This window comes from Mycobacterium sp. WUMAC-067 (assembly GCF_020217485.1).
Lineage (GTDB): Bacteria > Actinomycetota > Actinomycetes > Mycobacteriales > Mycobacteriaceae > Mycobacterium.
Genome location: NZ_JAEKMI010000010.1, coordinates 1 through 56,090, shown reverse-complemented (window position 1 = coordinate 56,090; position 56,090 = coordinate 1). Strand labels below are relative to the sequence as shown.

At 67.2% G+C, this 56,090-nt stretch carries 57 protein-coding genes (1 of these 57 running past the window's edge); 22 read left to right on the top strand and 35 right to left on the bottom strand.

The window, feature by feature from the left end:
- On the top strand, positions 1–523 hold the 3' end of the coding sequence (locus tag JF781_RS09390; RefSeq protein WP_225328116.1) for an FAD-dependent oxidoreductase. 857 nt of this gene lie to the left of the window's left edge; the window shows 523 of its 1,380 coding nt (coding positions 858–1,380); its start codon lies off the left edge, out of view; its stop codon occupies positions 521–523.
- Between the two features lie 59 nt (positions 524–582).
- Here the strand turns inward: JF781_RS09390 and JF781_RS09385 are convergent, their stop codons facing one another.
- On the bottom strand, positions 583–1,104 hold the full coding sequence (locus tag JF781_RS09385) for a DoxX family protein (RefSeq protein WP_225328115.1): 522 nt from the start codon (positions 1,102–1,104) through the stop codon (positions 583–585).
- Between the two features lie 209 nt (positions 1,105–1,313).
- Between JF781_RS09385 and JF781_RS09380 the strand changes: the two genes are divergently transcribed.
- A complete protein-coding gene (locus JF781_RS09380; RefSeq protein ID WP_225328114.1) occupies positions 1,314–2,894 on the top strand; it encodes a pyruvate, phosphate dikinase in 1,581 nt (526 codons plus the stop codon).
- Entirely contained in the window at positions 2,891–3,505 is a 615-nt protein-coding gene (locus tag JF781_RS09375) for a MarR family transcriptional regulator (RefSeq protein ID WP_225328113.1), read from the top strand. Before JF781_RS09380 ends, JF781_RS09375 begins: the two co-directional genes overlap by 4 nt.
- Here the strand turns inward: JF781_RS09375 and JF781_RS09370 are convergent, their stop codons facing one another.
- From JF781_RS09370 to JF781_RS09360, 3 genes are all read right to left on the bottom strand, one after another.
- A complete protein-coding gene (locus JF781_RS09370) occupies positions 3,506–4,747 on the bottom strand; it encodes a WS/DGAT domain-containing protein (RefSeq protein WP_225328112.1) in 1,242 nt (413 codons plus the stop codon).
- A 4-nt stretch (positions 4,748–4,751) separates the two neighbouring features.
- Positions 4,752–5,654 carry an alpha/beta fold hydrolase gene (locus JF781_RS09365; RefSeq protein WP_225328111.1) on the bottom strand — a complete coding sequence of 301 codons (903 nt, stop codon included), beginning with the start codon at positions 5,652–5,654 and terminating at the stop codon, positions 4,752–4,754.
- 139 nt (positions 5,655–5,793) lie between these two features.
- The gene (locus tag JF781_RS09360; protein ID WP_225328110.1) at positions 5,794–6,282 is read right to left on the bottom strand and encodes a VOC family protein; all 489 of its coding nucleotides are present in this window, start codon (positions 6,280–6,282) and stop codon (positions 5,794–5,796) included.
- Positions 6,283–6,403: 121 nt separating this feature from the next.
- Here JF781_RS09360 and JF781_RS09355 point away from each other — a divergent pair, with 121 nt between their 5' ends.
- Positions 6,404–7,264 carry an alpha/beta fold hydrolase gene (locus JF781_RS09355; RefSeq protein WP_225328109.1) on the top strand — a complete coding sequence of 287 codons (861 nt, stop codon included), beginning with the start codon at positions 6,404–6,406 and terminating at the stop codon, positions 7,262–7,264.
- Here JF781_RS09355 and gnd read toward each other — a convergent pair.
- Both gnd and JF781_RS09345 read right to left on the bottom strand, forming a co-directional pair.
- Positions 7,261–8,283 (bottom strand): phosphogluconate dehydrogenase (NAD(+)-dependent, decarboxylating), encoded by a 1,023-nt coding sequence (gene gnd / locus JF781_RS09350; RefSeq protein WP_225328108.1) that lies wholly within the window; start codon positions 8,281–8,283, stop codon positions 7,261–7,263. The genes JF781_RS09355 and gnd overlap by 4 nt on opposite strands.
- Positions 8,284–8,299: 16 nt before the next feature.
- Positions 8,300–9,709: a glucose-6-phosphate dehydrogenase gene (locus JF781_RS09345; protein WP_225328107.1), complete on the bottom strand. Its 1,410-nt coding sequence runs from the start codon at positions 9,707–9,709 to the stop codon at positions 8,300–8,302.
- A gap of 130 nt (positions 9,710–9,839) precedes the next feature.
- Here JF781_RS09345 and JF781_RS09340 point away from each other — a divergent pair, with 130 nt between their 5' ends.
- Positions 9,840–10,664 carry an adenylate/guanylate cyclase domain-containing protein gene (locus tag JF781_RS09340; RefSeq protein WP_225328106.1) on the top strand — a complete coding sequence of 275 codons (825 nt, stop codon included), beginning with the start codon at positions 9,840–9,842 and terminating at the stop codon, positions 10,662–10,664.
- Here the strand turns inward: JF781_RS09340 and JF781_RS09335 are convergent.
- Positions 10,616–10,825 (bottom strand): hypothetical protein, encoded by a 210-nt coding sequence (locus tag JF781_RS09335; RefSeq protein WP_225328105.1) that lies wholly within the window; start codon positions 10,823–10,825, stop codon positions 10,616–10,618. The genes JF781_RS09340 and JF781_RS09335 overlap by 49 nt on opposite strands.
- A 144-nt stretch (positions 10,826–10,969) precedes the next feature.
- On the opposite strand from JF781_RS09335, the gene JF781_RS09330 reads away from it, so the two are divergent.
- Together JF781_RS09330 and JF781_RS09325 are read left to right on the top strand one after the other, a co-directional pair.
- Entirely contained in the window at positions 10,970–11,650 is a 681-nt protein-coding gene (locus tag JF781_RS09330) for a guanylate cyclase (protein WP_225328104.1), read from the top strand.
- Between the two features lie 25 nt (positions 11,651–11,675).
- A complete protein-coding gene (locus tag JF781_RS09325; protein WP_225328103.1) occupies positions 11,676–12,530 on the top strand; it encodes an SAM-dependent methyltransferase in 855 nt (284 codons plus the stop codon).
- 39 nt (positions 12,531–12,569) lie between these two features.
- On the opposite strand, the gene JF781_RS09320 is transcribed toward JF781_RS09325, so the two are convergent.
- The 7 genes from JF781_RS09320 to JF781_RS09290 all read right to left on the bottom strand — a co-directional run bounded on the left by JF781_RS09320 (position 12,570) and on the right by JF781_RS09290 (position 16,859).
- On the bottom strand, positions 12,570–12,893 hold the full coding sequence (locus tag JF781_RS09320; protein ID WP_225328102.1) for a putative quinol monooxygenase: 324 nt from the start codon (positions 12,891–12,893) through the stop codon (positions 12,570–12,572).
- 360 nt (positions 12,894–13,253) lie between these two features.
- On the bottom strand, positions 13,254–13,820 hold the full coding sequence (locus JF781_RS09315; protein ID WP_374109683.1) for a peptidoglycan endopeptidase: 567 nt from the start codon (positions 13,818–13,820) through the stop codon (positions 13,254–13,256).
- Positions 13,821–14,116: 296 nt separating this feature from the next.
- Entirely contained in the window at positions 14,117–14,500 is a 384-nt protein-coding gene (locus tag JF781_RS09310; protein ID WP_225328101.1) for a hypothetical protein, read from the bottom strand.
- Positions 14,501–14,842: 342 nt separating this feature from the next.
- Positions 14,843–15,250, bottom strand: a complete 408-nt coding sequence (locus tag JF781_RS09305; protein ID WP_225328100.1) for a VOC family protein — start codon at positions 15,248–15,250, stop codon at positions 14,843–14,845.
- A 79-nt stretch (positions 15,251–15,329) separates the two neighbouring features.
- On the bottom strand, positions 15,330–15,881 hold the full coding sequence (locus JF781_RS09300; protein ID WP_225328099.1) for a VOC family protein: 552 nt from the start codon (positions 15,879–15,881) through the stop codon (positions 15,330–15,332).
- A 47-nt stretch (positions 15,882–15,928) separates the two neighbouring features.
- Positions 15,929–16,069, bottom strand: coding sequence for a type II toxin-antitoxin system RelE/ParE family toxin (locus JF781_RS09295; protein WP_225328098.1), 141 nt, complete (start codon positions 16,067–16,069; stop codon positions 15,929–15,931).
- Positions 16,070–16,121: 52 nt separating this feature from the next.
- Positions 16,122–16,859, bottom strand: coding sequence for an aminoglycoside 3'-phosphotransferase (locus JF781_RS09290; protein WP_225328097.1), 738 nt, complete (start codon positions 16,857–16,859; stop codon positions 16,122–16,124).
- Between the two features lie 322 nt (positions 16,860–17,181).
- Here JF781_RS09290 and JF781_RS09285 point away from each other — a divergent pair, with 322 nt between their 5' ends.
- Complete coding sequence (locus JF781_RS09285) at positions 17,182–19,170, top strand: hypothetical protein (protein ID WP_225328096.1); 1,989 nt, start codon at positions 17,182–17,184, stop codon at positions 19,168–19,170.
- Between the two features lie 361 nt (positions 19,171–19,531).
- On the opposite strand, the gene JF781_RS09280 is transcribed toward JF781_RS09285, so the two are convergent.
- Together JF781_RS09280 and ychF are read right to left on the bottom strand one after the other, a co-directional pair.
- Positions 19,532–20,734, bottom strand: a complete 1,203-nt coding sequence (locus JF781_RS09280) for a hypothetical protein (RefSeq protein ID WP_225328095.1) — start codon at positions 20,732–20,734, stop codon at positions 19,532–19,534.
- Between the two features lie 182 nt (positions 20,735–20,916).
- Positions 20,917–21,990 carry a redox-regulated ATPase YchF gene (gene ychF, locus JF781_RS09275; RefSeq protein WP_225328094.1) on the bottom strand — a complete coding sequence of 358 codons (1,074 nt, stop codon included), beginning with the start codon at positions 21,988–21,990 and terminating at the stop codon, positions 20,917–20,919.
- Positions 21,991–22,130: 140 nt separating this feature from the next.
- Between ychF and JF781_RS09270 the strand changes: the two genes are divergently transcribed.
- A complete protein-coding gene (locus tag JF781_RS09270; protein WP_225328093.1) occupies positions 22,131–23,276 on the top strand; it encodes a DUF6542 domain-containing protein in 1,146 nt (381 codons plus the stop codon).
- Positions 23,277–23,289: 13 nt separating this feature from the next.
- Here JF781_RS09270 and JF781_RS09265 read toward each other — a convergent pair whose 3' ends face one another.
- Positions 23,290–24,288, bottom strand: coding sequence for a 4-hydroxy-3-methylbut-2-enyl diphosphate reductase (locus JF781_RS09265; RefSeq protein ID WP_225328092.1), 999 nt, complete (start codon positions 24,286–24,288; stop codon positions 23,290–23,292).
- Between the two features lie 89 nt (positions 24,289–24,377).
- Here JF781_RS09265 and JF781_RS09260 point away from each other — a divergent pair, with 89 nt between their 5' ends.
- The 4 genes from JF781_RS09260 (at position 24,378) to JF781_RS09245 (ending at position 27,654) form a co-directional block, all read left to right on the top strand.
- Entirely contained in the window at positions 24,378–24,977 is a 600-nt protein-coding gene (locus JF781_RS09260) for a lipid droplet-associated protein (protein ID WP_225328091.1), read from the top strand.
- Positions 24,974–26,221 carry an exodeoxyribonuclease VII large subunit gene (gene xseA / locus JF781_RS09255; protein ID WP_225328090.1) on the top strand — a complete coding sequence of 416 codons (1,248 nt, stop codon included), beginning with the start codon at positions 24,974–24,976 and terminating at the stop codon, positions 26,219–26,221. Before JF781_RS09260 ends, xseA begins: the two co-directional genes overlap by 4 nt.
- The gene (locus JF781_RS09250; RefSeq protein ID WP_225328089.1) at positions 26,211–26,480 is read left to right on the top strand and encodes an exodeoxyribonuclease VII small subunit; all 270 of its coding nucleotides are present in this window, start codon (positions 26,211–26,213) and stop codon (positions 26,478–26,480) included. The genes xseA and JF781_RS09250 overlap by 11 nt, the downstream gene beginning before the upstream one ends.
- 73 nt (positions 26,481–26,553) lie before the next feature.
- Positions 26,554–27,654, top strand: a complete 1,101-nt coding sequence (locus JF781_RS09245) for an NAD-dependent epimerase/dehydratase family protein (RefSeq protein WP_225328088.1) — start codon at positions 26,554–26,556, stop codon at positions 27,652–27,654.
- On the opposite strand, the gene JF781_RS09240 is transcribed toward JF781_RS09245, so the two are convergent.
- From JF781_RS09240 to JF781_RS09230, 3 genes are read right to left on the bottom strand one after another with little or no spacing between them, the layout of a single operon-like run.
- A complete protein-coding gene (locus JF781_RS09240) occupies positions 27,651–29,195 on the bottom strand; it encodes a carboxylesterase/lipase family protein (RefSeq protein WP_225328087.1) in 1,545 nt (514 codons plus the stop codon). The genes JF781_RS09245 and JF781_RS09240 overlap by 4 nt on opposite strands.
- An 8-nt stretch (positions 29,196–29,203) precedes the next feature.
- Entirely contained in the window at positions 29,204–30,001 is a 798-nt protein-coding gene (locus JF781_RS09235) for a dienelactone hydrolase family protein (protein ID WP_225328086.1), read from the bottom strand.
- 11 nt (positions 30,002–30,012) lie between these two features.
- Positions 30,013–30,714 carry a DUF4245 domain-containing protein gene (locus JF781_RS09230; RefSeq protein ID WP_225328085.1) on the bottom strand — a complete coding sequence of 234 codons (702 nt, stop codon included), beginning with the start codon at positions 30,712–30,714 and terminating at the stop codon, positions 30,013–30,015.
- A 55-nt stretch (positions 30,715–30,769) separates the two neighbouring features.
- On the opposite strand from JF781_RS09230, the gene glpX reads away from it, so the two are divergent.
- The 3 genes from glpX to JF781_RS09215 are packed head-to-tail and all read left to right on the top strand — an operon-like array spanning position 30,770 to position 34,335.
- Positions 30,770–31,849 carry a class II fructose-bisphosphatase gene (gene glpX / locus JF781_RS09225; RefSeq protein WP_157884935.1) on the top strand — a complete coding sequence of 360 codons (1,080 nt, stop codon included), beginning with the start codon at positions 30,770–30,772 and terminating at the stop codon, positions 31,847–31,849.
- 31 nt (positions 31,850–31,880) lie between these two features.
- Positions 31,881–33,299: a class II fumarate hydratase gene (locus JF781_RS09220; protein WP_225328084.1), complete on the top strand. Its 1,419-nt coding sequence runs from the start codon at positions 31,881–31,883 to the stop codon at positions 33,297–33,299.
- A gap of 52 nt (positions 33,300–33,351) precedes the next feature.
- Positions 33,352–34,335: a hypothetical protein gene (locus tag JF781_RS09215; RefSeq protein WP_225328083.1), complete on the top strand. Its 984-nt coding sequence runs from the start codon at positions 33,352–33,354 to the stop codon at positions 34,333–34,335.
- 7 nt (positions 34,336–34,342) lie between these two features.
- Here JF781_RS09215 and JF781_RS09210 read toward each other — a convergent pair whose 3' ends face one another.
- From JF781_RS09210 to glyA, 5 genes are all read right to left on the bottom strand, one after another.
- Positions 34,343–35,806, bottom strand: a complete 1,464-nt coding sequence (locus JF781_RS09210) for an adenylate/guanylate cyclase domain-containing protein (protein ID WP_225328082.1) — start codon at positions 35,804–35,806, stop codon at positions 34,343–34,345.
- 49 nt (positions 35,807–35,855) lie between these two features.
- Positions 35,856–36,731, bottom strand: coding sequence for a polysaccharide deacetylase family protein (locus JF781_RS09205; RefSeq protein WP_225328081.1), 876 nt, complete (start codon positions 36,729–36,731; stop codon positions 35,856–35,858).
- 88 nt (positions 36,732–36,819) lie between these two features.
- Entirely contained in the window at positions 36,820–38,121 is a 1,302-nt protein-coding gene (locus JF781_RS09200) for a PhoH family protein (protein ID WP_225328080.1), read from the bottom strand.
- 245 nt (positions 38,122–38,366) lie between these two features.
- Positions 38,367–39,194, bottom strand: coding sequence for an acyl-ACP desaturase (locus JF781_RS09195; RefSeq protein WP_225328079.1), 828 nt, complete (start codon positions 39,192–39,194; stop codon positions 38,367–38,369).
- Positions 39,195–39,313: 119 nt separating this feature from the next.
- The gene (gene glyA / locus JF781_RS09190; RefSeq protein WP_225328152.1) at positions 39,314–40,594 is read right to left on the bottom strand and encodes a serine hydroxymethyltransferase; all 1,281 of its coding nucleotides are present in this window, start codon (positions 40,592–40,594) and stop codon (positions 39,314–39,316) included.
- Between the two features lie 115 nt (positions 40,595–40,709).
- Here glyA and coaA point away from each other — a divergent pair, with 115 nt between their 5' ends.
- A complete protein-coding gene (gene coaA, locus JF781_RS09185) occupies positions 40,710–41,648 on the top strand; it encodes a type I pantothenate kinase (protein WP_225328078.1) in 939 nt (312 codons plus the stop codon).
- Positions 41,649–41,654: 6 nt separating this feature from the next.
- Here the strand turns inward: coaA and JF781_RS09180 are convergent, their stop codons facing one another.
- Positions 41,655–42,080, bottom strand: coding sequence for a hypothetical protein (locus JF781_RS09180; RefSeq protein WP_225328077.1), 426 nt, complete (start codon positions 42,078–42,080; stop codon positions 41,655–41,657).
- Positions 42,081–42,237: 157 nt separating this feature from the next.
- Positions 42,238–43,026, bottom strand: coding sequence for a (2Z,6E)-farnesyl diphosphate synthase (locus JF781_RS09175; RefSeq protein ID WP_225328076.1), 789 nt, complete (start codon positions 43,024–43,026; stop codon positions 42,238–42,240).
- A 181-nt stretch (positions 43,027–43,207) separates the two neighbouring features.
- Here JF781_RS09175 and JF781_RS09170 point away from each other — a divergent pair, with 181 nt between their 5' ends.
- On the top strand, positions 43,208–43,981 hold the full coding sequence (locus tag JF781_RS09170) for a hemolysin III family protein (protein WP_225328075.1): 774 nt from the start codon (positions 43,208–43,210) through the stop codon (positions 43,979–43,981).
- Between the two features lie 7 nt (positions 43,982–43,988).
- Here JF781_RS09170 and JF781_RS09165 read toward each other — a convergent pair whose 3' ends face one another.
- The 4 genes from JF781_RS09165 to mca form a co-directional block, all read right to left on the bottom strand.
- Positions 43,989–44,372 carry a nuclear transport factor 2 family protein gene (locus JF781_RS09165; protein ID WP_225328074.1) on the bottom strand — a complete coding sequence of 128 codons (384 nt, stop codon included), beginning with the start codon at positions 44,370–44,372 and terminating at the stop codon, positions 43,989–43,991.
- Between the two features lie 76 nt (positions 44,373–44,448).
- The gene (locus JF781_RS09160; protein WP_225341156.1) at positions 44,449–46,464 is read right to left on the bottom strand and encodes a thioredoxin domain-containing protein; all 2,016 of its coding nucleotides are present in this window, start codon (positions 46,462–46,464) and stop codon (positions 44,449–44,451) included.
- Positions 46,451–46,765 (bottom strand): hypothetical protein, encoded by a 315-nt coding sequence (locus JF781_RS09155; protein ID WP_225330491.1) that lies wholly within the window; start codon positions 46,763–46,765, stop codon positions 46,451–46,453. Before JF781_RS09155 ends, JF781_RS09160 begins: the two co-directional genes overlap by 14 nt.
- On the bottom strand, positions 46,762–47,634 hold the full coding sequence (mca, locus tag JF781_RS09150; RefSeq protein WP_225330492.1) for a mycothiol conjugate amidase Mca: 873 nt from the start codon (positions 47,632–47,634) through the stop codon (positions 46,762–46,764). The genes JF781_RS09155 and mca overlap by 4 nt, the downstream gene beginning before the upstream one ends.
- A 112-nt stretch (positions 47,635–47,746) precedes the next feature.
- On the opposite strand from mca, the gene JF781_RS09145 reads away from it, so the two are divergent.
- Both JF781_RS09145 and greA read left to right on the top strand, forming a co-directional pair.
- A complete protein-coding gene (locus tag JF781_RS09145; RefSeq protein WP_225330493.1) occupies positions 47,747–48,181 on the top strand; it encodes a DUF4307 domain-containing protein in 435 nt (144 codons plus the stop codon).
- A gap of 218 nt (positions 48,182–48,399) precedes the next feature.
- Positions 48,400–48,894, top strand: coding sequence for a transcription elongation factor GreA (gene greA / locus JF781_RS09140; RefSeq protein ID WP_007168983.1), 495 nt, complete (start codon positions 48,400–48,402; stop codon positions 48,892–48,894).
- A 74-nt stretch (positions 48,895–48,968) separates the two neighbouring features.
- Here greA and JF781_RS09135 read toward each other — a convergent pair whose 3' ends face one another.
- The 4 genes from JF781_RS09135 to JF781_RS09120 all read right to left on the bottom strand — a co-directional run bounded on the left by JF781_RS09135 (position 48,969) and on the right by JF781_RS09120 (position 53,531).
- Positions 48,969–50,135, bottom strand: a complete 1,167-nt coding sequence (locus JF781_RS09135; protein ID WP_225330494.1) for a cystathionine gamma-synthase — start codon at positions 50,133–50,135, stop codon at positions 48,969–48,971.
- A gap of 11 nt (positions 50,136–50,146) precedes the next feature.
- Complete coding sequence (locus tag JF781_RS09130) at positions 50,147–50,881, bottom strand: RDD family protein (RefSeq protein WP_225330495.1); 735 nt, start codon at positions 50,879–50,881, stop codon at positions 50,147–50,149.
- Positions 50,882–50,995: 114 nt separating this feature from the next.
- A complete protein-coding gene (locus JF781_RS09125; protein ID WP_225330496.1) occupies positions 50,996–52,402 on the bottom strand; it encodes a cystathionine beta-synthase in 1,407 nt (468 codons plus the stop codon).
- A gap of 61 nt (positions 52,403–52,463) precedes the next feature.
- Positions 52,464–53,531 carry an alpha/beta hydrolase gene (locus JF781_RS09120; RefSeq protein WP_225330497.1) on the bottom strand — a complete coding sequence of 356 codons (1,068 nt, stop codon included), beginning with the start codon at positions 53,529–53,531 and terminating at the stop codon, positions 52,464–52,466.
- A 245-nt stretch (positions 53,532–53,776) separates the two neighbouring features.
- On the opposite strand from JF781_RS09120, the gene JF781_RS09115 reads away from it, so the two are divergent.
- Positions 53,777–54,739 carry an SGNH/GDSL hydrolase family protein gene (locus JF781_RS09115; protein WP_225330499.1) on the top strand — a complete coding sequence of 321 codons (963 nt, stop codon included), beginning with the start codon at positions 53,777–53,779 and terminating at the stop codon, positions 54,737–54,739.
- Between the two features lie 93 nt (positions 54,740–54,832).
- Positions 54,833–56,050, top strand: a complete 1,218-nt coding sequence (locus JF781_RS09110; RefSeq protein WP_225330498.1) for an acetyl-CoA C-acetyltransferase — start codon at positions 54,833–54,835, stop codon at positions 56,048–56,050.
- The last annotated feature ends 40 nt before the right edge of the window (positions 56,051–56,090 follow it).

Here is a 56,090-nt window from a genome sequence, read left to right as displayed (position 1 = left end):
CATGCCGAGCGGCGCCGTCATCAAGATCTCGGTCGTCTACGACGAGCCCTTCTGGCGTGCCGACGGGCTGTCCGGCCAGACGGCCGCGCCGGGATCGCCGGCCACCCTGACCATCGACGCCTGCACCGACGCGGGGAGCCCGGGGGTCATGTGCGTCATCAGCGAGGGACCCGCCGCGCGACGGCTGGGCAGGCTCGGCGAGGCGGAACGCAAAGCGGTCGTCATCGGCGAACTCGTCGATCGCTTCGGTAGCAAGGCGAACGACTATCGCGAATTCCACGAGCAGAACTGGACAATGGAGCGGTATTCCGGCGGCGGCATGATCAGCCACGCCCCCACCGGCGTGCTGACCGAATTCGGTTACACCATGCGCGAACCCTGCGGTCGCATCCATTGGGCCGGCACCGAGAGCTCGGCCGTCATGTGCGGGTGGGTCGACGGTGCCATTCGCTCCGGCGAGCGCGCCGCCGCCGAGGTGACCGCGGCGGACACGGCGGCGGTGGCGGCCTCGAACGTCGACTAGTGGGGCGCAGCGCCCGCGCGTCGGCCCAACAACTCGACGTTGGGCGAAAGAGGAGCGAGCTAGCCGACTTGCTTGGCCGGCGGCCGGTAGAAGATGACCAGCTGGCCGATGGCCCCGGCCAGTCCGAGCACCACCGAGATCGCCAGACCGTGCCAGCCGTCCATCCAGTTCTTCCCGAAGACCAGGTGGTCCAGGCTGTACTTCCCGGCGCCCAGCGTGGCCACGACCACCGCGCTGACCGCCAACACCAGGTTGTACTCCCAGCCCTCCTTGACGATGAAAAAGCCGTTGGCGCGGTGCACCGTCCAGGCCGCGACCAGCATCAGCGAGACGAAGCCCGCCGCCGGGATCGGGGTGAGCAACCCCACCGCCAAACCCAGGCCCGCGGCCATTTCCGTGGTCGCCGCCACGGTGGCGTGGAACTTTCCGGGTTTCATGCCGATGCTCTCGAACCACCGCGCGGTGCCCGGGATGCGGCCGCCGCCGAAAAACTTGTTGTAGCCATGCGCGGCCAACGTCACGCCCAACACCAGCCGCAGGATCAGTACTCCGACGTCATGGAACGTGTCATATGAAGTCATAACTGTAAACCTAGATCATGGGGCGGGTGGCAAGACAAGAGCCGCCGAGCAGCTACGGCGCTTTATCCGCTGGTACGTGTGGGAACATAGCGGGCGTTCCGACGTCGGCATCGGTAGCTAAGCCACAAAGGGGGTGCACCACGGCTCGTACCGCACGAGGCGGCGCCCACCAAACCGCGTCAAGCAGGGCCGCGCCTCCCGAGCATTCCGTGGTGTTGCTGGACGGCACATCGAGCCACCCGCGCGAGTTGCTGGGCAACAAGGGCCACGGCATCCAGCTGATGCGCCGCCACCAGCTGCCGGTGCCGCCCGCCTTCTGCATCACCACCGAGGTGGGACTGCGGTATCTCGCCGACCCCGCGGCGACGATGGACGCGATCTGGGACGGCGTGCTCGACCGGATGGGCTGGCTCGAGACGCAGACCTCGCGCACGTTCGGACGGGGACCGCACCCCCTGCTGGTCAGCGTGCGCTCGGGGGCCACCCAGTCCATGCCGGGCATGATGGACACCATCCTGGACCTGGGCATCAACGACGACGTCGAGCAGGCGCTGGCGGCCGCCGGCAACCCGGCGTTCGCCCGCGACACCCGCCGGCGGTTCTGCGCGATGTACCGGCGCATCGTGGGCGGCGGTGACCAACGCGAGGTGCCGGCCGACCCGTACGCGCAGTTGCGCGCCGGCATCGAGGCGGTGTTCGCCTCGTGGAACTCGCCCCGCGCGGTCGCCTACCGCGCCCATTACGGTTTCGGTGATCAGCACGGCACCGCCGTGGTCGTGCAGGCGATGGTGTTCGGCAACCTCGGCCCCAATTCCGGTGCCGGGGCATTCATTTCACGCAACCCGATCACCGGCGACAACGAGCCGTTCGGCGAGTGGCTGCCCGGAGGCCAGGGCGACGACGTGGTGTCGGGATCGGTTGACGTGGAACCGATCACCGCACTGCGTGATGAGCAGCCGGCCGTCTACGACGAGCTGATCGCCGCCGCCGCCACCCTGGAGCGGCTGGACTCCGACGTCCAAGAGATCGAGTTCACCGTCGAAAAGGGCAAACTGTGGTTGCTGCAGACGCGGGCGGCGGAACGGTCGGCGCAGGCGGCGGTGCGCACCGCGCTACAGCTGCGCCACGAGGGACTCATCGACGATGCGGAAACACTGCGGCGGGTGACCCCGGCACACGTCCAGAGGTTGCTGCTTCCCGCGCTTCAGCCCGAAATACGCTTGGCGGCACCGCTTTTGGCCAAGGGCCTGCCGGCCTGTCCCGGTGTGGCATCGGGCACGGCGTACACCGACGTGGACGAGGCGCTGCGCGCCGCCGACCGTGGCGAACGGGTGATCCTGGTGCGCGATCACACCCGGCCAGAAGACGTGTCAGGGATGCTGGCCGCGCAGGGCGTTGTCACCGAGGTCGGCGGCGCCGCCAGCCATGCGGCGGTGGTCAGCCGCGAACTGGGCCGGGTGGCGGTGGTGGGCTGCGGTCAGGGCGTGGCGGCCTCGCTGGCGGGCAGACAGATCACCGTCGATGGTGCCGAAGGCGAAGTGCGCGAAGGACTTTTGAGCCTGTCCGCCTGGTCGGAAGACGATTCGCCGGAACTGCGCGAGCTGGCCGACATCGCGCGGCGCGTCAGCCCGCTGCGCGCTCATATCACCGGCGGCCATCCGCACCTGGGCGACAGCTCCGAGGCCGCCGTGCGCGCCGCCATGGACAGCGGACACACCGACGTGGTCTCGGCCACCCCGCTGATCGTCATGCTGACCGCGCTGCGCCTGGCCGCAGGGGCGGCGTCATGACCGAATTGGGTGTGCTGCAAGGGGTCCGGCTCAAAGGTCGGCTGAGCAGAACCGACCTGGCCGCGACGTTGGGGGTGGATCCCGGCGACCTCAGCCCCCTCCTCGAGGAACTGACCGCGGCGGGTCTGCTGGCCGAGGGCGCGACCGTGCAGATCACCCCCGCCGGCCGCGACAGGTTGGCGGCGCTGCTGGCCCAGGAACGCGAGGGCGTCGATGCGGGCGCGATGGCCGCCGTGTACGACGACTTTCGCGCCGTCAACGCCGACTTCAAACGCCTCGTGACGGATTGGCAGCTCAGGGGCGGCCCGGACGGCGTTCCCAACGCCCACGACGATGCCGAGTATGACGCCGCGGTGCTGGCCCGCCTCGACGACGTGCACGCCCGCGCCGTGCCGATCGTCGAGGCCGCCACGGCAAAACTACCGCGACTGAACGCCTACGCGACGAAACTCGCTGCGGCGCTGGACAAAATCAAGGCGGGGCAGACCGCGTGGCTGACCAGGCCGCTGGTCGATTCCTACCACACCGTGTGGTTCGAACTGCACGAAGAACTCATCGTCGCCGTCGGCCTGACCCGTGAGGAAGCGGCCCGATCCGGCGACGCGCAATAGCTATAGGGCCGCCTCGAGCAGCGCCACGTAGGCGTCGATATCGGGAACGGCCGACGCCGACGCGTGCACGCTGATCGCGATGGTGTCGCCGATGCCGTGCACGCCGTGCGTCAGGCCCATCATCGGCGACAGCGCCGGATACCCGGCCGTCAGCACGACCGGGGCGCCGCCGAAGCTCAGGTCGGCCGCACCGCGGTAGACGCTGGACAGCACGGTGTTGCCAGCCACCTGTGTGGGACGCTGGTCGAGGTCGAATTGGTTGATGCCCCAACGCAAAAGCGGTGCGGGCACCGCGGCGAAGGCCCGGTCGGCCGCGCGGGTGGCCGGATGCTCGAAGCGGCGCCGGCCGTTGGCCAGGTCGGCCGCGATCCGCCGCAGCCGCGCATCCAGGTCCAGCTGCGGGTACAGCCCGACAACCACGTTCCCGAAGTGGTTATTAGCATGCGGCGCACCGGGTTTGGCCATCGGGACTTCCGCCCCTAACGACTCGGATCCGGGTCCGAGCAGACGATGCAGAGCCGTCGACACGGCGGCGAGCGCCCCGACGGTGACGGTGGGCCCGCGCAGCTGCGCGCGGGGACGCACCAGAGTGCGCACCGAGCGGGCGCCGTCCGGGCGGGTGTTCGTCGCCAGCAGCGGCCGCGGCCCGGCCCCGGCCGTCAACAGGCCCGCGCGGATATCGCGGACCTGGCGGCGGTGGCCGCGGGCCGCCTGCACGGCCCGCCACGGCAGGAACCCCGCCGATAGCCGTCGCACCTCGGGCACCGGAACGTGCCGGCCGAAGAGCCAGGCCGCCATCGCCGCACCGCGGCCCCCGTCGGCCAGCGCATGCGCGATCTGCACGACCGCTACCGCGCCCGGGCCGTCGACGCCCGGGATGCCGAGGACCGGCGTGAACACGTGCAGCCGCCAGGGCATCCGGCGAACGTCCAGCTGGCTGTCGGCAAGCGTGGCCACCGCCGCCAGGCAGCCATCCCAGGTGCGATCGGCGAGTTCCTGGCACACGATCTGCTCCGGCACGGCCCGAGTGGAAACCCACTGCGGATACCTCAGCGCGGACCGGTCGTGGACCCGCACCGACAGGCCGGGGCATGCGTCGGCGCGGCCGCGAACCTGTTCGACGGCTCGGCCCAGGTCGGCGGGCGCGCCGTCGAAGGCGTAGAGCAGGAACTCGTCGCTGGGGATTTTCGCCGACATCCAGTAGAACTGCGCGTCGACGGCGGCCATCCGGCGCGCAGTCATGGCGTCAGCCGGGTGAGCCGACGAACGCAAGCACCCGCTCGGCCACCTTCTCGGGCTGTTCGAGCTGCAGGAAATGCCCGGCGTGATCGATGATGGCCACGTCGCTTCCGGGCGGCAGCACTTTCTCCGTCCAATGCGCGAAAGCTGAAGTCATGCAACCGTCGTCGCGGCCGTGCAGATACAGGCTCGGCAGGATGGGCGCCTCGGTCCAGCGCTCGTTCAATTCGGCGTACCGCTGCGGGGGCTTGGTGTTGCGCAGCGTCGCCCGGTACGTTCCCAGCGCCGCGCGCCAACTTTCCGGTGTGCCGATCGCGGCGTCGACGTGTCGCAAATCCTCGTCGGCACCGCGATACCCCGGCGACCATCGCCGCCACAGCAGAGGCAAGATCCAGCGCGCGGAACGCTCTGGCAGCAAAGGCAATTGGAAGTAGAACATGTACCAGCTGCGCAGCAGCTGACGCGGTAGCTGACGGGCCAGCCGGCCCCGCTCGCTCACCTGGCCACGGAATGCGGCCGAGACCGGCACCGACATGATCACGGCTTTGGTGAACGGGCTGTTGGGCATCGCGGCCAGACCGGTGGCCGCCAGCGCACCCCAGTCGTGGCCGATCACCACGTCGCGGTCGGTTCCCCCCGCGGCCTCCCGCACCCGCAGGGCGTCGTCCATGATCGCCCCGACGTGATAGCTGCCGTCGTCGGGAATGGACGAGGGCGCGTATCCGCGCATGAACGGCGCGATGACCCGCCAGCCCGCCGCCGCAAGTAGCGGGGCCATCTTGCGCCAGCCGTAGGCCGTGTCGGGAAAGCCGTGCAGGCATACGGCAATCGGGCCGTCGGCGGGTCCCCAGGTCAGCGCCTTGAGATCCCCGGGAGGTCCCGGCACGTCGATCCACCGCGGCTCGGTCATCTCGCGTTGTCCGCCATATCCACTCCTGTTCGGCGCGTCCGCACGGACAAACCTAACCCGTGCGGCTCCGCGACGCACCGACCGGAGCGGGATGTTCTTCAGATGGTGCCTATAGCAACCGATTTCGGCAGACGAAGACTCATCGGACGGGATCGCCGGACGCCTCTGCGGCCCTTTCCAGCTCGGCGATGATGATCTTGCGCATGCCATACATCGCTCGGGTGACCGCCGCCGCCCGGTCCCGATCGGGATCGCCGATCAGTTCATAGAGCCGGTCGGGGACGATTTGCCAGCTCAGGTCGAAGCGGTCCTTGAGCCAGCCGCACTGGGATTCCTCGCCGCCGTCGGTCAACCGGTCCCAGTAGTAGTCGACCTCGTCCTGGTCCTTGCAGTGGATCGTGAACGACACCGCCTCGCTGAACTGGAAGTGCGGGCCGCCGTTGATCCCGATGAACCGTGCACCGTCGAGCACGAAGCTGCCCGACAGGACGGTGCCGGGCTCCCCCGGCCCGGCCTCGGTGGTCCGGTTGAGCCCCTCGATGTGGGAATTCGGGAACACCTCGGTGTAGAAGCTGGCCGCTTCCTCCAGGTTGTCGTCGAACCATAACGACGGGGTGATCGATGGCATCTGCGTGGCCTCCTGGGATCGCTGGTGGGGGTTTGTCAGACAGACCCCCACGAACACGGAAAGTCATCGCGTCGTCGACCCCCGCAAGAGTGCTTATGTGGCCTATGTAACGTCAGGACGCATGAGTACCGTCAGCAGCAGCCCCGAGACGGTTGAGTTTGCCGGCTACAAGGGCATCACCCTGGTCGCCGACGAATGGAATCGGGGCGCCGACGCCGCCGGCCGGCCGAGCATCCTGATGCTGCACGGCGGCGGGCAGAACCGGTTTTCGTGGAAGAACACCGGTCAGACCCTGGCCGACGAGGGGCTGCACGTGGTGGCCCTGGACTCGCGGGGGCACGGTGACAGCGATCGCTCACCCGATGCCGACTACGAAATCGAGACGTTGACGGGCGACGTCCTGCGGGTCCTGGAGGCGATCGGGCGGCCCGTGACGATCATCGGGGCGAGCATGGGCGGGCTGACGGGCATCCTCGCCGCGCACCGGGCCGGCCCGGCGAAGGTGACCCGCTTGGTGCTCGTCGACGTGGTACCCCGATTCGAGAAGGGCGGCAGCGCCCGCATCCGCGATTTCATGTTCAGCGGCCTCGACGGGTTCGAGTCGCTGGAGCAGGCCGCCGACGCCGTCGCCGCTTACCTGCCCTACCGGAGCAAGCCCCGCAGCCCCGAGGGGCTGAAGAAGAACCTGCGCCTGCGCGACGGCCGCTGGTATTGGCACTGGGACCCGGCGTTCATGACCAAGCCCGGTGACGATCCCGAACTGCGCACCGAGAGCTTCGAGCAGGCCGCCAAGAACCTGAGGATTCCGGTCCTGCTGATCCGCGGCAAGCTGTCCGACGTGGTGAGTCCCGAGGGCGTTCGGCACTTCCTGGCCACCGTGCCGCGCGCGGAGTTCGTCGAGCTGTCCAACGCCGGGCACACCGCCGCGGGCGACGACAACGACGCGTTCAGCGACGCCGTGGTGAAGTTCGTCAAACGCTAGTTCGCCGGCTTCTCCGCGTGCCCGCCGAATTGCTTACGCATCGCCGAGAGCGCCTTGTTGGCGAAGTCATCGAGCGACCGCGAGGCGAAGCGCGACTGCAGCGCGGTGGTCAACACCGGCGAGGGGACTCCCTCGTCGATCGCCGCGATGGAGGTCCAGCGGCCCTCTCCGGAGTCCGAGACGCGCCCGGAGAATTCCTTCAGCTCCGGGGATTCGTGCAGCGCGATCGCGGTCAGGTCCAGTAGCCAGGAGCCGATGACGCTGCCGCGCCGCCACACCTCGGCGACCTCGGGGATGTCGAAGTCGTACTGGTAGAACTCCGGATTCGACAGCGGCGCCGTTTCCGCGTCGCCTTCCTGGATGTGCTTGCCGATGTCGGCATTGCGCAGAATGTTCAGACCCTCGGCGAGCGAGGCCATCATGCCGTACTCGATGCCGTTGTGCACCATCTTCACGAAGTGCCCGGCGCCGGCCGGCCCGCAGTGCAGGTACCCCTGCTCCGACGTCGCGACCTCGCCGTCGCGCCCCGGTGTGCGCGGGGCCGCGTCGACGCCCGGTGCGACGGTGGCGAAGATCGGCTCGGCGCGCGCGAACGCCTCGTCGTCGCCGCCGACCATCAGGCAGTATCCACGTTCGCGGCCCCACACCCCGCCGCTGGTGCCGCAATCCAGGAAATGAATTCCCTTCTCCGACAGCGTTTTTGCGTGAGTGATGTCGTCGCGGTAGTAGGAGTTCCCGCCGTCGATGACGATGTCGCCGGACTCGAGGGTCTTGGCCAGCTCGTCGATCACCCCGGTGGTGATCGTCCCGGCCGGCACCATCACCCACACGACGCGCGGCGCCGTCAGCTTCTCGGCGAGCTCTTGCAGCGAGGACACCCCGGTGGTCTTGTCCTCCCCCGCCATCGCCTCGACCGCGTCGGGGTTGTGGTCGTAGACCACGCATTCATGTCCGCCGGTGACCACGCGCCGGACGATGTTGGCGCCCATCCGGCCGAGGCCGATCATCCCAAGCTGCATCGTGTCTCCAGTCTCCTTACTGTTTCGCGGCCGTGCTGCGCGGCAGCCACGGCTCCTGCCAGGTGTGGTGACCACGCACCAGCGCTTCGGCGGCCTCGGGGCCCCAGGAACCTTGGTCGTAGTGGTGGATTCGACCCGGCTTGTCCAGCAACGGCTGCACGATCCGCCACGTCTCTTCGATGGCGTCCTCCCGGGCGAACAGCTGGCGATCTCCATTGAACGCGGCGTAGAGCAGCCGTTCGTAGGGGCGTACCGGCTCGCCGAGATCCTCGGCGAACGACGAGTCCAGGTGAACGTCGTGCCACGAATCCCCAACCTGGGCCGACAGCTGCAGCCGCATCCCGGGGTCGGGGTCGATGCGCAGCACGATCTGGTTGGGATCGGGTGGCCGCCGGTTGGGCAGGAACGAAAACCCGGGGACGTGGTGCAGGAACATCCGGACCTCGGTGACCTTTTCCGGCAGCGCCTTGCCGGCGCGCAGGAAGATCGGCACTCCGGCCCAGCGCCAGTTGTCGATCTCGGTGCGCAGCGCGACGTAGGTCTCGGTGGTGGAATCCTTTGCCACTCCGGCGACTTCGGTATAACCGCGGTACTGTCCACGGACGCAGCGTTCCGGGTCCAGCGCGGGCATGGCCCGGAAAACCTCGGCCTTCTTGTCGTTCAGGTCGTCGTCGCCGGCGCCGACCGGGGGCTCCATGGCGACCAGCGCGAGCACCTGCAGCAGATGGTTTTGCACGACGTCGCGAAGCGCACCTACCGCGTCGTAGAACTTGCCGCGGTCCTCGATCCCGAAGTCCTCGGCCATGGTGATGTGGATTTCGGAGATGCTCTCGCGGTCCCACAGTTTGGCCAGAGCGTTGTTGGCGAACCGCAGGTACTGCAGTTCCTCGACGGGTTGTTTGCCCAGAAAGTGGTCCACGCGCAGGATTTGGTCTTCGTCGAGCACCGCGCGCAGCCGGGCGTTGAGGTCGCGCGCCGACTCCAGGTCGTGGCCGAACGGCTTTTCGATCGCCACCCGCGCCCCCTCCAGCAGGTCGGCCTTCGCCAGGTTCTCCACGATGGGCGCGAACAATGCCGGCGGCATCTCGAGGTAGTAGAGCGGATGGGCGTCCGAGCCGATCTTCTTGGCGAGCTGCTTGTAGAGATCGGCGTCGGTGACGTCGCCGTGCAAGTAGGACAGCCGACCGGCCAGCCGCTCGAACACCGCGTCGTCGAACTTCTCGCCCGACTTCTTGATGGCGTCGCGCGCCCGGTCCAGCAGCTGCTCGGTCGTGATGTCGTCGCTGGCCACGCCCACGATCGGATGGTTCAGCTCGTCGCGGCGCTCGAGGCGGTACAGGGCCCGAAACGTCATCTTGCGCGCCAGGTCGCCGGTGATTCCGAAGATCACCAACAGGTCAGATGGGTTACTGTCGCCGTCGGCCAAAACCGCTCCTCCCGAAAGTCACCTAATGGGGCGCCCCTGAGATCACTACCCGCGGCCGGCGGACTCAACCCTAGACACTGCTCACAGGGCCGACAACCTCGGCGGACCACAGCCTTGCAAGGATGACCGCATGGGCGACGCGCTGCATGTCTCGGTCTACATTCTGGCCGGGTTTGCTGCCATCGAGGCCATCGGGTTGGTGGTGCTGTGGCAGCTGCTGGCGCGCAGTCACCGCGAACTCGACGAGCTGCGCCAGCGAAACGACGCCCGCAGCTGGTTGCTGTCGGGCGGTCGCGAAGCCGTGAAGACGGTGTGGAACACCGCCAACCTGGTGCGCAAGGAGGGCTTCGGCGCGGCCGTGCGCAGCTCGATCGAGGACCTCGCGGACTGGGCCGAAGTCGAACGGCCCGACCTTGCGCGCGTCACGCCGGACGGCAAGGTGGTGATCCTGTTCTCCGACATCGAAGAATCCACCGCACTGAATGAGCGGATCGGCGACCGGGCCTGGGTCAAACTGATCAGCTCGCACGACAAGTTGGTCTCGGATCTTGTGCGGCGACGGTCCGGCCATGTGGTGAAAAGTCAGGGTGATGGATTCATGATCGCGTTCGCGCGCGCCGAACAGGCGGTGCGGTGCGGTATCGACCTGCAGCGCGAGTTGCGACGAGGCGCAAACCGCAAGCGGCACGAGGAGATTCGCGTTCGAATCGGCATACATATGGGCCGATCGGTGCGCCGCGGCGATGATTTGTTCGGCCGCAACGTCGCCATGGCGGCGCGGGTCGCGGCACAAGCCGCCGGTGGTGAGATCCTGGTGAGCAAGCCGGTGCGGGACGCGGTTTCGGACTGCGATGGCATCCGGTTCGACGACGGCCGCGACGTCGAGTTGAAGGGGTTTTCGGGCAGCTATCGGTTGTTCGCCGTTGCGCCCTCGGCCGATCCCGGCCCGGACTGAAGGCCTTCCCCGTCGAATTCGGCCAGCCGCTGATGCAGCCGATCCCGGACCTCGTCGGCGGTGTAGGCACGCCGCTTGCGCTGGTCGCGAGCCACCAGCACGCCCCCGGCAACGACCCCGGCGGCACCCGCCAGTCCCACCCACTTCCACACACTGCGCATGACACCAGGCTATGCGTAGCACCGTCGTGGTGCGCTGGTTGTGATTGACTTGTGTGCCCGCAACGCACAGCCGCGACGTGCAGGCGGGCTCATGATGACGATGAGATCGGCGAAAGCTGCAGCGGCGAACGGGCTTACACGAACATGCTCACCTTGAACCAGGCGCTCGAGGAAACCCGCACGGGCGACCTTTGGCTGTTTCGCGGCGGTTCGGGACCCGACCGCGCCATCCAGACCTTGACGAACAGCCCGGTGAACCACGTGGGCATGACGGTGGCCATCGATGACCTGCCGCCCCTGATCTGGCATGCCGAACTGGGTGGCAAGCTCGTCGACCTGTGGACGGGGACGAACCACCGTGGCGTGCAACTCAACGATCTACAGCAATCCGTCGTGCAGTGGACCCAGCGCTACCACCAGCGATGCTGGCTGCGCCAGCTGACTCCGCCGGCCACCCGCGAGCAAGAGAACACGCTGCTGCGGGTCATCGCCCGCATGGACGGCACCGCGTTTCCGACCACCATGCGCCTGACCGGCCGGTGGCTGCGCGGGCGGCTGCCGAACGCCTACGACTGGGCGCGCGGAATCCCGGTCGTGGACAAGAAGGTTCGGGAGTCGACGCAGCGGCGCAAGGAGCGCCAGCGCCTCGGCCTGGAAGCGGCCTACTGCGCGGAGACGGTGGCCATCACCTACGAAGAAATGGGTTTGATGACCACGGAGAAGTACTCGAATTGGTTCGACCCGGGCTCGTTCTGGAGCGGTAACAGTCTGCCGCTCGCACCGGGATACGCGCTGGGCGGGGAAATCGAGATCATGGTGGGCTAGTCGGCAAGCTGGCTAGGGGGGAAGGGTGTCTGACGACGTATCGCGCGTGCCCGTTGACGGCGTCGCGCTGACGGCCATCGGCGTCGCCGTCATTCGCGCCCGCGAGTCCGGCCGGCCCGACCGGCTGTACAACGACCCGCTGGCGCGGCATTTCGTCGACGCGGCGCGCGCGGGCTTCACCGCAGAGCGTTGGGCACAGCTGGAAACGCTCGCGGACGGGTTCTTTGAGGGCCGCACCGTGGGGGTGCGGTTGGTCGACGACCGCGTTCGCGAAGCGGTCGAGGCGGGTATCGATCAGATCGTGCTGCTGGGTGCGGGATTGGACACCCGGGCGTTCCGGATGGGATTGCCACCCCGCGTCGCCGTGTTCGAGATCGACCTCGCCGAGCTCTTTGCATTCAAAGAGCCGGTCTTGCACGACGCCGGGGCGGTCGCGAATTGCCGACGACACGTCGTAGCCGCCGATCTACGCGACGACTGGGTTACGCCGCTGCGCGAGAACGGCTTTCGTGCGGAAGAACCGGCCTACTGGGTTGATGAAGGCACGCTCGGTTTCCTGACACAGGAGTGGAACCAGCGCGTTGTGCGGACTCTGACGGGATTGTCCGCGCCGGGCAGTCTCTTCGGCGTCGGCCGCTTCATCAGTGACCCCGACGACGCCCGGTACCGGGATCTGCGAGCCCTCGTCGCCGGGGAGGCAACCGTCCCCGCGACGACTGCCGCCCCGGGCGTCGGTGCCGAGTTCGACACCGAGCGTTGGCTCAATGACCTCGGGTGGGACACCGAGTTCCGCAGCTGGAACGATCAGGTCGCCGCGTTCGACCGGGACGTCGGGGTCGCCGATCCTCGTATCGGCAACATCGCGGCGCGGCGACGTTGAGGGTGTGAATCCGGTCGCCGACGTCCGTGGCCGGTGCAGCTAGCCGACCGACATTTCACCCATCTCGGACCAGCCGGTGGCATCGACCGTCTGGTTGATGATCTTGGGCGTGGACTTCAGCGCCTGCGGAAGTTCTTGCATCGCCCGCTTGAAGTGATCGCTGTTGACGTGGACGCCGCCCGCATCACCGTCCCGGAACGCCTCCACCAAGACGTACTCCGCCGGATTGTCCAGGCTGCGCGACCACTCGAACCACAGGTTGCCTTCCTCGGCGCGAGTCGCCGCGGTGAACGCGGCGACGAGTTCAGGCCATCGGTCGGTCCACTCGGGCTTGGTTTCGAACTTGACGACGATGAAGATCATGCGGCCCCGCCTTGGTTCGCCGGTTTCCGTATGCCCGCACCGCGGGCAGCGCCAGCTTATCCGGCGGGCGCACGGCCCGGTCGGGATGCCGGGCGCGATTTCCGGTCAGCGATTCCAACAGCAAAGTGTGCTCACGAGTCACAAACAACCCATGCGAAACTTTCGCCGCGGCGCACACTTCCGCCACTTTCGGGAGCGAAGTGTCGCAGCTCACACTCGACCGGGCGCCGGCGTCATTTCACTATTCTGCCGAACAGTGGGCTGGCCGTCGCCCACCGCCGGAAAAAACTAACCAAATGGCCGGCGGCATTCATTTCATTTGTTATGAATCCGCAATTACCGCGTCGCCGGATAAAAACATCAGAGTGCCGGCGGGGCATCCATCGGCGGCGCCGGAGCATCGATTAAGACGGCCGGCTCTTCCGGCGGAGGCAGAGGGGCATCCGGCGGCGGGGGCGGCGCGTCCGGCGCAGGCGGAGGTGCGTCCGGTGGCGGCGGCAAGGCGTCCGGTGGCGGCGGCAACGCGTCCGGCGGCGGCGGCGCGCCACCGTCCTCCAGCTCCACCGGAAGGAACATGTGATGCGTGAATCCTGCCTGGTAGGCGCCCGGGCCGCCGACGTGCACACCGCCGCGCTCCCCGCTGGCCACCGACGTTCCGTCGGGCAGGGTCACCGCGGTGTGGCCACCGTTCCATCCGATGACCAAGGCGTTGGGCGCGGTCCCATATTGGAACCCACGCGCCAACAATGCAGCTTCTTCGTTTCCGGTATTAAATCGATCCCCAAAAACTGGCCTATCGGTTGCGGCATTCGCAATCCAAGAAGCGAGACCCGAACAATCAGTCCCGGCGGGAGAATCTCCACCCGCGATATACGGGGTGCCGGAGACCTGATTGATCAACGACATCAATGTTGCAATAACGACCATGGGCAGCGAGGCTAGCAATAACATTTATTGCAAACCAAAATTTGTGGCGCAGGTCATTCGGTAAACCAACAATGAGGTGCGCCGCAGCTAAAGCAAAGTTATTACACACGGGTATATTTTTGGCGGCAAATTGCTCGCATTCAAGCGATCCCGTTTCCCGGGGATACCCCCAGACCCGTCGCGTCACTCATCAGGTGGCCTCGCGACCAATCTCGGGCCGCTCGGCGCAGTCGTCGTCGGCCGCAGTTCACCCAACGCTGGGAGGGCCGATCGCTAGAGCCGCCAAACGCGTCTGCTCAGATGGGCGTCCATATCCCGTTGTTCCAGAGGCCCCAATCGGCATCAGTCGGGTTCCACATCAGTTGAGCCCCCGGGGCCCACGCCGGTTGAGGTGGTTGTGGGGGCGCCCACGCCGGCGGGGGTCCCCAAGGCCCCCAGCCCGACGGGCCGGTCGGGCCGCCGGGATGTTGCCAATCGTGGCAGCGATTCCAGTCCCAGTCCAAGACGCTGCCCCACGCCGGGCTCCATTGATCGCCCGGGCACCAGTGATCCGTCGGGGCCGGTGCCGCCTGCGCACCCGGGCCGCCGGCCAGTCCCAAAATGGACAGCGCCAATCCGCTGCCCACCAACACACGCGCAGCCCGCCGCAGCCACGATCCCGTCCCCTTGACAGTCGCCATCTCCCAAGGATTTCCCCGGATTGGGATCCGGGCAAGTAGTTGTTGGGATCGTTTGGAACGTGCAGGTCCCCCCTCGATCTGTTCCTTCGCCGGTTGCCTGAGAGATTGAAGCGGGGCTTCGACCGCACTGAGACCACGTCCATACAGTTTGCGTTGATCGGTGAGGTGGAGGATTTCGGCGCGCTGGACGGCCGGAAACTGGCGAAGACTCCCGAGGAGGTCGAGCACTACCTCACGTCGCACACCGCGGTGTCGACGAGGATCATCCAGCCCCACTACGGCGTCGAGGAGCGGCCACGGCCCCGGCATCCGTCCCGCGAGGCGTTCGACCGCCCCATTGCGCTAGAGGTCGTTCAACCCGAACTTGTCGCGCGCCTCGTCGGTCACGGGAGTGAACAGGTTGACGAGGTTTCCATCCGGATCCCGGAACAACAACGCGCGGTTGCCCCACGGCATGGTCGTCGGCGTCGTCACGACCTCGGTGACACGCTCGCGGAGCCGCTCGTATTCGGCGTCCACGTCGTCCACGATGAATTCCACGATTGCGCTCCGGTTCGCTGCCGGTTCGGCGGATCCGTTCCCGAACAGCGGGACCGTCTTGTCGCTACCGATGGCCAGGGTGCCGGCCGGGGTCGAAATCTCCGCGAACAACTCGTTGCCCCACACGGCCGCGATTTGGGTGACCATCTCGTAGAAACCCACCAGCCGCTTCACGTCGGCGGTGATGATGCGAGTCGATACGAACTTCATGCGCTCCTCCTGCAGGCCCCTGGCGGTGTGGGTGTCGTGCGCGAAGGATGCTATCCGCCGCCTCCGACAACGACGGCGGTCATCGGTCCGGCAGGGTTCTCCTTGCCTGCAACGTGACGCCCGGGACGGTGTTCGCCAGGTCCGGCCGACTCTTCGCGAAAGCGCGGATCGCCCGATAGAACGCCCAAAGTTGGCGAGGCGTGGGTACTTTCGGCACCCAAGCCAACTCCCAGTGAATCCCGTTGATCGGGTCGTTGAAGAACACCGCGTAGTAGCCGGGCCAATACTGCGGGTAGTCCTTGGGCTCGTCGGTGACGGGGATAGCACGTTCGACCAAGAATTCACGGTGGAAGCGGTCGACCTCTGCTCTGCTGCGCGCCCACAACGCGATGTGGTTGATACCGACCGCCTGGTCGGAATGCGTCAACTTTCCACCGGTGCGGGCGGGCTGGATGCCGATGTAGCTGTGCGGGTTGACATTACGCGTCATGTAATACGTCGACTCGTACTCCATGTTGAGCGACGAGAAGCTGCTGTACCCGAGCCAGCCGAACAACGCGTCGTAGAACGCGATCGAGTGGTCGTAGTCCAACACCGCGAACTCGACGTGACACACGCCCCGCCACCGCATCGTTCCTCCTTATTGTTGCTTTTGAAGCAGAACTCGATGACACCGCCTCACCGATAAACGTCGCGGCGATGCGCGATGTGGATGACGCGGACCACCACCCGTTCATCGAAAATCCGGTAAATGACGCGAAACTCGCCTCGGCGCGCCGAATACCGTCCCTCCAACTGGCCGCGAAGCGGATTGCCCACTCACTGAGGGCTCTCCGCGAGCGGGCCGCCACCAGGTCACCGCGGAGCAAGGTTAGTCACCGTCCCAGAGCTCGCGGTAGAACCGAATACGTTCCGGGTCCGGGTCGATTCCGTAGACCTCAAAGAACAGGTCGTCGTAGCTCGTCCCGAAGTTCACATCCCAACTGATGCTGTAGGCCGCGATGGCCAGGTCGGCCCATCGATCCGCAACACCAAGGCCGGCGAGGTCAACGTGCCCGGCGAACTCACCCGCACTGTTCAGCAGGGTGTTCGGCACGCATGGGTCGCCGTGACAGACCACCAGGCTCTGCGCCGGCTCCGACGGCTCGCATGACGACCAACCGCCGCGGTAGGGACAGCCTTCCACCGGCAACGTGTCGTGCAACCGGCGTAACCCCGTGGCGATGGCCCGAACTGCAACCTCCGGATCGTCGCGCCATCGTGGATCGCAGGCCGGTGTCGCGTCGATCGCCTCGGTGACCAGCCAGGCAGCATCACCGTCCTCACCGAAGTCAAGGACACTGGGAACTGAAACGAACTGACCGGCCCATCGCAGCTTTTCGGACTCCATGGCGAGGTCCACGTCGCCGCGTTCCGCCGAGTGCAGGCCAGCATAAGATTGCCACTTGATGTAGCGCGTCCGCTCCTGGCCGTGAGACCGGAACGTCAGGCCGCCCAGCTCATTACGCCAAACGACCTCAACCTTGCCTGACCCGGCAAGGTCCAAGACCTTGCCGGGGACAGCTACGGCAGCATCAGGTACACCTGCTGGCACCCGTTCGTAACTCACTCTGACCGCAGACGTTTAGACGTTGAACCGGAACTCCACCATATTGCAACACCGATAAACGTCTGCGCCGTCACCCAACCACCGAGAGCGGCATGAGTCTCCAAGTTCCCGAACTTCCCAAGCAGCTCTACAGCCAGGTCAGCATCAAGGAATCGCGGCAGAATCCATTCTGTCCATCGTCAACGCGAGCAACGACCGCACGGTGCCTCCGATGTCACCTATCCCTCCAGCACATCCCAGACGCCGCGCGGGAAGTCATCTGTCATACCTGTGCACCACAATTGAGGCGTCCGGGCTGCGCGAGGCGAAGTGAGGTCATTAAGTGGTTGAGGAGGATGCGGCCCCGCTGCGGGTTCGCTTCTATGGCGCAAATGACTTGGCGACAGGCTGGCACATCCGGCGCGTGGCCGAACTTGCTGAGCGGTTCGACCCTGAGAATGTCCCGACGAGCACTGAAGACATCCTTGAGCTCCACAACGTGCAGCAGTACCTCGAATGCGAGTTCTTTCCGAACGGCTACTCGGAAGAGAAGCGCAATGCGGCCAAGGCCCGAGTTCCACAGATCCGTAGCGCAGTAGCACGGTTCTTTTCAACGATCAGCAATAGAGAATTTGCGGCCGTCGTAATGGACGTTGGTCTCGACTACCTCGGCGACCTTCTGGACCTCCTTGGCCGATACAAGGCCTTTGAACGCTGCGACAGCGCGACGGTACTTCCGGCTTTAGCCAAGGCAGGCGTCACTCTTGGGGATATGCTCGCGACCAAGAAGCTTGTCCAGGCGTACGACGCCGAGATCCGGGATGAGCTGCGCGGTTCGCGCCACGGTGCCGAACACCTGGTTCGGAAATACTTGTGGGACGACGTGCGAGAAGAGATCCACCTTCCACCGAGCTTTACGCCAGCCGACGCTCGCGAGCTGCTGGAGGCATACGTCGCGAGTGAGGATGCGAACCCGAACTACGTCAGGCTGGTTGCGACCGCCACCGAGAACCCTCAGGCCGGAATCGACGCCAAGCTCAAGTTGCACGCCAAGCGACGCGGCGATGAAATGACCGCGACGTTCTTCGCCGAGAATGGTGGCATCAGAATCGGCTGCGACGTGGCTATCTCCGGGAATCAAGATGAACTGGTCAAGTCCGACCTAGGTACCTCGGATTTGGTTTCTCGATACACATACAGCGGTCCCTGGTTGGAAGAATCGTCCGACAACTGTGGCATTCTCAACAACTTTCAGCACCTATTCGGCTTCGCTGACCATCAGGTGCTGCTAGTCCTTCCGTCCTATCCGGCCCATCTAGGTGTGTTGGAACGAATGATGGGGACCACAGGGATAACTGAGTACAAGATCGGCGCAGCCTTTCGGGCCATCGACATGCTGACCCTTCTCCAGACACGCATGTACCACCACTTCCTCGAATCGAAGAACATCGACCTTGAGCGCGTCATCGCTTGGTTTTTCGAGGAGTACCTTGTTGCGGATTTCGGCGCTGCGAATTTCTCATTTACGCCGTCGGACAACGGGTCGTCCTATCTCCAGAAGGTGAGACACCTATTCGCCGAGATGGAAAGCGTCACAGGCCAATTCACGCTGTTCGCCAGGGACGGCGAAGTCGACCGCGATCTACTCACTATGGGGTCCGAGCAGGTCCGATACAAGGACATACCGAGTCTTCTCGACGGCAAGTACGTCTATAGCTCCGAAGACAAGAAGATCGTCGGCATCCTTCACCTGTTGTTCTCTGACCAGTCGACACTGAATCACATCAGCGAGAACCTGATGGCGCATGACGCAGCCAGCCTCATTCTGAAGAATCGAGTGACGTACGACGACTTCCGAGAGCATCAGAAGCCCAGCATCGACCACCTCACCGAACAGGGAATTCTTGAGGACACTGGAACGCGCATTCAGTTCGCGAGCGTGGAACGGTTCGCAATCCTTAAGGCACTGTTCACGACTCAGGCAGCGAGCTACTACCACCTGTCAGAAACCGGACGAGCGGAGGCGGACGCCATGGTTACGAAAGGTTGGGCCACGCGCCGTTCCTCGTTGCTGACCGCGGCGGAAGCACAGTACTTCAACTACTTTCTCAATGGGGTGGACTTCAGTAATGGGCCTCAGTTGCGGAACAAATACCTTCACGGTGCGCAAGGCAACGCGGATGGCGAGGATGTGCACTTCCACACCTATATCACTGCGTTGCGACTGACCGTCGCGCTGGTCATCAAGATCAATGACGACTTTTGTCTTGCAGCATCCGAATCGAGGACCGAAGCCAGCAGTAAGCTTGAAAAACCTCCGTCGAACGAGTGACACGGTCCGCGAAATGCCCGCTCAATAGGCAATTTGCCGTCGCTCGACGACACCTACTTACGACCAACGATCACGGCGGGTAGCCGCTCCATGCGGCGAAAAGTCGGGTCGTAAGCACGGGTCCGATCCTTAGAGAATATACCGATTAACGCCCGAGCCGTAACGCCTTGGCTCAACCTATCCGCTGAACCGGAACTTCACCATTTTTCAGTCAGACCGGCTCGCGGCGCAGGTGCGCTAACTCGATATAGCGGCACTTGGAAGCGAACTCCGCCCCGCCGACAACTCAACGCTTCCGCCTCGTCAAGCCCAGAAGTATCGGGACGGGAACGCTCGGCGTTGCCACTCAAGGACTCAGTGTTCACGGCCTAGCGACGTCTCCCTGAACAGCCTCGACCAATTCTTCGAAATTTGTGAACACTGTCTCCTTTCTCCCCATCGTTCGTTGGGCTTGGCGAAGTTGTGTTCCAGTGTGCACCTCGGCGCACACGTAATCGGTATACGCCGCAGCACTCGAAAGGTGGAGCATGTCGATCAAGTCATTACGACTCCACTTGGTTTGATGATCAATGAATCGGCGCACGAAGAGCTCGGATAACAACCCGACCATGGGCGAAGATGAAAGCAACTCTTCCAATTCGTTGTCGCTGAACATCGGGAAGACTGTAGCGCGCGTCAATCGTTTGTAAGCAGCCATATAGAAGCCGATGTTCTCGTTCCAGTAACGACGCCTAGCGAGCCGACGACGCTGGTGCTTCGGAACCCTCTCCGCATGCATCTGGGCCGTAATACGCAAGTGATGGTCAACCCACTTTGCAAGCTGATGCTTCGGAGCACGCTCGGGATCAATCAGTGCATCCAGAACCACACACGGCATCGTCAACATTGCCAGAAACTTATCTGCGTCAGACATCTCATCGCTGATACCCAGCGTTGTGTCACTTCCGAAGAGCGCGCCAGGCTCGGTCGAAACGGGATGAACAGCGGGCGCACCCTCCAAGAGCCTGAGATGACCTCGAATCGTCAGTTCAGCCTCATGCTTCCAGATGTCGAGTGGATGCCGAATCTGCCACCCACCAGCTAGCTTGGCCATGGTCAGTCCCACCTCGTATCGGCGCTCGCCGAAGAGGCCCTCCGTCTCCAGCATGTGCCCCATGGATAACGGAAGGACGATGCGGCCGTCACTGGCAAGATCGATGAGGCCTTGAGCCGCGCGGCTTTCAGTAGCGTCATTTACTCGAGTTGGATTGTGCAGCACGTCAGAAACGGTCCGCCAGCGATTCTGATCAAGGTAGATAGAAGGCCGGCCATTAAATGGTGGCGGACATGCAGGATTGAACCCTTCGGTAATGATCAGGTCTCCCTTGGTGGTCATCGACATGACCCACCACTTTTCCCAATCAAAGGTCGAACTAGCGATCTGGGAGCCCCTAGTCCTGGACCCGGATTCCAGTTCCTCCTCGATGATCTGACCGTCTTGACAAACAATTCGAATGGTCTCGTCCTGGAAATCGACGTGCCAGTACTTATAAAGCTCAGTCGAGATTACCAGCGGTTTGTCCACACGATCAGGCTACTCAGCGAGTCACGACGCAAGCTCGTCTTGACGTGGCAAGCGCAGCAAGTCGGGCAAACGGAAATATCTATCCTCGGCACGGACACTCCCGCTGCGTCACCGCAATCACGTTGCCACAAGCCATCTACCGACTTCTAGATGTACTCGGCCATGCTCTTCGATGTAGGCGTTTAGACGTTGAACCGGAACTCCACCACGTCGCCGTCGGCCATGACGTAGTCCTTGCCTTCCATGCGGACCTTGCCGGCGGCCTTGGCCGCGGCCATCGAACCCGCGGCGATCAGGTCGTCGTAGGACACGATCTCGGCCTTGATGAAACCCTTCTCGAAGTCGGTGTGGATCACCCCGGCGGCCTTCGGAGCGGTGTCGCCCTGGTGAATCACCCACGCGCGCGCCTCTTTTGGGCCAGCCGTCAGGTAGGTCTGCAGCTTGAGGGTGTGAAAGCCGGCCCGCGCCAACGCATCCAGGCCACGCTCGGTTTGCCCGATCGACTCCAGCAGCTCGGCGGCCGACTCGTCGTCCAGCTCTTGGAGCTCGGCCTCGATCTTCGCGTCGAGGAACACCGCGTCGGCGGGTGCGACCATCGCGCACAGCTCGGCCTTGCGGGCATCGTCGGTCAGCACGGACTCGTCGGAGTTGAACACGTACAGGAACGGCTTGGTGGTCATCAAATTCAGCTCGCGCAGCGGTGACGCGTCGAGACCGGCCGCGAAGAGCGTCTTGCCCGAGTCCAGCACGGCCTCGGCGGCGACGGCCGCCTCGTGCACGGGCTTGCGGTCCTTGTTGTTGCGGGCTTCCTTCTCCAGCCGCGGGACCGCCCTCTCCAGGGTCTGCATGTCGGCGAGGATCAGCTCGGTCTCGATGACCTCGATGTCGGCGCTCGGATCGACCTTGCCGTCGACGTGCACCACGTCGTCGTCGGCGAACACCCGCACCACCTGGCAGATCGCGTCACACTCGCGGATGTTGGCCAGGAACTTGTTGCCCAGCCCGGCACCCTCCGAGGCGCCCTTCACGATTCCGGCGATGTCGACGAACGTCACCGGGGCCGGCACGATCTTCTCGGAATCGAACATCTCCGCCAGCTTGTCCAGCCGCGGATCGGGTAGCGGGACGACGCCCTCGTTGGGTTCGATCGTCGCGAACGGATAGTTGGCCGCCACCACGTTGTTCCGGGTCAGCGCGTTGAACAACGTGGACTTGCCGACATTCGGCAGGCCGACTATTCCCAGGCTCAGGCTCACAGGGAGCCAAGTCTAGGGGCCCCGGCGGCGCCGGACGATCGGGACCGTCACGCGGCCCATCTGCGCGAGAATGGGGCACGCCACAGGATCGCTACGAGGTATTTACGAGCCTTTCGGTCCATTCCCGGTACGGTCTACATGTGTCAGCACAGCGGGCTAGTGCGACGGTGGACAGTGCTCACCGTTCGATCCACCCCAACATCCCAGGCGCCCCCTGGTACGCAGCCGTGCTTATCGCCGTCACCGCGACAGCTATCGGCTACGGCATCGACGCTGGCCACAAGGAACTGACCCACGTCTTTGCGGGCTTCTATATAGCGGGTTGCGTGGCGGCGGTGCTCGCGGTGCGCCAGGACAGCATCTTCACCACGATCATCCAGCCGCCACTGATCCTGTTCTGCGCGGTGCCCGGCGCCTACTGGCTGTTCCACGACGCCAAAATCGGCCGCCTCAAAGATCTGCTGATCAACTGCGGCTATCCACTCATCGAGCGCTTCCCGCTCATGCTGGGCACCGCCGGTGCCGTCCTGGCGATCGGACTGGCCCGCTGGTATTTCGGGAACGCCCGGGGCGCGACCACGGTGAGCACGTCCGCCGAGACCGCCGGCGCCACCGGCGTCGACGTCAAATCCTTCTTCAGCAACATCGGCGCCAAATTGCAGTCGGCGCTGCAGTCCGATGCCGACGACACCGACGAGCCCTCCGAGGCGCGCCGCGGTCGCACGTCGGGCTCGTCGGCCAGGACCCGCCGCACGGCGCGCGACGGTCGCGCGTCCACGCGTTCCGCGCGGGCCCGCTCCCGGCATGCGCGACCGCCCCTCGACGAGGAGTCGGTCGAGCGGCCGGAGCGTCCGCTTCGCAGCACCCGTCGAAACCCGGCGGCTGCCCGCGATTACGACGCCGCCGAACCGCCCCGTCGGTCACGCCGCCGGCCCAGGCCGGACGTCGATCCGGAGCTGCGCGGCCAACCGCCCCGGGAGCCGCGCCGCGAGCCGCGCGCCCGCCGCAATCCCTACGAGCGGCCTTACGATCGGCCCGCGCCACGCACCAGCCGCTTCGACGGCGCTGAGTCCTACGGCGACAGCCGCGAGCCCTACGAGCCGCGCCGCCGGCGACCCCCGTCGACCGGAAACAACGGGACGCACCATCCCATCTCGCAGGTCCGCTACCGCGGCGGCACCCAGGACCAGCCGCGGGAGCCGCACACCGAGCACCGGAGCCGTTCACGGACGCCGGGCCGCGCGCACGGACGGCCCCCGGCGGAATCCTGGGAGTACGACGTCTAGCGGTCTAAGCCCCTCAGCGGGCTGAGCGGATCTCGCGCGGCAGCGCGAACACCAGCGTCTCCTGCGCGGTGGTCACCGGTTGCACCAGGTCGTAACCGCACTCGGCCAGCCGCTCCAGCACGCCTTGCACCAGGACCTCGGGAACGGACGCCCCGGACGTGACGCCGACCGTGGTGACGCCCTCGAGCCACGCCGGGTCGATGTCCTCGGCCCAGTCGACCAGGTGGGCGGCGGCGGCCCCGCCGCCCAACGCCACTTCCACCAGCCGCACCGAGTTCGAGGAATTGCGCGACCCTACGACGATCACCAGCTCGCACTCAGGAGCCATCGCCTTGACCGCAACCTGCCGGTTTTGGGTGGCATAGCAGATGTCGTCGCTGGGCGGATCCTGCAGCTTCGGGAATCGTTGCCGCAGCCGCTCGACGATTTCCATCGTCTCGTCGACCGACAGCGTGGTCTGGGAGAGCCACACCACCTTGTCCTCGTCACGGACCGTCACGTTGTCCACGGCGGCGACCCCGTCGACCAGTTGCACATGGTCGGGCGCCTCGCCGGCGGTGCCGACGACTTCCTCGTGGCCCTCGTGGCCGATGAGCAGGATGTCGTAGTCGTTGCGGGCGAATCGCCGGGCTTCGTTGTGCACCTTGGTGACCAGCGGGCAGGTGGCGTCGATGGTGTGCAGGTTGCGCTCGGCGGCCGCCGAGTGCACCGAGGGGGCGACGCCGTGCGCGGAGAACACCACGATGGCGCCTTCCGGCACCTCGTCGGTCTCCTCGACGAAGACGGCCCCGGCCTTTTCCAGCGTGCTGACCACGTGCCGGTTGTGCACGATCTCGTGACGCACATAGACCGGCGGGCCGTGCTTTTCCAGCGCGCGCTCCACGGTCTCGACGGCCCTGTCCACGCCCGCGCAGTAGCCGCGCGGCTCGGCCAGGAGCACGCGCTTGCGGGTGGGGGGCACGGCCACCGAGCTGGATGCGCCGGGAATCCCCATGTCGACGGTCGAGGGCATGTCCCCCAGGGTACGTTCTGCCGACACGGGGCTGCCAGCTCGCGCCGGCGGGCTTGGAGTTAGCCGCCGCTTAAGGCAATCTTGGACCCATGGCTACTGCACCGTATGGGGTTCGGCTGCTGGTCGGCGCGGCGACGGTCGCCGTTGAGGAGACCATCAGGCTGCCGAAAACCATCCTGATGTACCCGATGACACTGGCCAGTCAGGCGGCGCACGTGGTGATGCGCTTCCAGCAAAACCTCGCCGAACTGGTGATCAAGGGGGACAGCACCCTCGAGTCGATTTTCCCGCCCAAGGACGAGAAGCCGGAATGGGCGACGTTCGACGAGGACGTGGACGACGCGGTCGACGGGGCATATGCCACGGTGACCGAGGGCGGCGAGGGCGAGCGCCGGGCCGAGGGACGGTTTGCGCTGTACTCGGTGGCCGAAGCGCACGAGGACGCCAGCGCGCTGACCAAACCCGCCCGCCCCTCGAAGAAGCCGGCGGCCGACGCGTCGGTGCCCCTACCGGCGGTGGCCACCGAACTGGATTACTCGGCCCTGACGCTGGCGCAGCTGCGGGCCCGCCTGCAATCGCTGAGCGTGGATGAACTCGAAGAGCTGCTGGCCTACGAGCAGGCGACCAAGGGCCGCGCGCCGTTCCAGACGCTGCTCGCCAACAGGATCACCCGCGCGAACGCGAAGTGACCCGCGCCGCCACGTCCGAACCGAACTCCGCCGAGAACCCTTTTCCGGTGCGCGCGGTGGCAATCCGGGTCGCGGGCTGGATCGACAAGTTGGGCACCGTCTGGGTGGAGGGTCAGCTCGCCCAGGTCTCGATGCGGCCCGATTCCAAAACCGTGTTCATGGTGCTGCGTGATCCCGCCGCCGACATGTCGCTGACCGTGACGTGCCCGCGCGATTTGGTCCTGAACGCACCGGTGAAGCTGGCCGAGGGCACCCAGGTGGTGGTGTGCGGCAAGCCGTCGTTTTACACGGGCCGCGGCACATTTTCGTTGCGGCTCAGCGAGATTCGCGCAGTGGGAGTCGGCGAGCTGCTGGCGCGCATCGATCGGTTGCGCAGGCTGTTGGACGCCGAAGGGCTTTTCGACGCCCGGCTCAAGCGGCCAATCCCCTTCCTACCCAACATGATCGGCCTGATCACCGGCCGGGCGAGCGCGGCCGAGCGGGACGTGAAAACCGTGGCGGCCGGACGCTGGCCGGCGGTGCGTTTCGCGGTGCGCAACACGGCGGTCCAGGGACCCAACGCGGTTGCGCAGATCGTCGACGCCCTACGTGAGCTCGACGGCGACGCCGACGTCGACGTCATCGTCCTCGCCCGCGGCGGCGGCAGCGTCGAAGACCTGTTGCCGTTCTCCGACGAGACGCTGTGCCGCGCGATCGCGGCGTGCCGCACCCCGGTGATCAGCGCGGTCGGTCACGAGCCCGACAATCCGTTGTGCGACCTGGTCGCCGATCTGCGTGCGGCCACGCCCACCGACGCGGCCAAGAAGGCGGTCCCAGACGCCGCGGCCGAACAGCGGCTGGTCGACGAACTGCGCCGGCGCAGCGCACAATCGCTGCGCAACTGGGTATCTCGCGAACAGCGGGCCCTGGCCCAGATACGCAGCCGTCCGGTGCTGGCCGAGCCGCTGGCGGCGCTGAGGTCGCGCGCCGAGGAGGTTCACCGCGCGCGCTCGGCGATTCGCCGCGACGTCACTCGGCTGGCCGCCACCGAGACCGAACGGATCGGCCATCTGAGCGCGCGGCTGGCGACGCTGGGGCCGGCGGCCACCTTGGCGCGCGGCTACGCCGTCGTGCAAACGGTCGGCGCCACCGAGAGCAGGGTGATGCGTTCGGTCGACGACGCGCCGGCGGGCACCCGGTTGCGGGTGCGGGTGGCCGACGGTGCCGTAGCCGCGGTCAGCGAAGGGCCGGCCGATGGCGCGTAAGAACGACGGCGGGGACGGCTCAGCCGGCCCGGAGGGGACCGAATCCATTACACCTATTAGTCACCTGGGCTATGAAGCGTGCCGGGACGAGCTGATCGAGGTCGTGCGCCTGTTAGAGCAGGGCGGGCTGGATCTGGATGCGTCGCTGCAGCTATGGGAAAGAGGCGAACAGCTGGCTAAACGGTGCGAAGAGCATTTAGCTGGCGCTCGTAAGCGGATCGAGGACGCTCTCGCGGCGGGCGACGCCGAGGACGCCTGAATCGCGCAACGTCGGAGGGCTGGGTTGAAAGACTTTTTCCGAACTGGAACACGTTTCAGTTATGATTTGACGCATGGGTGATCCATCGCTGACGGCCGAACTCGGCCGCGTCCTGGTCACCGGGGGGTCCGGATTCGTCGGCGCCAACCTGGTGACCACCCTGCTCGACCGCGGGTATCAGGTCCGCTCGTTTGACCGGGCCCCCTCGCCATTGCCCGAGCATCCTCAGTTGGAGGTGCTGCAAGGAGACATCACCGACACGGCGGTGTGCGCCCAAGCGGTCGACGGCATCGACACGGTGTTTCACACGGCGGCGATCATCGACCTGATGGGCGGCGCGTCGGTGACCGAGGAGTACCGGCAGCGCAGCTTCGGGGTCAACGTCGGGGGCACCGAGAACCTGGTCCGCGCCGGGCAGGCGGCCGGGGTGCAGCGCTTCGTCTACACCTCGTCGAACAGCGTCGTGATGGGCGGCCAGAACATCGCGGGCGGCGACGAGACGCTGCCCTACACCGACCGGTTCAACGATCTGTACACCGAGACCAAAGTGATCGCCGAGCGATTTGTATTGGGCCAGAACGGCTCCCCGAACGGTGGGGCCGGCCTACTGACGTGTGCGATTCGGCCCAGCGGCATCTGGGGCCGCGGCGACCAGACGATGTTCCGCAAGCTGTTCGAAAGCGTGATCGCCGGTCACGTCAAGGTGCTGATCGGCCGCAAATCGGCCCGGTTGGACAACTCCTACGTGCACAACCTGATTCACGGTTTCATCCTGGCGGCCCAGCATCTGGCGCCCGGCGGCACCGCACCCGGTCAGGCGTACTTCATCAACGACGCCGAGCCGATCAACATGTTCGAGTTCGCCCGGCCCGTGGTCGAGGCCTGCGGCGAGAATTGGCCGCGGGCCCGGGTGAACGGCCCGCTCGTTCGCGCGGCGATGACGGGTTGGCAGCGGCTGCATTTCCGGTTCGGCATACCGGCGCCGCTGCTCGAGCCACTAGCCGTCGAGCGGCTTTATCTGGACAACTTCTTCTCGATCGCCAAGGCGTCTCGTGATCTCGGCTACCAGCCCCTGTTCACCACCGAACAGGCGCTGTCGGAATGTCTGCCGTACTACGTGGGCATGTTCGACCAGATGAAGCGAGAAGCGTTGGCGGCCAAGGCTTCCGTTTAGCGGAAGCTCACCATCTCGCTGCCCCACGCGGCGCGGATGTTCGCGTCGACGTCATGCGCGAGGGCGTCCTTCTTGTCGATGAGCAGGCAGGCTCGATCGTCCGCCCGGTACGGCGGCCATACCGGCTCACCGGCGGGGCCCGCGGGCTCGGCGTGCGCGGCGAAGTTGATCCATCGCGTGCGCACCCTCTTGGAGACCGCCTTGGCGGTTCTGGTGCCGCCGAGCTTCAGCGTGGGGTCCTTGGGAGCACCGAGAGTTCCCCAGACATAAGGCAATTCGGTGGCATGCGCGGCCCCGACCGTCAGCAGCTTCAACAGCGGGGTGGAGTAATCGAATCGGTACAGATACACCGGCGCCACGCGGGCGTGTCCCTCGGCAAGCCACACCGAGGGCATCCGGAAGCCGACGTCGGTCGCGATGCTCAAACTCCTTGCCTTGCGCCGCATACGCGAATACGCCGAGCCGATCACCTCCTCGGTGGGCAACTGCAAATCGGGTTGTTCGGCGGCGATCTGGTTGAACATCGAGGTGATCGCGCTCGGGGTGATCGGCATCAGCGGCGAACGCATCAGCCGGAAGAGTGCCGCCTCGTGTTTGTTGGTACCGATGATCAGCGGGACCGGATGGGTACGACCCTCCTGCGCCAGCTTGACCGGGTAGTCGCCCAGCACGTCGCCGTCGACGATCGGCACGAACGCCAGCGTTCCCGGGTTGCGCGCCGGCACCTCGTCGAACACCTCTTGCGAGGTGGCCAGGATGGTCGCCATCGGCATGTCGACCAGCCGCTGCAACTCCGACGGGGCGATACCCAGTTTGTCGAGGAAGGCTCGGGTGACCCGGTGCGCGCGATCGCGGTCGTACACCGAAGTGGCCGGCGAACTCTGCGCGATCGCGCCGGCGAACAGGCCCTGGGCCGCCGGGCTGGCCAGCAGCGTCGTGACCATCCCCGCCCCGGCGGATTCACCGAACAGCGTGACCCGTTGCGGATCGCCGCCGAAGGCGGCGACGTTGTCGCGCACCCACTCCAACGCCGCGAGCGCGTCGCGCAGCCCGACGTTCGAGTCGAACCTACGCCCCGCGGTGTCGAACGACGCCAGGTCGAGAAAGCCGAGCACCCCGAGCCGATAGTTGACCGTCACAACCACGACGTCGCCGTGGCTGACCAGCCTGCTGCCGTCATAGAGGGTCTGGCTGCTCGATCCCAGGACGTAGGCGCCGCCGTGCAGCCACACCAGCACCGGTTTGCCGTCGCCGGGCCGGGTGTTCGAGGACGCCCAGACGTTGAGCCGGAGGCAGTCTTCCCCCTGCGGCGCGCCCAGATCCAGCGGCATGTTGGGAAATACCGGTTGCGGGCAGGCCGGCCCGAACGCGGTGGCGTCGGCGATCTCGGTCCAGCGCTCGGGCGGTTGCGGCGCCCGGAAACGTAAGTCGCCCACCGGCGCCGCCGCGTAGCGAATGCCTTTCCACGCCTTGACGCCGCCCTCGTCGACGCCGCGGACCGGGCCGTAGCCGGTTTCCACCACCAGGTCGTCGATCGCCATGCGCGTGCCTAGGTGAGTCGCTCGGTGAGGAATTGGACCACCCGTTTGCGGGCCTCGTAGGCGGGGTGTCCGTCGACTTCGCGGACCTCGTCGGTGAGCACCGAATGCGCCATCTTGCCGAAACCGTGCTGATTGCCGGGCCGCGAATCGATGTCGATCACCTCGAAGGCGTCGCCGAGGCGCTCCTTGAGCGTCGCGAACCGTTCGCCTGGCGCCAGCTTGTCCTCGCTGAATCGCAATCCCATGGCGCACAAGCCGTCGTTGGCGCAGCGGTCGGCCACGGTGGTCAGCTCGGACTCGCTCAGGCCGGGGTCGCGGCGACGCGCGGCGCCCAGCGCCACGGGAATCGACGGCTGCGAAAGCACCGGCGCCAGCACGCTGTCGTCGACCGCGGCGGCCAGCGCGAATCCCCCGGTGAAGCATTGTCCGATGACGCCGACGCCCTTGCCGGGTGTCGAGGCGTTGAGGTCGCGCGCCAGCGCGCGCAGGAACGACGCCACCGGCCGCGCCTTGTTGGTCGCAAACGCCGCGAACTCCCTTGTCACACAAGCCCTGGCGGTGGTCGCCGCGATGGAACCGAACGTCCTTGGTGTGCCCGGCTGGCCGAATAGTGACGGCATGGCGACGGTAAAGCCGTTGTCCACCAAGTGATTACCCAAGGCCAGCACACCGGGGTGAATCCCAGGGATCTCCGGGATCAGCACCACGCCGGGGCCGGCGCCCTTGCGGTAGACGTCGTGCGTGTAGCCGCCACCGCTGAACGGCGCCGCCGACCATCCGGACAGATCGGCCTCTGGAGCGGTCACGCGGGTCCCTTCTATCGGCGTGTCGGCAGCGGCGGCTGCGATTGCGTCGCCGAGGCCAGCGTACGAAATTGATCGCTGTTTCCGGCGCCGGTGATCGCGATCTGCGTCGCGCCGCCCGGACCGCTGAGCCGGGTCGTCCACACCGCCTCGGCGTCCGCGCCGCCTTCGCCGGAACCCTGATAGACGACCCAGTTGGTCCCGGCGACATCGACCGCCCCGGTCGGGTATGCCGACGGATGGATCGAATTGATCAGCTTGTCCTCGTCGGCGTTGCTCTGGGTCAGGCTCAGATACATCCCGCTCGGGCTGATGTATCCGACCACCGAGAGGGGTGCGTTCACCCGTTGGCCCGTCGCGGGGTCGGATCGCCCGTTGGGGATCCCGCCGCGGTGCCCGGAGTTGGCCTGCCAGCCGCTGGGCAGTTGCGGTTGCCGGATGGGAAAGCCGAGTGTCGCGGCGTCCGCCCGCAGGGCCGCCGCGGCGTCATAGGACGGGATGGGGCCCTGGTGCCTGTCGAGCTGGAACGAACACATGCCCAGCAGGCCGGCGAGCACCACGCAGCCGATCACCAGCGGAATCAGCGACCAGAACATGTCGCGGCCGTCCTGCAGCAGCCGGGGCTTCGCCGGCCGCGGCGCGGGGCCGGCGGCCGGGGCCGGCTCGTCGGCCACAGAGCCGTCCGAGCTGGCATTCAGCGGCGGCTTCTCGGTCATCCCCCGAGTATCCCAGTTCCAGCGGACCGATCCGCTTCTGGGACAATCAGCAACCATGACAGTTGAGGGCGACCGCTCGTCCACCGCCAACGGCCGGGCTCCAGCGCAGGCGCGGCCGCGCGGTGAGGCGCCAGACCGCAACCTGGCCTTGGAACTGGTCCGCGTCACCGAGGCCGGCGCCATGGCCGCCGGACGCTGGGTCGGCCGCGGCGACAAAGAGGGCGGCGACGGGGCGGCCGTCGACGCGATGCGCGAGCTGGTCAACTCGGTGTCGATGCGCGGCGTGGTCGTCATCGGCGAGGGTGAGAAGGACCACGCGCCGATGCTCTACAACGGCGAAGAGGTCGGCAACGGCGACGGCGCGGAGTGCGACTTCGCCGTCGACCCGATCGACGGCACCACGCTGATGAGCAAGGGCATGCCCAACGCCATCTCCGTGCTGGCGGTGGCCGACCGCGGCGCGATGTTCGACCCGTCGGCGGTGTTCTACATGAACAAGATCGCCGTCGGCCCGGAGGCCGCGCACGTGCTCGACATCACCGCGCCGATCGCCGAGAACATCAAGGCCGTCGCCAAGGTGAAGGCGCTGTCGGTGCGCGACATGACCGTGTGCATCCTGGACCGGCCGCGGCACGCCCAGCTGATCGAAGACGTCCGGGCCACCGGAGCCCGCATCCGGCTGATCACCGACGGCGACGTCGCCGGCGCGATCTCGGCCTGCCGGCCGCACTCGGGCACCGACATGCTGGCCGGGATCGGCGGCACCCCCGAAGGCATCATCGCCGCCGCCGCGATCCGGTGCATGGGTGGCGCCATCCAGGCGCAGTTGGCCCCCACCGACGACGAGGAACGCCAAAAGGCCATCGACGCCGGCTACGACCTCGATCAGATCCTGACCACCGAGGACCTCGTGTCCGGTGACAACGTCTTCTTCTGCGCCACCGGCGTCACCAACGGCGACCTGCTCAAGGGCGTGCAGTACTACCCCGGTGGCTGCACCACCCAATCGATCGTCATGCGGTCGAAGTCGGGCACCGTCCGGATGATCGAGGCCTACCACCGGCTTTCGAAGCTCAACGAATACTCCGCCATCGACTTCACCGGCGACAGTTCTGCCGCCTATCCCCTGCCCTGACCACTTCGAAGAACGAGGAAGCCAGCACTCTATGGCCACGGATGACGCCGAGTACCGCATCGAGCACGACACCATGGGCGAGGTCCGCGTCCCCGCAAAAGCGTTGTGGCGCGCGCAAACCCAGCGTGCGGTCGAGAACTTTCCGATTTCCGGCCGGGGCCTGGAGCGCACCCAGATCCGTGCCTTGGGCCTGCTGAAGGGCGCCTGCGCGCAGGTCAACAAGGACCTCGGGCTGCTCGCTCCGGAGAAGGCCGACGCGATCATCGCCGCGGCCGCCGAGATCGCCGATGGCCGCCACGACGACCAGTTCCCCATCGACGTCTTCCAGACCGGTTCGGGCACCAGCTCCAACATGAACACCAACGAGGTGATCGCCAGCATCGCGGCCGCCAATGGTGTCACGGTGCACCCCAACGACGACGTCAACATGTCGCAGTCGTCCAATGACACCTTCCCCACCGCAACCCACATCGCTGCCACCGAAGCCGCCGTGCGCCACCTCATTCCGGCGCTCGAGGTGCTGCACGACGCGCTGGCGGGCAAGGCCCGCGAATGGCACACCGTGGTCAAGTCGGGCCGCACCCACCTGATGGACGCCGTTCCCGTCACGCTCGGCCAGGAATTCAGCGGGTACGCCCGCCAGATCGAGGCGGGCATCGAGCGGGTGCGCGCCACACTGCCCCGACTGGGTGAGCTGGCGATCGGCGGGACCGCGGTGGGCACCGGCCTGAACGCTCCCGACGGCTTCGGCGCCAAGGTGGTCGAAACGTTGATCGCCTCCACCGGCCTGAGCGAATTGCGCACGGCGGCAAACTCCTTCGAGGCCCAAGCCGCGCGCGACGGGCTGGTCGAGGCGTCCGGGGCGCTGCGCACCATCGCCGTCTCGCTGACCAAGATCGCCAACGACGTCCGCTGGATGGGGTCGGGCCCGCTGACCGGCCTGGCCGAAATCCAGCTGCCCGACCTGCAGCCGGGCAGCTCGATCATGCCGGGCAAGGTGAATCCGGTTCTCCCCGAAGCAGTTACGCAGGTCGCCGCGCAGGTGATCGGCAACGATGCCGCGGTGGCGGTCGGCGGCCTGTCCGGTGCGTTCGAGCTCAACGTGTACATCCCGATGATGGCCCGCAACATTCTCGAGTCGTTCAAGCTGCTGACCAACGTGTCGAAGCTGTTCGCCGAGCGCTGCATCAGCGGCCTGGCGGCCAACGTCGAGCACCTGCGGGAGCTCGCCGAATCGTCGCCGTCCATCGTGACGCCGCTGAACTCGGCGATCGGCTACGAGGAGGCCGCCGCGGTGGCCAAGCAAGCCCTCAAGGAGCGCAAGACGATTCGCCAGACCGTGATCGACCGCGGCCTGATCGGCGACAAGCTGTCGATCGAGGAGCTCGACCGCCGCCTCGACGTGCTGGCCATGGCCCGCGTCCAAGACGAGGTCAAGCCGAAAGACTAGGCCGGCCGTCATGCGGTGACGGCGGTCGACGAAGAGTAAGGGTGGTTTTTCCATGACGGCTCCTCCCGGCGGCCCCTACGGTCAGGGGCCTTACGGAAGCAATCCGTATGGGCAGGACCCGAATTGGCGCGGCCAGCCGCCGGCCGGCGGCCCCTACCCGCAAGGCCCTTACCCGCAGGGCGGTCCGTACGCCTATCCGCCGGGCGGCCCGTACCCGTATCCGCCGCCGGGCGGCCCCGCCGCCAACCCTTACCAGGCGCCGCAGTATCCCCCACCGGGACAACCATTTCCGCCCGGCGGGCCCTACCCGCCGGGCCGTCCCCCCGGTGGCTCGAAGCTGCCGTGGTTGATCGTCGCCGGTGTGGTCGCGCTGGCCGTGATAGCGCTGGTGGCCACCCTCGTGGTGATGAAGGGCGGCCACGGCAAGAAGCCGTCGAGCGCCGCGCCGCCGTCGACGAGCACGTCGGTCTCGCAACCGAGGAATTCGGCGCAAAACGCCACCGATTGCACGCCGAATGTGTCCGGCGGTGAGATGCCCCGCAGCGACTCGATCGCCGCCGGCAAGCTCTCGTTCCCGGCCGGCGCGGCGCCCTCCGGGTGGACGGTGTTCTCCGATGACCAGGGGCCCAACCTGATCGGCGGACTCGGCGTCGCCCAGGACGTGCCCGGCGCCAATCAATGGATGATGACGGCCGAGGTCGCAGTCACCAATTTCGTTGCCAGCATGGACCTCACGGCGCAAGCCACCAAACTGATGCAGTGCGTGGTCAACGGACCCGGGTATGCCAACGCGGCACCCACGCTGGGACCGGTCAAGACGTCGTCGATCACCGTGGACGGGACCAAGGCGGTGCGGGCCGACGCCGACGTCACGATCGCCGACCCCACCCGCAACGTCAAAGGCGACTCGGTCAGCATCATCGCGGTCGACACCAAGCCGGTCACCGTTTTCATCGGCAGCACACCCATCGGTGACACCGCGTCGGCGGACCTCGTCGGCAAAATCATTGCCGCGCTGAAGGTCTCGAAGTCCTGACGCGGCCCTAACCGGCCGGGGCCGTCGGCGCCGACACGTGCGTGGCCTCGGATCGCCCGCGCAACACGGTGGAATAGCATTCGGCCCAGTGCCCGCGTTCGGCCTCACCGGCCGCCTCGATGGCGGCCGCCGAACACAGGATTCGCCGATCGGAAGTCTTGGCGAGGTCGGCCAGCCGCGCGGCCTCGTTGACGGCGTCGCCGATCACTGTGTATTCGTACCGGTTCTCGGCGCCGACGTTGCCGGCGAAAACGCGCCCCGCGGAGACGCCGACGCCGAAATCGACCGGCAACCGCCGCAGTTGCGTGGCCAGTGCACGGGCTGTCGCCAGGGCCGAGGACGCCGGCTCGCTCGTCGGCAACGGCACCCCAAATACGGCCAGCGCGGCGTCACCGGCGAATTTGTTGATCATCCCGTGGTGTTCGTCGACGGCGTTGACGACGATCCGGAAGAAGTCGTTGAGCACCTCGGCAACCTCTTGCGGCGGGCGGTTTTCCGCGAGCTGCGTGGAACCCACCAGGTCGATGAACAGCACCGCCGCTTCGACCACGTCGCCGGACAGGGATGCTCCCTCTTCGACGGCGCGCTGCGCGACGTCGGCCCCGACGTGGCGCCCGAACAGATCACGCAGCCGGTCACGCTCAGCGAGCCCGGCCACCATTCGGTTGAATCCTGTTTGCAGCCGCCCGATTTGGGAACGTTCGTAGGCGCCGACGTAGGTCTCCATGCGGCCGTGTTCGACCTCCGCCATGGCGTCGACGACCTCGCCTATGGGGTCCGAGATGGACCGAGACGTCAGGATCATCGTCGGCAGCCCCAGCACCAGCGCCGCCAGCGACACCACCAGGATCGGCACGTCCAATGATGCCGACTTCTCGATCAGCCACCCGTAGGAGCGGAGGACGATCAGCGACGCGATGACCGCGATGGGAAACGCGCTGCACAGAAACCACAGCAGAACCAGTCGCGCGTACACGCTCGGCACGGCCAGCCGCGGCTCGGCGCCCAGCGTGGCGGCCCGCATGATGGGGCGCATGGTGCGCTGCGCGAGCAGCATCCCCGTGCCGGCGGCGGCCGAGCCGCCGAGCACCACGCCGAGCACGATGGGCAGCAGCAGCCGGGCCCCACCACCCAGATTCAGCAGGATGAAGGTTCCGCCGCTCAGCGCCCAGGCCGTCACCAGGATCGCCGACTGGCGCCCGGCCAGCTTCATCACGGCCTCGCGCTGTTCCGGTGTCGGTTCGTCGCCCGCCACAAACCAGCGCAGCGTGGGCGCCAGGCTCAGGGCGCCTGCCACTGAGACGCCGATGATGCCCAACACGATCAGCAGCGCCACTGGCGCCGTGCTGTGCCGCGCGAAGTCGTCGTTGGCCGCGACGGACGTGTGGCCGCGCAGGGGGATCAAGATGGCGGCCGCTTCGACGACGGCCAGGACATAGGACAGGCTCAGGTCGAGCCCGTAGTGAAACATCCACCGTCGAGCGGACTTTCGTCCTTTCGCGGCGGGCCCGACGTTGGCGCTAGGCACCGTTGTTCGGCCCGCCGGAGTTCTGCCCGGGGATGTCGGTGATCGGGAAGTTGGGCATCGGCTTGGGTGAGGGCGTGTCGGGCAGCGTGGGGATATCACCGGCGGGGATGTCGCGCAGACCGTTGACGGGTGGGCCGTTCTCCCGGCCGCCGTAACTGCTGCCGGGCGCGCGTGGTCCCAGCAGTTCGCTGACCGTCACCATCCGGTAGCCGTTGGCCTTGAGCACCGGGATGAACTGATAGACGAGATCGACGGTGCTCGAATAGGTGTCATGGAACAGCACCACCGAACCCGGCTTGATGTAGGTCATCAGCATGGATCGCGTCGCCGCCGTGTTCGAGTCGTTGGCCCAATCGAAAGGGATGACGTCCCAAAGGATTTCGGCCAGCCCGAATTGACCGGCGGTCTGGCGCACCACCGGGTCGGACAATCCGCCCGCGGGCCGGTACAACGTCGGCGTGCGGCCCGTCGCGGCGGTGATGGCGTCATTCGCCTTGGAGAACTGCGCGGCGATGTCCTCCCGCGGGATGGTGGTCATGTTGGGGTGTTCCCAGGTGTGGCTGCCGATTTCCATCCCCGCGTCGGCGATGCGCTTGGCCCCCGCCGGGTTGGCGGCCACCTTGTTGCCGATCAGAAAGAACGTGGCCTTGGCGTCGTTGTCCTTCAGGACGTGCAGCAGCCGCTCGTCGAAGGGGCCGGGGCCGTCGTCGAAGGTCAGCGCGACGCATTTGATGACCGCGCAGGACAGGTCGTCGGCGCGTGTCACGTGACCGGTCAGCCCGCCGATCACCAGGACCGCGACGGCCGCGACGACACCGACCAGCGTGCGCCAGTAGCGCCAGGCCAAAGTGTCGGGTCGTTTCGCCACGGTAAGAGCCTACTCACCGCGAGACTGCAACCAGCGACGCGTTTCGCGGGTGAAACGGTAGTGGAATACAGTTTCGCGGCGAAAACGCTCAGTGCGGTCCGGCGATTTCCTCGAGCATCTCGGTGACCAGCGCGGCGATCGGCGATCGCTCGCTGCGCAGCAGGGTGATGTGGGCGAACAGCGGATGGCCCTTGAGCTTCTCGATCACGGCCGCGACCCCGTCGTGGCGCCCCACCCGCAGGTTGTCGCGCTGGGCGATGTCGTGGGTCAGGACCACCCGCGACCCGGTGCCCAGCCGGGACAGCACGGTCAGCAACACGTTGCGCTCCAGCGACTGCGCCTCATCGACGATGACGAACGAGTCGTGCAGCGACCGACCCCGGATGTGGGTCAGCGGCAGCACTTCGAGCATGCCGCGGGACAGCACTTCCTCGAGCACCGCCGGGCTGGCCAGGCCCTCGAGGGTGTCGAAAACGGCCTGCGCCCACGGCCCCATCTTTTCGCTCTCGCTGCCGGGCAGGTACCCCAACTCCTGGCCGCCGACGGCGTACAGCGGGCGGAAGACCACCACCTTGCGCTGGGTCCGCCGCTCCAGCACGGCCTCCAGGCCGGCGCACAACGCGAGCGCCGACTTGCCGGTGCCGGCCTTGCCGCCCAGCGACACGATGCCGACCGACTCGTCGAGCAGCAGGTCCAGGGCGACCCGTTGTTCGGCGGACCGCCCGCGCAGTCCGAACACTTCGCGGTCACCGCGGACCAGCTGAACGCGCTTGTCCGCGTTGACCCTGCCCAGCGCGTGGGAGCTACCACCGAGCAGCCGAATGCCGGTGTGGCAGGGCAGGTCTCGGGCTTCGGCAAGATCGATCTCACCGTCGGTGAACAGCGCGTCGATATCGTCGGTGGCGGTTTCGATCTCGCGCATGCCCGACCATCCGGAGGCCACGACGTCTTGCGCGTGGTACTCGTCGGCGGCCAGCCCCACCGCGGCGGCCTTGACCCGAAGCGGAATGTCCTTGCTGACCAACGTGACTCGTTTGCCTTCGGCGGCGAGGTTGGCGGCGCAACTCAGGATCCGGCAGTCGTTGTTGTCGCCGCGGAATCCGGCGGGCAGCACGGCCGGGTCCGTGTGGTTGAGTTCGACGTGGAGCGTACCGCCTTGTGTCCCAACGGGAATGGGCTGATCCAGGCGGCCGTGCACGAGCCGAAGATCGTCGAACAGGCGCAACGCCTGGCGGGCGAACCATCCCAGCTCGTGGTGGTGGCGTTTGGCCTCCAGCTCGCTGATCACCACCAACGGAACAACCACCTCGTGCTCGGCGAACCGAGTGCACGCCCACGGGTCGGACAGCAGCACGGAAGTGTCGATCACGTAGGTCCGGATATCGGTCACGTAGCGCTCCTCGAGCGGGATGAGCCCGCGCGGACCCGCACAGGCATGTCGACGGGAACCGCAGCACCAGGACCGGGGCCGGTCCTTCCGTTGTGGTGACGGGAGGTGCCGCCCTGGCAGCAGAGCTTGACGCTGACCATCGGGAACGACGCTACTCCCGTGGCCGTCCGCCCGCTGTGCAGGCGCGCCGACACGACAAGCCGCGGCAACCCCGCGGAGGGATCAGCGGGGAGCGGGCCGCCGGCTCAGCCGACGATGAATTGCCGCAGGGCGGGCTCGTCCGCGAGCCCCCATGCGGTGATGCGTTCGGAGATCGCCTGCCGCAGCTGCTCCGGACCGAAAATGCCTGCGTCGGCGACGTTCTGCACCTTGTCCGCATACGCGTCGATGTCGGCGCCGGGCACCTTCAGGTCGGCCGCGCGGGCGGCGATCGCCGCGATCGTCTCGTCGCGGGTGTAGTCCAGGCAGTGCGCGATGAGGTTGGAGAAGAACACTTCGTGCCGCCGCTCGTCGCGCGCGATCCGGTCGACCAGCCCGGCCAGGATGGGCTCCTCGAGCTTGGCGGCCAGGTTCTCGCAGAACACGGCGTGGGTGCGTTCGGTGAACGCCAGGTGCACCAGGGTTTCCACCTGCGAGTAGGTGTCGGCGCGGTAGCCCTTCATCACGTACTGGACGCGGGCCTCTTCGTTGGCGGTCGGGTCGACCTCCCGGGTCACCACCAGGTACTCGCGCAGCGCGATGGCGTGCAGATGCTCCTCGGCGGTCCATCGGCCGATCCAGCGGCCCCAGTAGTCCTCCAGGATGAAGTGCTCGACCAGCTCGCGATGGTGGGCGGCCAGGTTGTCCTTGAGCAGCAGCATGATCTCGCAGGCATCCGTCAGCGGCCGGGGCAGCGTCGCCGACGAGGGTTCCCAGTCGCGTCCGCCGAGGAATGCGAAGTTCTCGCCCCGTTCGAACGGCACGTAGTCGTGCGCGAACCAGAGTTCTTCGGTGGACAGGTGGCGGTCGATGTTCGCTTCGACGACCGGCTCGAGTTCCAGGGTCAGCGCGTTAGCGACGGGTCTCTGTGCCATGAGATAACTGTAACCCGCGTACACAGGTTCATGAAATCGCCGGGGTCGTGTCGGAACAAGTGCTGACCTTGATCCTCGAACCCGGCCCGGCCGGGCCGTCAGGGCGGCGTCGCCGCCGGTTAGCGGCCGACCAGCGCCCAGTCTTCGAGGCCCTCGTACAGCGGAAACTCCTGGGCCAGCCGTGTCACGCGCTGCCGCAGGCCCGACACGTCGGCCGAGCTGCCGGCCGCCAGGGCGGTGGCGATGACGTCGGCAACCTCGCTGAACTCGGCGTCGCCGAAGCCGCGGGTGGCCAGGGCGGGCGTGCCGATCCGCAGGCCCGACGTGACCATCGGCGGCCGCGGATCGTTGGGCACGGCGTTGCGGTTGACGGTGATGCCGACCTCGTGCAGCAAGTCCTCGGCGGCCTGACCGTCGAGCGGGGAGTTGCGCAGATCCACCAGCACCAGGTGCACGTCGGTGCCGCCGCTGACCACCGACACACCGGCCTTCGCGACATCGGCGGCCAGCAGCCGCTCGGCGAGGATGCGGGCGCCCGACAGCGTCCGCTGCTGCCGCTCGACGAATTCGGGGGTGCTCGCGATCTTCAGCGCGACGGCCTTGCCCGCGATCACGTGCATGAGCGGACCGCCCTGCTGGCCGGGGAACACGGCCGAGTTGATCGCCTTGGCGTATTCCTGCTTGCCCAGGATCATGCCCGAGCGGCCGCCGCCGAGCGTCTTGTGGATGGTGGTCGACACGATGTCGGCGTGCGGCACCGGCGAGGGGTGCAAGCCGGCCGCGACCAGGCCCGCGAAGTGCGCCATGTCCACCCAGAGCTTGGCGTCGACCTCGTCGGCGATCGCGGCGAACGCCGCGAAGTCGAGGATCCGCGGGTAGGCCGACCAGCCGGCGATGATCACCTTGGGGCGAAATTCCAGCGCCTTGGCGCGCACCGCGTCCATGTCGACGAGGTGCGTCGTCGGGTCGACGCCGTAGAAACCGTTCTCGTAAAGCTTGCCGGAGAAGTTCAGCTTCATGCCGTGCGTCAGGTGACCGCCGTTGGCCAGGTCCAGCCCCAGCAGCCGCTCCCCCGGTGACATCAGCGCGTGCAGCACGGCGGCGTTGGCCTGGGCGCCCGAATGCGGCTGCACGTTGGCGAAGTCGGCGCCGAAGAGCGCCTTGGCCCGGTCGCGGGCGATGTTCTCCACGACGTCGACGTACTCGCAGCCGCCGTAGTAGCGGCGGCCGGGCAGGCCCTCGGCGTACTTGTTGGTCAGCACGCTGCCCTGGGCTTGCAACACCGAGCGCGGAACAAAGTTCTCCGACGCGATCATTTCCAGCATGTCGCGCTGGCGGCCCAACTCCTGGCCCAGCAGCGCGGCGATGTCGGGGTCGACCTCGGCGAGGGGGGCGGACATCACAGAGGTCGCGGCGCGGGCGTCAGGTGCAGCAGTCACGGCGCCAGTCTATCCAGCGGCGACTTTTCGCCAGCCCAGCCGTCGGGCTTTTCGGCGCTCCTGCAACACTTGCACTATGCCGCGGCTTAGCGAGCCGAGCCCTTATGTGGAGTTCGACCGAAAGCAATGGCGTGCGCTTCGTATGTCGACGCCGCTGGCCCTCACCGAGGAGGAACTGGTCGGCCTGCGCGGTCTGGGCGAACAAATCGACTTGCTCGAGGTCGAAGAGGTCTATCTGCCCCTCGCCCGGCTGATTCACCTTCAGGTCGCGGCCCGCCAGCGGTTGTTCGCCGCCACCGCGGAGTTCCTGGGCGAGCCTCAGCAAAATCCGGACCGGCCCGTGCCGTTCATCATCGGGGTCGCCGGCAGCGTGGCGGTCGGCAAGTCGACGACCGCCCGTGTGCTGCAGGCGCTGTTGGCGCGCTGGGACCATCACCCCCGGGTGGACCTGGTGACCACCGACGGGTTCCTGTACTCGAACGCAGAGTTGGACCGGCGAAACCTGATGCACCGCAAAGGTTTTCCGGAAAGCTATAACCGTCGGGCGCTGATGCGGTTCGTGACGTCGGTCAAGTCGGGCTCCGACTACGCGTGCGCGCCGGTGTATTCGCATTTGAAATACGACGTCATCCCCGGGGCCAAGCACGTGGTGCGCCATCCGGACATCTTGATCCTGGAGGGCCTCAACGTTTTGCAGACCGGTCCGACCCTGATGGTGTCGGACCTGTTCGACTTCGGCGTGTACGTGGACGCGCGGATCGAAGACATTGAGCAGTGGTACATCTCGCGGTTCCTGGCCATGCGCAGCACCGCCTTCGCCGATCCCGAGTCGCACTTCCACCACTACGCCGCGCTCAACGACACCAAGGCCGTCGCCGCCGCGCGCGAGATCTGGCGCTCCATCAACCGCCCCAACCTGGTCGAGAACATTCTGCCCACCCGGCCGCGCGCCACGCTGGTGCTGCGCAAGGACGCCGACCACTCCATCAACCGGCTGCGGCTGCGCAAACTTTAGGCGCGACTAGGCAGTCTCGAGGCGACGCACTCCCAGGTATTGCAACGCGGCGAACGCCGCCGTGTAGGCGCCGCCGGCCAGCGTCAGCGCGGCCCCGGTGACGGTCAGCGGCAATGCCTCGGCCGCCACGATCGAGGCCAGCGCGAAGAAGACGTTCGCCACGATGACGCCGATACCGACGCTGCGCAGGTCCGGCAACGCCCCGAGGCTGAACACCACGAGCCCGTAGATCACGAAGGAGGCCCCCACGGCGTAATCCTCGAAGGACGTCAGGCCGGTCAGCGACGAGAGCGGGTCGGCGAGGAAAGCGACGGCCAAGCCGAACAACCCCGTCAGGGTCGCGTCGGCGCGCACGGCAAAACGCAACAGCGAGTCGGTCGCGTCATAGAGGGGCCGCGTGGTGAGGCCCGATACACCAGAGACAGACATCATGTGATTACTCCTCGCGATGGCGGTGTTGGCTATTGCCACGGATACAACGACGAGGTGATTCACCCGGCTATTCCCGTTATCGGGTAAATATTTGACACGCGCCAGTCCGGCGGGATCAGCCGCCCCACGAGTCACAAGGCGCAGCGGCGGCGAGGCCCTATTTGCCGTAGCGGCGATGCCGCTGGCTGTAGTCGCGCAGCGCGCGCAGGAAGTCGACCCGGCGGAAGGCGGGCCAGTGCGCCTCGGTGAACCACATCTCCGAGTACGCGCTTTGCCACAGCAGGAAACCGGAGAGCCGCTGCTCGCCGGAGGTGCGGATCACCAGGTCGGGATCCGGCTGACCGGAGGTGTAGAGGTTTTCCGAGATCGCATCGACGGTGACCGTGTCGATCAGCTCCTCGGCGGTCGCGCCGTTGGCGAGTTCCTTGCTCAGCAGGGACCGCACCGCGTCGACGATCTCGCGGCGGCCGCCGTAGCCGACGGCGACGTTGACGTGGAAGGGCGCCACGACCGGCGTGGATTCCACCGCCTCGCGCAGTCGGCGGGCCGGTTGCTCGCCGAGCAGCTCGAGGTCGCCGACGGTGCGCACGCTCCAGCGATTGGCCGGCGCGCAGATCTCCTCGACGACGTCGGTGATGATTTCGATGAGCCCGGCCAGCTCCTCGGGATCCCGCTGCAGGTTCTCGGTGGAAAGCAGGTACACGGTGGTCATCTCGATGCCGGCCTCCTGGCACCAGCGCAGCATCTCGGCGATCTTGAGGGCACCCATCCGGTAGCCGTAGCTCACGTCGTCGTATCCCGCGTCGCGCGCCCAGCGCCGGTTTCCGTCGCACAGCACCGCGATGTGGCGGGGCAGTTCCGACTTGGAAGCGGTCAACCCCTGCCGCAGCCGCATCTCGTAGATCCGATACAGCGGTTCTTTGAGTCGCCGCGGGATGATTTCCACGAACACACACCCTACTGCCAGGCGCAATGGATTCCGGCTTGCAATTTCGGCCGGTCATATGAGCAGCCGGCCGAGAAGTCGACACTGCGCCGTAACCATCCCTGGCTACTCTGGCTGTTACACCCGCCCATGGCACCGTGGCCATCGGCGTCCCCAGTTGCAGAGACACAACACAGGAGACATGAGCAGCCAGACCCGCACCGTCCCGCATCCGGAACGCGAACCCGAGCCCATCGCCCCGGGCAACACCGTCGAGCGACTCGCAGAAGGTGCCGCCAATGTTTTGGGCAAACCCCGGCTGCGCGGCTGGATCCACTTCTACTCGGCGTGGTTGGCGATCATCGCCGGCGCCACGCTGGTGTCGGTGTCGTGGGCGGCCTCCTCGCCCCGCGCCGGTCATTCGACGCTGATCTACGCCGCGTGCACCGTGGCGCTGTTCGCGGTCAGCGCGACCTATCACCGGGTGCACTGGAAGTCAGACCTGGCCCGGATCCGGATGAAGCGGCTCGACCACTCGATGATCTTCATCTTCATCGCCGGCAGCTACACGCCGTTCGCGCGGTTGGTCATGCCGCAGGAGACCGGAGTGGTGGTGCTGTGCATCGTGTGGGGCGGCGCGCTGGCGGGCATCGCGCTGAAGGTGTGCTGGCCGACGGCGCCACGCTGGCTGGGCGTACCGCTTTACCTGCTGCTGGGCTGGGTGGCGATCTGGTACGCCCCGACGATCCTGCACCAGGCCGGGGTGGCCGCGATGGTGCTGCTGGCCGTGGGCGGTGTGTTCTACAGCGTCGGCGGGATTTTCTACGGCTTACGCTGGCCCGACCCGTGGCCGCGGACGTTCGGCTATCACGAGTTCTTCCACGCCTTCACCGCGGTCGCGGCGATCCTGCACTACATCGCCATGTGGTTCGCCGTCTTCTACACGCAAGACCACGCTTGGCTGCTGGGAGCTTGACCGCCGCCTAGCTTTGGGCGACGTCGTCGTCGGGCGACCAGTACGCCTTCATCGCGGCGATCTTCCCGCTGCCGTCGAAGACCATGACATCGATCGGCTCGATCACCATCCGGTGCTCGCCGGCGGTCACGGTCAGCCGGAACTGGAAGGCCGCCTCGTTGCCGCACACGCGCAGCGTCTTCAGTTCGCATTCGCGCTGCAGATTGTCGACCGCGGAGTAGAAGCCGTGGATCGCCTGGCGCCCGATGTGCACCTCGCCGCCGACCGGGTCTTCGACCGTGGCGTCGTCGGCGTACAACTCGACCAAGTCATCGGCGCTGCCCTTGGCGACCAGTTCGATGTAGCGGTGGACCGTGCTTCTGATCGCTTCGGTCTTGGCGGCATTCGGCATGGGAGGCAGGGTAACCCGGCCCAGTGGTGAGCGCCAGCGCGGCGCAGCCGGGCGCAGCGGGTCACCACCATCGGCTTCAGTCGTCGAAAACACCCAGGGCGGCGGCCAGTTCGGGTGCGCGGGTCACCGGCAGGTCGCAGACCCGGCCACGACACACGTAAGCGGCGTCGGCGCCGGCCACCCGGTCGCGCCCGGCCAGCAGCGCCGACGAATCCACCTCCCCGCCCACCACGATCGCCCCGCCGGGCGCCAGCCGCCGCGCCTCGACGAGCAGCGGTGAGCGCGACGGGTCGCAGGCCACCGCGATCTGCAGGGGTCCGCGGACCGCGGCCTCCGCGACGGCCAGCCAATGCCCGGCCGAGCGCGGCGCGCGCTCCAGCAGGACCGAGTGCGCGCGCAGCGCGTCGTCGGCCGCCCGCAGGTACCGCTCGGCGCGCTCCCCGTCGACCAGATGCGCCGCTGTCAGCAGCGCCTCGGTGATCGACGACGCGCCCGACGGGGTCGCCCCGTCCAGCGGGTCGGCCGGCCGGAGCATCAGCTGCTCGGCGTCGTCGGCGGTGTCGAACCAGCGGCCGGGCCGCTCCCTATCGGCGAAGTGCGCCAACGCGGTGTCCAGCAGATCGGTCGCCCTTGTCAACCAGGCCGCCTCGCCGGTCAGCTGGTAGAGCGCCAGCAGCCCGGTGGACAGCATCGCGTGGTCCTCGAGGATGGCGACGCTGTCGCCGACCACGCCGCCCAGACTGGCGCGCCGCAACCGCCCATCGACGACGTGCAGGTCGACCAACGCGCGCGCGCAACGGCTTGCGGCGTGGGCGAATTCGGGTTCGTCCAACGCCACGCTGGCCTCGGCCAACGCGGTGATCGCCAGGCCGTTCCAGGAGGTGACCACCTTGTCGTCGCGGCCGGGCTGGACCCGGCCGCGCCGGGCGATCAACAACTCCGTCCGCACACGTTCAGCCCGCTGCGGGTCCTCCGGATCGGCGGGCAGCTGCAGCACCGAGGCACCGTGCTCGAACGTGCCGGCCGGGGTGACCGCGAAAACCTCTGCGGCCCAACGGCTGTCGTCGTGACCGAGCGCGTCGTTCAGCTGTTCCGGTGTCCACACATAGGTCGAGCCCTCGCGGCCGTCGGCGTCGGCGTCCAGCGACGAGGTGAACATGGGACCGTCGGCGAGGTCGGCGAGCAGGAACCGAGCGGTCTGGTCGGTGATTCGGCGCGCCAGCGGGTCGCCGGTACGCCGGGCCCAGTGCGCGTAGGCGCGCAGCAGCAGCGCGTTGTCGTACAGCATCTTCTCGAAATGCGGTACCACCCAAGCGTTGTCGACGCTGTAGCGGGCGAAGCCGCCGCCGAGCTGGTCGTAGATGCCGCCGCGCGCCATCGCGTTGCCCACAAGCGACACCGCGTCCAGCGCCGCCGGCGATCCGGTGCGTTCGTGGTGGCGCAGCAGCGCCTCGAGCAGCGCCGAGGGCGGGAACTTGGGTGCACCCCCGAACCCGCCATGCACGGTGTCCTCATCCTCGAGCAGGGAGGCGACGGCGTGGTCACACAGGTCGGGCGCCACGGCAGGGCCCTCCCCCGGAACACCAGAAGCCATCTTGCGCAGCTCGCCGGCGATATGGTCGGACGCCTCCTCCACCTCACCGCGACGCTCCCGCCAGGTGGCGGAGACGGCCGAAAGAAGTTGCAGGAAGCCATCTTTCGGATAGTAGGTGCCGCAGAAGAAGGGCCGCCCATCGGGCGTGAGGAAACACGTCATCGGCCACCCGCCCTGCCCGGTGAGGGCGACCGTGGCGTTCATGTACACCGCGTCGATGTCGGGCCGTTCCTCGCGGTCGACTTTGATGCAGACGAATCCCGCGTTCATCGCGGCGGCGACGTCGGGGTCTTCGAACGACTCGTGCGCCATGACGTGGCACCAGTGACAGGCGGCGTACCCGACCGACAGCAGGATCGGCACGTCGCGGGCGGCGGCGTCGGCCTGCGCCTGCGGTGTCCACTGCTGCCAGTGCACCGGGTTGTCGGCGTGCTGGCGCAGATACGGACTGGTGGCCAGCCCCAGGGTGTTCGTGGCGGGCGGGTCAGCCTGGCTCATCGCCGGATCCCGGGGGTCGCGGCGATCCGTCCGCCTGATCCGGGGTCTGCCCAAAGCCCGGGTCGACGGCGTCGGTGCCCTCGTCCGCGGCCTGGTCCGGCTCGGGATGCTTGGGATCGAACGACTCCGGCACCTTCTTCAGCTGCCGGTTCATCGACCGGATGAGGAACAGCGTGGCGATCACCAGCAATACGACGATCAGCAGCCCGACCGGGCTGGCCTTGCCGAAGTCGGGCCCGTGCTGCGGCGCGTTGTCGGCCTGCCAGCCGGCGGCGCTCGCGAGGAGAACGACGTGGTTCACGCGTCCGTCTCGATCCCGGCGAACAGGTCGTCCTCGGGCAGCCGGACCGGGACCCGCGAGCGGGCCAACTCGAATTCCTCGGTGGGCCAAAGACGTTGCTGCCATTCGATGGGAGCCGCGAAGAAGTCGTGGTCGGGGTCGATCTGCGTGGTGTGCGCCCGCAGCGCGTCGTCGCGCTGGCTGAAATAGGCCGAGCACTCGACGCGCGTGGTGACCCGGGACTCGAACGGGTCGTGCGCGGCGTCCCAGTGCTCGAGCCACTTCTTGAACGGCGGTTCGTGACCGTGCTTGAGGGCCTCGTCGTGCAGCAACTGCATCCGGGCCCGCAGGAAGCCGTGGTTGTAGTAGAGCTTCGACACCGTCCACGGCTCACCGGCGTCCGGGAAACGCCGATAGTCGCCGGCCGCCTCGAAGGCGCCGACCGAAACCTGGTGGCAGCGAATGTGATCGGGATGCGGGTAGCCGCCGTTTTCGTCGTACGTGGTCATCACGTGCGGGCGGAACTCGCGTACGACGCGTACCAGCGCCTCGACCGACTCCTCCAGCGGCACCAGCGCGAAACACCCCTCGGGCAGCGGCGGCGGCGGGTCGCCCTTGGGCAATCCGGAGTCGACGAAGCCGAGCCAGGTGTGCTCCACGCCGAGGATCTCAGCGGCCTTGGCCATCTCGTCGCGGCGGATTTCGGCGATGTGCCCGTGCACCTCGGGCAGATCCATCGCCGGGTTGAGGATGTCGCCGCGCTCACCGCCGGTCAACGTCACCACCAGCACCCGATGGCCCTCATCCGCGTAGCGGGCCAGGGTGGCCGCGCCCTTGCTGGATTCGTCGTCGGGGTGGGCGTGCACCGCCATCAACCGCAATTCGCTCACGTGCTCCCTTGTCACCTCTGGTGGTCGCCCGGTCTGACCCTATAATTCCAGTTCCACATCGTTGCATGCTGTCGGCCGGTGCCAGGCAGCCGACAACCAGGTATAACCACGCATGACCGATACCCCCGCTCCGCGTCCGGAGGCCCGCTACGGGCGTTCCCGGCTGTCGCGCATCCCCCGGCGATGGGTGATCGTCGCGCTGGGTGTGCTGGTCGTTGCGGCCGGACTGGCCGTGGCCGCGATCGGTTACCACCGGTTCGGCACCAGTGACGTCAAGGGGACGCTGGCCGGTTACCGGGTGGTCGACGACCAGACGGCGTCGATCACGATCAGCGTGACCCGATCGGATCCGTCGCGGCCGGTGGACTGCATCGTGCGGGTCCGCGCCGCCGACGGCAGCGAGACGGGACGGCGCGAGCTGCTGGTCCCGCCGTCCGACGCGGCCACGGTGCAAGTGACGACGACGGTCAAATCCTCCGAGCCGCCGGCGGTCGCCGACATCTATGGCTGCGGCACCGATGTGCCCGCCTACCTGCGCCCGTCCTGACCCTGCCATCGACCCCGAACAGCGAATATGGAGTCATCAACTGTTTGCGCGGTGGTAACATGGGTGAATGCACGGTTCCGGTTGGGACCGTGTTGCTGCATTAGCGGCCGTCAGCAGATCGGCGCCGCAGCACACGGGGATGGACCCGCACGCTTTCGACGGCGGAGTCAACAGGACTTACGCGAACTCGCGGAACAACATACGAGGAGCACGACGAGATGACGGACACTTCGGTGACCTGGCTGACCCAAGAGTCACATGACCGACTCAAGGCCGAGCTCGACCAGCTGATCGCGAATCGTCCGGTCATCGCCGCGGAGATCAACGACCGCCGCGAGGAGGGCGACCTGCGCGAAAACGGCGGCTACCACGCCGCCCGCGAAGAGCAGGGCCAGCAGGAGGCCCGGATTCGCCAGCTGCAGGATCTGCTCAACAACGCCAAGGTCGGCGAGGCGCCCAAGCAGTCCGGGGTGGCGCTGCCCGGATCGGTGGTGAAGGTCTACTACAACGGCGACAAGTCCGACACCGAGACGTTCCTCATCGCAACCCGCCAAGAAGGCGTCAACGACGGCAAGCTCGAGGTGTACTCGCCGAACTCACCGCTGGGCGGCGCCCTGATCGACGCCAAGGTCGGCGAGACCCGCAGCTACGTGGTGCCCAACGGCAACACCGTCGAGGTCACCCTCGTCAGCGCGGAGCCGTACCACTCCTGATCGCTTTCTCGCGAGCAGACGCAGAATCGCACTAAACGCGCGCAGCGCGTGCGATTCTGGCTCTGCTCGGCGTGCTAGGCCAGCGCCTGCTCGAGGTCGGCCAGCAGGTCGGCGGCGTCCTCGATGCCGACCGACAGCCGCACCAGGTCGTCGGGCACTTCCAATTGCGACCCCGCCGTCGACGCATGCGTCATCGCGCTGGGGTGCTCGATCAGCGACTCGACCCCACCCAGCGATTCGGCCAGGATGAACACCTTGGTGTTGGCGCACAGATCCCGGGCCGCTGCCCGGCCGCCCCGCATGCGCACCGACACCATGCCGCCGAACCCGCGCATCTGCCGCGCGGCGACCTCGTGCCCGGGGTGCGAGGGCAGACCGGGATACAGCACCGCGCTCACCGCGGGATGGCCGGCGAGGAATTCCGCTACGGCCGTGGCGTTTTCGCTGTGCCGCTGCATGCGCAGCACCAGGGTCTTCAGGCCGCGCATCGTCAGGTAGGCGTCGAACGGGCCGGGCACCGCGCCGGCCCCGTTCTGCAGAAAACCAAACGCGTCGTCCAGCTCCCGGTCGTTGGTGACCAGCGCGCCGCCCACCACGTCGGAATGTCCGCCAATGTATTTGGTGGTGGAGTGCAGCACGATGTCCGCCCCCAGCGTCAGCGGCTGCTGCAGCGCGGGGGAAGCAAACGTGTTGTCCACCAACACTTTCGCCGAATGCCGCGCGCCCAGATCCGCGATGGCGGCGATATCGGCGATGGACAGCAACGGGTTGGTCGGGGTTTCCACCCAGATCATCCGGGTTCGCGGCGTGATCGCGGCGGCGACGGCGTCCAGCTCGTGCAGCGCGACGGGCGTGTATTCGACGTTCCAGTGGGTGAAGACCTTGTCGATCAGCCGGAACGTGCCGCCGTAGGCGTCATTCGGGATCACCACGTGGTCGCCCGGCCTCAGCACTGCCCGCAGGGCGCAGTCGGTGGCGGCCATACCCGACGCGAAGGCCCGCCCGTGGGCGCCCTCCTCGACGGCGGCCAGCGCGGCCTCCAGCGCGGCGCGGGTCGGGTTGCCGGTGCGGGCGTATTCGAATCCGCCCCGCAGTGCGCCGACGCCATCCTGGGCGAAGGTGCTGCTGGCGTAGATCGGGGCGTTGACCGCTCCCGTCGCCGGATCCGGCCGATAGCCGGAGTGAATCGCCTTGGTGGCCAGTCCGGTGAACTCGGGGTGTGGGTTGCGGTCGTCGCTCATCGACGATCAGCCTAGGTGACGGGCGGCCTTTCGGCGCCGTCGATCGGCAGGCACACGGTCGTCATGATCTTGTCCGCCAACGTCTGGCGCTTCGAATCCCACAGCGGGAAAAGGAAACCGATGAAGCAGATGATCGCGTCGATGAAGTGCGCCAGCGCGCGCACCACGGACATGCCGAAGCCGAGGGGTTGGCCGGTGACCTCGCTGACCACCTTGAACTTCATCACCGATTTGCCGACGCTGGACCCGGTCGTGCCCTGCTGGTAGCCGTAATTCCAGATCAGGTAGAACAGCCCGACGATCGACGCCAACCACTGGGCGACCATGCCGAGGGTCGAGTTCTGGGTGGCGCAGTACTGGTTGACGGCGTACTGGGTGACGTCGGTGATGCAGGCCGTCTGCTGCGTGGCGAGCAGGATCGCGGTGCCGATGCCGTGCACGACGACGTACGGGAGGATGTCGATGACGAACGCCAGCGCGCGGGTGAGCCACGGCGTGTACTCCTGCGTCGGCAGGGTGCGGATCGCCGGTCCCGGCGGCGGCGGCGCGTAGCCACCAGACGACGGCGGTGGCGGCGGGTAGGACCCACCGGGCGGCGGTGGCGGCGGCGGGTAGGACCCGCCGGCGGGCGCCGAAGGAGGGGGCGGGAACGGCTGGGCGCCGGACGGCGGCTGCTGCCCACCGGAGGGACCGGGCGACGAGGGAGGCGGCGGGTAAGCGCCGCCGGGCGGCGGTTGATCGGTCATGGGCAACCTTCCACTGCGGAACAGCTGGACATCTTTGGCTCGATTGGGCCGAATTACCGTACCTGAGCGTTTCACGCCCGGGCGAGACGCGCATCACCCGCCCAGCACCGCGCGCTACCGGCGCCCGCTCAGTCCGCGGGGCCCGTCGGAAAGGAAGCCCAGCAGGTCATAGCGGGTGATCACGCCCACCGGTTTGCCCTCCTCGACCACCATCAACGCGTCCCAGTCGCGCAACGCCGTGCCCGCCGCGCTGATCAACTCGCCCGCGCCGATCATCGGCAACGGGGGGCTCATGTGCTGCGCGACCGCGTCGGCCAGTTTCGCCCGGCCCTCGAAGACGGCCGAGAGCAGTTCGCGTTCGGAGACGCTGCCGGCGACCTCCCCCGCCATCACGGGAGGCTCGGCGCCGACCACCGGCATCTGGGACACCCCGTACTCGCGCAGGATGCCGATGGCGTCGCGCACCGTCTCGGACGGGTGGGTGTGCACCAGGTCGGGCAGCGCACCGGACTTGCGGCGCAACACGTCGCCGACCCTGGACTGCTCCGTCGACCCGTCGAGCCGACTGCGCAGGAACCCGTACGACGACATCCAGGCGTCGTTGAAGATCTTCGACATGTAGCCCCGCCCGCCGTCGGGCAGCAGCACCACGACGAGCGAGTCGGGTCCGGCTTGCTCGGCGACGCGCAGCGCGGCGACGACCGCCATCCCGCACGACCCGCCGACCAGCATCGCTTCCTCGCGGGCCAGGCGCCGGGTCATGTCGAACGAGTCGGAGTCGGACACGGCGATGATCTCGTCGGGCACCGTGCGGTCGTAGGCCTGCGGCCAGAAGTCCTCGCCGACGCCCTCCACCAGATAGGGCCGGCCGGTTCCGCCCGAATAGACCGACCCCTCGGGGTCGGCGCCGATGATGCGCACGGCCCCGTTCGATATCTCCTTGAGGTAGCGGCCCGCGCCGGTGATCGTGCCGCCGGTGCCGATGCCGGCGACGAAATGGGTGACCTTGCCGTCGGTGTCGGCCCAGATCTCCGGGCCGGTGGTGGCGTAGTGGCTAGCCGGGCCCTCCGGGTTGGCGTACTGGTCCGGCTTCCACGCGCCATCGATTTCGGTGACCAGCCGGTCGGAGACGCTGTAGTAGCTGTCCGGGTGGTCGGGGGGCACGGCCGTCGGGCACACCACGACCTCGGCGCCGTACGCGATCAGCACGTTGCGCTTGTCCTCGCTGACCTTGTCCGGGCAGACGAACACACATTTGTAGCCGCGGTGCTGGGCGACCAGGGCCAGCCCGACGCCGGTGTTGCCCGAGGTGGGTTCGACGATGGTGCCGCCGGGCCGCAGCTGTCCGCTGGCCTCGGCGGCGTCGATCATCTTCACCGCGATCCGGTCCTTCGAGCTGCCGCCGGGGTTGAGGTATTCGACCTTGGCCGCCACGATGCCGGCACCGTCGGGTACGACGGAGTTCAGGCGCACCAGCGGCGTGCCGCCGATGAGGTCACTGATGTGCTGCGCGATCCGCATGCGTCACATCGTCTCAGGCGGTTTCGCACGGCGCACAACTGCGCTGCGCGAACGCGCCCGGCTACTCGGTGGCCTCGCGGATGTAGTCGCCGATCTGACCCAGCGAGCGCACGGCCTCCGGCACCATCGGCGCGGCCAGCTGGAAGTCGTGGATCTGCCCCGGCCACACCCGCACCTCGGCCGGCACGCCGACCGCGGCCAGCCTGCTCGCCGCCAACCGCGCATCGTGCAGCAACACCTCGGAGCCCGACACGTGAATCAGCGTGCGCGGCAGGCCGGGCTTGATGTGTTCCAGCGGTTCGTAGATCTCTTCGGGTTTGCCGTCGACTTTGTTCTTCCCGGCCGCGGCGGCAACCAGCTCGGCGAGCGCGTCGAACGCCCCGGCGGAGAACATCGCGTCGGTGTCGATGTTGGGGTGGGCCTGCTTGGGTTCCTTCGCCAGCTGCAGCAGCGGCGAGATCGCCACCAGCGCCGCGGGCTCCTCGCCCTCCTCCTGCAGGCGCTGCGCCAGCGTGAGCGCCAGGTAGCCGCCCGCGGAGTCGCCGGCCAGCACGATCTGGTCAGGCTGGTAGCCGCGCCGCCGCAGCCATCGGTAGGCATCGCGGCAATCCTCGATCGCCATGCCGACCGAATTCTTGGGCAGCAGACGGTAATTGACCACCAACACGGGTGAGTCGGCGAACTTCGAGAGGGTTTCGACGAGCCTGCCGTGGGAGTTCGCCCCGCAGGTCAAAAACGCGCCGCCGTGGAGGTACACGACGACCCGGCGGCTGCCGTCGGCGGGCAACACCCCGGGCGCGCGCACCAGCTGCGCCGAGGCGTGCGGCAGCTGCACCGTCTCGCGGACGGTGGCCGACGCCGGGATCAGCACCCGGGCGGTGAGGTCGATGAGACCCCACGGCCACGGCAGGTTGGGGACGTGGCTGCCGACGGTCAGGATCGGCCGGATCGTCAGCCGTGACGTCAGGTTGGCCAATCGCGCAGCAACGCTGGGGCCGGATTCGAGGACCTCGACGGGCGCGCCGTCGCTGATCGCGAATTTGCGCGTCTGGGCGCGACGGGCCTTGAGGACATCATGGGCACGAACGGTGCTCTCACGCGACCCCGATACCTTGCTAGGTGCGGTCATGCTCAACACTTCCTACGCCGTTGTAGTGCGATACAGCATGTGACGAGGCTGTTGAGCGTCTGGTTCAGCCGTTTGCCAAGGCGCTCAGCCATCCCCTTGTTCTCAGCTTGACAGCCGTTGCTTAGTGCAACGTATGAAATTGCTGATTTGATACCAGTTTTGCTTCGCACCGTGACCAGTTCGTTTTTTCGCACCGGCCGCGCAAACTCGGCAGCGGCCCTAAACTTGAGTGCGTGACCATTCGGGTGCCACGTCGTTCGGCGATCGCCCTGGCCACTGCAGGCGCGCTGGCCTCGACAGGAACCGCCTACCTGGGGGCGCGCAGTCTGTTGGTCGGCCAGGCGTCCCACGCGCGCACCATCATCCCCAAGGCGTGGGACATCCCACCCCGCGCCGACGGCGTGTACACGCGGGGCGGCGGGCCTCTGGAACGGTGGCGCCGCGGCATGGCGGCCGACCTGCACCTGATGATCTTCGGCGATTCGACCGCCGCCGGTTACGGCTGCATGAGCGCCGACGAGGTTCCGGGGGTGCGGATCGCGCGGGGCCTCGCCGAGCAGACCGGCAAGCGAATCCGGTTGAGCACCAAGGCCATCGTCGGCGCCACCTCGAAGGGCGTGTGCGGCCAAGTCGACGCGATGTTCGTGGCCGGCCCGCCGCCGGACGTGGCGGTGATCATGGTCGGCGCCAACGACGTGACCGCGCTGAACGGGGTGAGCCAGTCGGCGCAACGGCTGGCGTTGGTCGTGCGCAAGCTGCGCGCCCGGGGCGCCGTGGTGATCGTCGGGACCTGCCCGGATCTGGGGTTCATCAGCGCGATTCCGCAGCCGCTGCGTTCGCTCGCGCACGAGCGGTGCCTGCAACTCGCCCGCGCGCAGACCGCGGCGGTCCGCTCGGCCGGCGGCGTGCCGGTGCCGCTGGCGCAGCTGATGGCGCCGCAGTTCCGGGCCACGCCCGACGCGATGTTCTCCGCCGACGGCTACCACCCGTCGGCGCCGGCCTATGCGCTGGCCGCCGACGCGCTGCTGCTCGCCCTGTGCGACGCGCTGGGCGAGAAGGTGGAGCGCCCGCCGCTGGGCCCGCCGGTGCCCGCGGCGGCGCCGGTCCTCGGGCAGCGCCACACGCGGGCCAGCGTGATGTCGCGGCTGTGGCGGCGTCCGGCACCCGGACCTGCCCCGTCTTCGTGCCCCGAGGTCGGCAGCGACTAGATTTGTCTTCGCCCGTCGGGGTGGACCCGCCGCCCGATGGTGAAGCGAGCCAGCCCCATCTGTGGGATCTGCAGGGATCTGAAGGGAACCACCATGCCTGAAGCCGTCATTGTCTCAACTGCTCGCTCGCCGATCGGCCGCGCGATGAAGGGGTCGCTGGTCAACATGCGCCCCGACGACCTGACCGTCCAGATCGTGCGGGCCGCGCTGGACAAGGTGCCCGCCCTGAACCCGCACCAGATCGACGACCTGATCCTGGGCTGCGGGCAGCCCGCCGGCGAATCCGGCTACAACCTGGCGCGGGTCATCGCCGTGGAGCTCGGTTTCGACTTCCTGCCGGGCACCACCGTCAACCGGTACTGCTCGTCGTCGCTGCAGACCTCCCGGATGGCGTTCCACGCGATCAAGGCCGGTGAGGGCGACGCGTTCATCTCGGCGGGCGTGGAAACCGTGTCCCGCTTCGCCAAGGGCAGCGCCGACTCGTGGCCGGACACCAAGAACTCGCTGTTCGGTGAGGCCCAGGAGCGCTCCGCCGCCGCGGCCGAAGGCGCCGACGAGTGGCACGACCCCCGCGCCGACAACAACCTGCCCGACGTCTACATCGCCATGGGGCAGACCGCCGAAAACGTCGCCCTGCTGACCGGCATCAGCCGCGAAGACCAGGACCACTGGGGAGTGCGCAGCCAGAACCGCGCCGAGGAAGCGATCAAGAGCGGGTTCTTCGAGCGGGAGATCGCCCCGGTGACCCTGCCCGACGGCACCACGGTGAGCACCGATGACGGCCCCCGCCCCGGCACCACGTACGAGAAGATCAGCCAGCTCAAGCCGGTGTTCCGGCCCAACGGCACCGTGACGGCCGGCAACGCCTGCCCGCTCAACGACGGCGCGGCCGCGGTGGTGATCACCAGCGACACCAAGGCCAAGGAGCTCGGCCTCACGCCGCTGGCGCGGATCGTGTCCACCGGGGTCAGCGGCCTTTCGCCGGAGATCATGGGCCTGGGCCCGATCGAGGCGACCAAGAAGGCGCTGGCGCGGGCCAAGCTGTCCGTCGGCGACATCGACCTGTTCGAGATCAACGAGGCGTTCGCCGTCCAGGTGCTGGGTTCGGCCCGCGAGCTGGGCATCGACGAGGACAAGCTGAACGTGTCCGGTGGAGCGATCGCGCTGGGCCACCCGTTCGGCATGACCGGTGCCCGCATCGCCACCACGCTGCTCAACAACCTGCAGACGCACGACAAGACGTTCGGTCTGGAGACCATGTGCGTCGGCGGCGGCCAAGGCATGGCGATGGTGATCGAGCGACTGAGCTGAGCCGTTCACACTCGCGAGAGTGCAACTAGCGACTCGTTTT

Coding starts and splice junctions, on each gene's coding strand:
- JF781_RS09370 (WP_225328112.1), bottom strand. CDS start 4,747: ATGACTGCGCGCCGGATGGCCGCCGTCGACGCGCAGTTCTACTGGATG.
- JF781_RS09165 (WP_225328074.1), bottom strand. CDS start 44,372: ATGCCGAATGCCGCCAAGACCGAAGCGATCAGAAGCACGGTCCACCGC.
- JF781_RS09170 (WP_225328075.1), top strand. CDS start 43,208: ATGAGCAGCCAGACCCGCACCGTCCCGCATCCGGAACGCGAACCCGAG.
- JF781_RS09340 (WP_225328106.1), top strand. CDS start 9,840: ATGGGCGACGCGCTGCATGTCTCGGTCTACATTCTGGCCGGGTTTGCT.
- greA (WP_007168983.1), top strand. CDS start 48,400: ATGACGGACACTTCGGTGACCTGGCTGACCCAAGAGTCACATGACCGA.
- JF781_RS09180 (WP_225328077.1), bottom strand. CDS start 42,080: ATGATGTCTGTCTCTGGTGTATCGGGCCTCACCACGCGGCCCCTCTAT.
- JF781_RS09330 (WP_225328104.1), top strand. CDS start 10,970: ATGCTCACCTTGAACCAGGCGCTCGAGGAAACCCGCACGGGCGACCTT.
- JF781_RS09215 (WP_225328083.1), top strand. CDS start 33,352: ATGACGGCTCCTCCCGGCGGCCCCTACGGTCAGGGGCCTTACGGAAGC.
- JF781_RS09300 (WP_225328099.1), bottom strand. CDS start 15,881: ATGCGGTGGCGGGGCGTGTGTCACGTCGAGTTCGCGGTGTTGGACTAC.
- JF781_RS09305 (WP_225328100.1), bottom strand. CDS start 15,250: ATGAAGTTCGTATCGACTCGCATCATCACCGCCGACGTGAAGCGGCTG.
- JF781_RS09220 (WP_225328084.1), top strand. CDS start 31,881: ATGGCCACGGATGACGCCGAGTACCGCATCGAGCACGACACCATGGGC.
- JF781_RS09130 (WP_225330495.1), bottom strand. CDS start 50,881: ATGACCGATCAACCGCCGCCCGGCGGCGCTTACCCGCCGCCTCCCTCG.
- JF781_RS09245 (WP_225328088.1), top strand. CDS start 26,554: ATGGGTGATCCATCGCTGACGGCCGAACTCGGCCGCGTCCTGGTCACC.
- JF781_RS09320 (WP_225328102.1), bottom strand. CDS start 12,893: ATGATCTTCATCGTCGTCAAGTTCGAAACCAAGCCCGAGTGGACCGAC.
- glyA (WP_225328152.1), bottom strand. CDS start 40,594: ATGTCCGCCCCCCTCGCCGAGGTCGACCCCGACATCGCCGCGCTGCTG.
- JF781_RS09110 (WP_225330498.1), top strand. CDS start 54,833: ATGCCTGAAGCCGTCATTGTCTCAACTGCTCGCTCGCCGATCGGCCGC.
- JF781_RS09365 (WP_225328111.1), bottom strand. CDS start 5,654: ATGACCGAGCCGCGGTGGATCGACGTGCCGGGACCTCCCGGGGATCTC.
- JF781_RS09250 (WP_225328089.1), top strand. CDS start 26,211: ATGGCGCGTAAGAACGACGGCGGGGACGGCTCAGCCGGCCCGGAGGGG.
- JF781_RS09160 (WP_225341156.1), bottom strand. CDS start 46,464: ATGAGCCAGGCTGACCCGCCCGCCACGAACACCCTGGGGCTGGCCACC.
- JF781_RS09315 (WP_374109683.1), bottom strand. CDS start 13,820: ATGGTCGTTATTGCAACATTGATGTCGTTGATCAATCAGGTCTCCGGC.
- JF781_RS09260 (WP_225328091.1), top strand. CDS start 24,378: ATGGCTACTGCACCGTATGGGGTTCGGCTGCTGGTCGGCGCGGCGACG.
- JF781_RS09310 (WP_225328101.1), bottom strand. CDS start 14,500: ATGGCGACTGTCAAGGGGACGGGATCGTGGCTGCGGCGGGCTGCGCGT.
- JF781_RS09265 (WP_225328092.1), bottom strand. CDS start 24,288: ATGCCCTCGACCGTCGACATGGGGATTCCCGGCGCATCCAGCTCGGTG.
- coaA (WP_225328078.1), top strand. CDS start 40,710: ATGCCGCGGCTTAGCGAGCCGAGCCCTTATGTGGAGTTCGACCGAAAG.
- JF781_RS09125 (WP_225330496.1), bottom strand. CDS start 52,402: ATGCGGATCGCGCAGCACATCAGTGACCTCATCGGCGGCACGCCGCTG.
- JF781_RS09240 (WP_225328087.1), bottom strand. CDS start 29,195: ATGGCGATCGACGACCTGGTGGTGGAAACCGGCTACGGCCCGGTCCGC.
- JF781_RS09135 (WP_225330494.1), bottom strand. CDS start 50,135: ATGAGCGACGACCGCAACCCACACCCCGAGTTCACCGGACTGGCCACC.
- JF781_RS09195 (WP_225328079.1), bottom strand. CDS start 39,194: ATGGCACAGAGACCCGTCGCTAACGCGCTGACCCTGGAACTCGAGCCG.
- gnd (WP_225328108.1), bottom strand. CDS start 8,283: ATGCAGCTTGGGATGATCGGCCTCGGCCGGATGGGCGCCAACATCGTC.
- JF781_RS09335 (WP_225328105.1), bottom strand. CDS start 10,825: ATGCGCAGTGTGTGGAAGTGGGTGGGACTGGCGGGTGCCGCCGGGGTC.
- JF781_RS09385 (WP_225328115.1), bottom strand. CDS start 1,104: ATGACTTCATATGACACGTTCCATGACGTCGGAGTACTGATCCTGCGG.
- JF781_RS09210 (WP_225328082.1), bottom strand. CDS start 35,806: ATGTTTCACTACGGGCTCGACCTGAGCCTGTCCTATGTCCTGGCCGTC.
- JF781_RS09355 (WP_225328109.1), top strand. CDS start 6,404: ATGAGTACCGTCAGCAGCAGCCCCGAGACGGTTGAGTTTGCCGGCTAC.
- JF781_RS09230 (WP_225328085.1), bottom strand. CDS start 30,714: ATGACCGAGAAGCCGCCGCTGAATGCCAGCTCGGACGGCTCTGTGGCC.
- JF781_RS09375 (WP_225328113.1), top strand. CDS start 2,891: ATGACCGAATTGGGTGTGCTGCAAGGGGTCCGGCTCAAAGGTCGGCTG.
- JF781_RS09120 (WP_225330497.1), bottom strand. CDS start 53,531: ATGACCGCACCTAGCAAGGTATCGGGGTCGCGTGAGAGCACCGTTCGT.
- JF781_RS09145 (WP_225330493.1), top strand. CDS start 47,747: ATGACCGATACCCCCGCTCCGCGTCCGGAGGCCCGCTACGGGCGTTCC.
- JF781_RS09360 (WP_225328110.1), bottom strand. CDS start 6,282: ATGCCATCGATCACCCCGTCGTTATGGTTCGACGACAACCTGGAGGAA.
- glpX (WP_157884935.1), top strand. CDS start 30,770: ATGACAGTTGAGGGCGACCGCTCGTCCACCGCCAACGGCCGGGCTCCA.